Here is a 57254-nt window from a genome sequence, read left to right on the forward strand (position 1 = left end):
GGGGGGGGGGGGGGGGCGGCGTGAGGCGCTGGGACCGGGGTGGGCCCTCCCCCCCGCGCGCCCCCCGCGGCCTCGCCCGGGGGGGGGGGGGGGGGGCCGCGCGGGGGGGGGGGGGGCGGCGCCCCCCCCCGGGGGGGGGGGGCCCGGCCCCCCCCCCCCCCCCCCCGATGTGACGCGTCAGCTCTCGGTCGCCGGCTTCAGGCAGAGGAACGGGTTCGACGAGACGCCCCGGAGCTCCACCAGCGGCATCGCCGGGTCGGGGCAGCTATCCCGGGTCTCGACCTTGGACACCACGGTGAAGGCGTCGGTCTCGTCACAGTTGGCGGACACCGCGCTGTTGCCGGACCGCTTGACGCAGGACCCGACCGCTGGGTCGAAGGTGCCTGCCTCGTTCGATCCGCCGATCTTGCCGAGAAGCAGCAGCAGGCCGAGCGGGATGGCCAGGATGAGCACTGCGGCGACCAACACTGCGGCGAGGACCCGACCGTTGCGGACCTTCGGCGCCGGGGCCTCCGGAGCCGGTTCGGCGACCGGCTTGAAGGAGTCGAAGCGACCCTGTTCCGGGTCGGACGGCCCAGAACCGACGCCCGCGTTCGCGCCCCACGGCGGCGGCGACTGCCCCGGCGGCGGGAACGCGGCGGTGTGGTCGGCGCCCGGCTCGGGACGCTTGGCACCGTAGGTGCCGCCCGGACGTTCGGACGGACCACCGAACGGCTCACCACCCGCAGCGCCGAAGCGGTCGCCGCCGGACGAACCACCGAACGGCTCACCGCCCGGAGCCCCGAAGCGGTCGCCGCCGGGCGGCCCGCCGAAGGGGTCGTTGCCCGCACCGCCGAAGCGGTCACCGGGTGCGCCGCCGAAGGACGGGGCGGTGCCCGGAGCGCCGAACGGGTCGCCGCCGGGCGGACCGCCGAATCGGTCGCCGCCGGGCTGGCCGCCGAACGGGTCGGCGGGGCGCTCCGGCTCCGGGTGCGGCTTGGTGCCGTTGACCGGGCGGTTGGTCGGCGGCGAGTCGGCGAAGGAGGGCATCCCGGCCGGGAAGGCCGGAGCCGCCACCGGGGAGCCGGGAGCCGCCGACCCGGAGTAGGTGCCCGGCCCACCGTGCGGCGGCTCGCGGTCGGTGAAGTGCGGTTCCGGGCTCTGGTCGAATCGGGGTACCGGCGGCTCGTCCCGCTCCGGGCCGGATTCTCCGGACTCCGAGCGGGTGGGGCGACCGTACACCCGCGACTGCGCGGCGGGCGGCCCGGCGGGGTGTGCCGGGTGGTCGGCGGGCGGCGTCACCCGGCTGGCCAGTGGCACCGACGCGCTCGCGGAGACCCCACCGGCGGCGGCCGTCGGCGGGACGGCCCGACCGGCCTCGGGGCTGGTGCGTGGCGCGGGGATGACCGGGGCCGACGCCTGCGGGTCGTCGTGCCGTTGCTCGGGCTGGCCCCAGGCGACGCCGCCGCCCGGCTGGTCGCCGGGCCCGGCCTGGTCGGAGCCGTACGCCGCCGGCTGGCCGTAGTCGGCAGGCGGTGCGGAGGCCAGGCTGGCCCCGGGTACCCGCTGCTCCTGTGGCGGCAACGGCACCTTGTTGCTCGGCAGGATGCCGGGGGCGGGCGCGGGCTGGTAGATCGGGGCGTCTCCGGCCCGACCCGCCGAGGGGTCGACGTCGGCCTGGCCGGAGCCGGTCTCCGCCGCGCCGCTGTTGCCCCACGCCTCGCCGGGCGCCCACGGCTCCACGTTGGTCAGTCCGGGCCGGTCGGCGGCGGTACGCGAGGGCAGCGGCTCTCCGCCGGGTGCCCAGGTCGGGGGCGGAGCGGCGTCGGTGGGCCGGGCCGCCCCGGTGGCGGGCTCGGACGGGGCCCACGCCGGGGCGGACTGATCCTGGGGCGGCGTCGCCCACTGCGGCCGCTCCTCGGCTGCCGCACGGGCGTTCGCCCAGTCGGCCGGCGGGTCCGGCTGCGGGGTGGCCCAGTCGGGCTGCGGCGGGCGGTCACCGCTCTGCTGCCAGCTCTCGGGCTGCTGGTCGCCGGGCCAGCCGGGGGTGGGCTCGCGCTGCTGGCCGGTGGCCCAGGCGGGCTGCTCCTGCTGCTCGGGCTGCCATGCGCCGGGTCGGCCCGGCTCGTCGGTGCCGGGCTGGTGCGGTGCCGGGTTGGGCGGCGGCACCTGCGCGGTGGCCCGTGCCGGCGACTCGGTCGGGGCCCACTCGGGCTGGGCCGGCTCGGGCGGGGACGCCGTGGCGGCCCAACCGGGGGTGTGATCGTCGCCTCGCGGCGCGGTGGCCCACTCCGGCTGCTGGCCGGCACCCCAACCGTTGGCCGGGCCGGAGGTCGGCTGGCCGGAGGTCGGTTGCGCGGTGGCCCAGTCGGGCTGGCCGGACGTGGGCTGGTGCGGCGTCCACTCCGGCTGCTGCGGGGCGTCCGATGTGGGGGCACCCCACGCCGGGTTCTGCTGGCCGCCGGTGGCCCAGGCGGGCTGCTCCGGAGTGGACTGCGCCGGTGGCGTCGCCCAGGCCGGTGGGGCCTGGTCGGCCTGGCCCGGCCACTGCTGCTGAGCCTGGTCCCAGTTGCCGGGGGGCGGGGCGTCCGCCTGTCGCGTCGCCTGCGCGCTGCCCCACTGGGCACCCTGCTGGTTCGCCCAGGAGGGTGCGGGTGCGTCGGGTCGCGCGGGCGGCGGGGGAGCCCAGCCGAGGTCGGGGGCGCTTGCGCCGTACCCGCCGTCCGGCTGAGCCGATCGGTCGCCGTATGGCACCGGTCCGCCGCCCGGCGGCACCTCGTCCGGCTCCTGGCCGGGGCGGTGCGGGCCCTCGGACGTCATGTGTGCGCCTCCTCCATCACATGTCGGCCGCCGTCGCCGATGGTCTCGGCAGGGCAGCCGGCGGTGCCGGCGTACCGGCCGTGCCGGCTCCCCGCACCGTATCCCGGTGGCCGCCGATGGGCTCGCGGGGAGCGTTCGTCGTCACCGTCCGTCGTCGATCGGTGTCGAGGTGCTTCTATCGCCTCGACCTCTCTCGGCCGTGGACGACGACCGTGCCCCACCGTACCGGGCGGTGCGGCGGGGCGGTATCCCGGTGTCAATGGCCGGTCGAACGCCGACGACCCGCCCGGGGCACCCGGGCGGGTCGTCGATCTGGAGGAGGTGATTAACGTCGTGTTGCGTCAGTGCATGTGACGCTGGGCGATGACGAGGATCTCGTCACGGACCGCCGGCGAGTTCGCGGAGCGCAGGGCCCGTTCGATGGCGCGGGCGCGGCGGCTGGCGTCGCGGCGGCTGCGGATTCGCTCGATCATGCTCATGGGGGTTCTCCTCCTGCTATTCGGTTGTCGGCCCCTCGATGTCTCTATTGAACCGCAAGCAGGGCGGAACATCCAGCGATTATTAGGTGAGCTGAGCCACCAGCCTACGAATCTTAGGTCTACTGCCATCGGTGAAGAAGGTTTCGTCATCCAACGGCAACGGCCGGTGTGTCGGGCGTCCACCCGTGCACACCGACCGTCGTGGGACCGTCAGGTCCAGGCGAGCAGCGCCGCCTCCGGATCGGCGAGGAAGTCGCCGATGTCGCGCAGGAACTTCGAGCCCAGCTCACCGTCGATGATGCGGTGATCGAAGGAGAGGCCGAGCGTGGTGACCATGCGCGGCTTCACCTTGCCCTTGTGCACCCAGGGCATCTGCCGGACCGCGCCGAAGGCCAGGATCGCCGACTCGCCCGGCGGCAGGATCGGCGTACCGGTGTCCACCCCGAACACTCCGACGTTGGTGATGGTCAGGGTGCCACCGGACATGTCGGCCGGCGAGGTCTTCCCGGCCTTGGCGGTCTGCACCAGGTCGGTCAACGCGTCGGCCAACTCGCGCAGCGTGAGTCGACCGGCGTCCTTGACGTTCGGCACGATCAGGCCCCGCTCGGTGGCCGCCGCGATACCGAGGTTGACGTACTCCTTGACGACGATCTCGTCACCGGCCCACGTCGAGTTGACCATCGGGTGACGCTGGACCGCCAGCAGCACCGCCTTGGCGACCAGCAGCAACGGCGAGACGCGTACGTCCCGCCACTCCCGCCGTCCGCGCAGCCGGTCCAGCGCCTTCATCGTCCGGGTCACGTCCACGGTCAGGAACTCCGTGACGTGCGGGGCGGTGAAGGCGGAGCGGGACATGTTCTCGGCGGTGAGCTTGCGTACCCCCTTGACCGGGATGCGCTGCTCGCGGTCGGCGCCGAAGCTGGCTGCCGCCGTCTGCGAGGCGGTGACCGTGAGCGGCTCGGCGGCGGCCGGTGCGGCGGCCCGCTGCACGTCCTCCCGGGTGATCGAGCCCGACGGCCCGGACCCGGTCAGCGTGCCCAGGTCGACACCGAGGTCCTTGGCGAGCTTGCGCACCGGCGGCTTGGCCAACACCGCGCCCGCCAGCGCCCGACCGTTGCCGTTCACCGCAGGCGCGACCGGAGCCGCCACGGGCGTCACCGACGCAGGCGCAGGTGTGACCGGTGCGGCGGTGGCCTGCGCCGGGACGCCGCCCTTGCGGGGACGGCGCTTGGCCGTGGTGGTCCGTGGGCCGTATCCGACCAGGACGGCGGTGCGGCCACCCGGTGCCGGGCCGCCGATCAGACCCGGCTCCACCGCGCCCTCGGCCGGTGCCACCTCGACGGCGGCCAGCGAGGCCGCCGAGGGGGTGGGCAGGTCACCGGCGGGCGCACCGGTCGTCGAGGACTCGACCGGTCCGGCGCCCGGGTCGGTGTCGATCGCGATGATCGGCGTACCGACCTCGACCGTGGTGCCCTCCGGGTGGAAGATCGCGTGTACCTGACCGGCCCACTTCGCCGGGATCTCCACCGCCGCCTTGGCGGTCTCCACCTCGACGATCGGCTGGTTCAGCTCGATGGTGTCGCCCACCTTGACCAGCCAGCCGAGGATCTCGCCCTCGGTCAGGCCCTCGCCCAGGTCGGGCAGGTTGAACTCCTTGATCCGGGACATGCCGCTCACCAGCCGAAGGAGCGGTCGACGGCGTCGAGCACCCGGTCGAGGTCGGGCAGGTACTCCTCCTCCACCCGGGCTGCCGGGTAGGGGGTGTCGAAGCCGGTCACCCGCAGCACCGGGGACTCCAGTGAGTAGAAGCACTCCTCGGTGATCCGGGCCGCGATCTCCGCGCCGAGGCCCACGTTGGACGGTGCCTCGTGCACCACCACCGCGCGACCGGTGCGCCGCACCGACTCGTAGACCACGCCGAGGTCCAGCGGGGAGAGTGTGCGCAGGTCGATGACCTCCAGCTCGCGGCCGTCCTCGGCGGCGGCGGTCGCCGCGTCCAGGCAGGTCCGCACCATCGGGCCGTACGCGAGCAGGGTGACGTCGCTGCCGCCCCGCACCACCCGAGCCGAGTGCAGCGGGTACGCCTCGGAGAGCGGGGCGTCCAGGTCGACCTGGCCCTTCTCCCAGTAGCGCCGCTTCGGCTCCAGGAACACGATCGGATCGTCCGAGGCGATCGCCTGCTGGATCATCACGTACGCGTCCTGCGGGCTGGCGCAGGAGACGACCTTGAGCCCGGCGGTGTGCGCGAAGTACGCCTCGGGGGACTCCGAGTGGTGCTCCACCGCGCCGATGCCGCCGCCGAACGGGATCCGGATCACCATCGGGATGTTCAGCTTGCCGCGCGAGCGGTAGTGCATCTTCGCCACCTGCGACACGATCTGGTCGTACGCCGGGTAGACGAAGCCGTCGAACTGGATCTCGCAGACCGGGCGGTAGCCGCGGATGGCCAGCCCGACGGCGGTGCCGATGATGCCCGACTCGGCGAGCGGGGTGTCGATGACCCGCTGGTCACCGAAGTCCTTCTGCAACCCGTCGGTGATCCGGAAGACACCGCCGAGCTTGCCGACGTCCTCGCCCATGATGACGACCTTCGGATCGTTCTCCAGGGCGCGGCGCAGACCGGTGTTGAGAGCCTTGCCGAGGGTGAGCGTCTCCGTGGCCATCAGTGCGCGCTCCCCTCGAACGACTCCAGGTACCGGCTGAACTCCGTACGCTGCGCGTCCAGCAGCGGCGACCCGTTGGGGTAGACGTGGTCGAAGAGCGTGGTGGGCTCCGGGTCCGGCATGGCCAGCACCCGCTCCCGCAGGTCCACGGCCTCGCGCCGGGCCTGCTCGTCGACCTCGGTGAAGAAGCCGTCGTCGGCGATCTTCTCGCGCTCCAGGAACGCCTTCACCCGGGCGATCGGGTCCTTGGCCTGCCAGGCCTCGACCTCGCTGGCGATCCGGTAGCGGGTCGGGTCGTCGGAGGTGGTGTGCGCCCCCATCCGGTACGTGTACGCCTCGATCAGGCTCGGGCCCTGCCCGTGCCGGGCGTTGTCCAGCGCGTGCCGGGTCACCGCGTAGGTGGCCAGCACGTCGTTGCCGTCGACCCGGATGCCGGGGAAGCCGAAACCGGCGGCGCGTCGGTACAGGGGGATGCGGGTCTGCCGCTCCAGCGGCTCGGAGATGGCGTACTGGTTGTTCTGGCAGAAGAACACCAGCGGGGCGTTGAACACGCCGGCCCAGACGAACGACTCGTTGACGTCGCCCTGGCTGGTGGCACCGTCACCGAAGTACGCGATGACGGCCTCGCCGTCGTCGGTGCCGGTCTTGCCGTCCATCGCGACGCCCATGGCGTACCCGGTCGCGTGCAGGGTCTGTGCCCCGATGACGATCGTGTACATGTTGAACTTGAACTCGTTCGGATCCCAACCGCCCTGGTCGACCCCGCGGAACAGGCTCAGCGGCATGATCGGGTCGATGCCCCGGCAGTAGAGCACGCCGTGTTCGCGGTAGGTGGGGAACGCCATGTCCTGGGTCCGCAGTGCCCGGCCGGAACCGACCTGGGCAGCCTCCTGGCCGAGCAGGCTCGCCCAGATGCCCAGCTCGCCCTGCCGTTGCAGGGCCGTCGCCTCGGCGTCCAGCTTCCGCACCAGCACGAGGTCGCGATAGAGGCCGCGGTACTCCTCGTCGGTGAAGTCGACGCGGTACTCGACGCCGTCCGGGCCGGTCACGCTGTCGACGCGCGCACCCTCGGGGGTGAGCAGTTGTACGAGTTCCGGGTCGCCGGTCGCGGCTTTCCTGGATCGGGGTGCGGCTCGCCGGCCGCGGGGGCCGGCCCCGGGGTCGCCCTTTGCCATCCGTCTCTCCCTGTCGTGTCTGCGTCGGCACCGGGGGGTCACCCGGCCGCGCGACTCGTGCGCCCGCCCCGGCTGGTGCCGGGATCGGTTCCTGGCGGCCACGCATAGCCCCGGTGGGGGTTGCCGCGTGGCCAGAGCCGGATTCTTGGCTGAACCCGGTTCGGGAGCGCCGGTGCCCAGTCGCGCCTGCCGCGTGGGTGCGCGGAGGTCGCGGCTGCGCTGCCGTCGTGGCTCCATATTCGCATCAGAGGTGAGCCGTCCCACACTCCACCTGCCCCGCGTCCCAGGACGGGCCCACTTCGTTACCTGAAATACCGGAGTGCCGGGTCGAACGACGCGCGACCGATCCGGTGATGGTTTGCCACCATTCGGCCAGATAAGCGTGTCGACACGCGGTGTGGGGTTGGCCGACGCAGAGTCACTGAACCACGCTGATCGCGCGGGCCCCGAACCAGCTCAGGCGGTCCCGTCGGGACCGCGTCGGCGGCTCCGGTCAGGGTCGACGACGAGGAGTGTGTGGTGTCCGAACCAGGTGAGGGTCCCGGGGGGCCGATCCTCGGCCGGCACCGGGTGCCCGGCGGCTACCGCCGGGTGGTGGGGGCCCACCGTGCCGCACGCACCACCGCGCCCTCCCGGGGCTATCTGCTGACCGTGGCGCTGCTCGCCGGTACGGCCTCGATGCCGGTGCTGGCCGCGATCAGCACCGGGTCGGCGACGGTCGGCAGCAGCGCCCTCCCGGGCAGCAGCACGCCGCCGTTCATCCCGACGCCCTCGGTCGGCCCGGTGGTGATCCCGCCACCGCCGCCCGGCGGTACCCCGGCCACCGTGGCACCCGCCCTGCCGTCGGTCGGTCCGGCCACCCCGCCCACCGATCCCGGGTCGGAGCGGCGTCCGATGCCGGCCGCGTGGCCGTTCGCGCCGTCACCGGACCACCGCCCGGAACCACCGGCCCCGCTTCCGGCGCCCCGACCGCCCGCAACCACGCCGGCCCCCATTCCGGCACCGAGCCGTACGCCGAGGCCCACCCCTTCGCCGAGCCCGCCGCCGCCCACCGCTTCGCCCTCGCCGTCACCGACCGACCCGCCCGCCTCCCCGACCACGTCGGTCGACCCGAGCATCTCCACCGACCCGGGCGCCACGCTGGACCCGTCGGAGTCCACCGGCCCGACCGCCTCGACCGATCCGACCGTCTCGGACGGGCCGACGGGGACGGGTGACCCGCCGTCGGGCGGCCCGACCACCTCGGGTGACCCGGCCGATCCGACCGACCCGCCGTCCAGCCTCCTGCCCGGGCCGGTGCCGCCGCCGTCCGACGGCAACGGCAGCGCCCGGTCGCGCGCCCGGTTCCGGCTGCGGACGCGGGGGTGTGCGCCGGAGTCCACCGGGTCCGCGTCCGAGCGCTGAGGGCCGTCTGAGCGGCCGGCCGAGCCACGCGCGCACGAGCCGGCGGAGCGCTGCGGGTCCGGGGCTTCAGCCCTCGCTCGGGCGCGCCGGTTCGGGTCGCAGCATCGGTGGGTGCAGCAGCGCGGCCGGGCCGCGTCGGAACAGTTGTGCCGGTCGACCCCGTTCGCCCTCGGTGGCGCGGCCGACCGGGTCCAGGAAGCCCGGTGTGCCGGTCACCTTGCGATGGAAGTTGCGCGGGTCGAGGGAGGTCCCCCAGACCGTCTCGTAGACCGCCCGGAGTTGGGCCACGGTGAACTCGGGCGGGCAGAACGCGGCGGCCAGCGGGGTGTACTCCAGCTTGGCCCGGGCCCGTTCCAGGCCGTCGGCCAGGATCCGTTCGTGGTCGAAGGCGAGCTGACCGGGGGACAGTCGCGCCAGCGGGAGCCAGTCGGCCGAGGCGGCGTCCGTACCGGCCACCGGGTTGGCCTGGTCGGGCAGGAGCGCCAGCCAGGCCACGGTGACCACCCGGCCGCGCGGGTCCCGGCCGGGGCGGCCGTACGTGCCGAGTTGCTCCAGGTGTCCGGCCGGCTCGGCCAGGCCGGTCTCCTCGGCCAGTTCCCGCGTGGCGGCGGCGGCCAGGTCCTCGTCGATCCCGACGAACCCGCCGGGCAGCGCCCACCTGTCCAGGTACGGCTCGATGCCGCGCCGGACCAGCAGGACGCAGAGCTGCTCCGCGCGCACGGTCAGCACGACCAGATCGACGGTCACCGCGAAGGGCGGGTACTCGGCCATCTCTTTATCACCACCTTGACGACAAAGTAGCAGACCCTTTATCGTCGTGTAGACGACAAAGGGAGGCGAGAGTCATGGCCGACGTGACGAGGCGACTGTTCCTGCGCCACCTGCGCGGCACCCCGACCAGTTGGGTGCGCCTGCACGTGGGCGGGCGGATCCGGCGCGAGGGAGTGGGCCAGCCGTTCTGGTACCGCCCACTGGGCGCAGTGCTCAGCGAGGTGCCGGTGGACGACCGCGAGCTGCCGCTGCTCTTCCACGCCCGCACCGGCGACTTCGCCGACATCACCGTGCAGGCCACCGTCACCTACCGCGTCGCCGACCCGGCGCTGGCCGCCGGTCGGCTCGACTTCTCGGTCGACCCGCGCACCGGCAGGGCGCGGGCCCGCCCGCTGGACCAGGTGGCCACCCTGCTCGCCGAGCTGGCCCAGCAACCCGCCCTCGACCTGCTCGCCCGGGTGCCGCTGGCCGAGGCGCTGACCACCGTCGCACCGGTCCGCGAGGCGGTCTCCGACGCGCTGGCCACCGAAGCACGGCTGGCCGACATCGGGGTGGCCGTGGTCAGCGCCCGGGTGGTGGCGATCCGGCCCGAGCCGGAGCTGGAACGCGCCCTGCAGACCCCCACCCGGGAGGCGGTGCAGGTCCAGGCCGACCGGGCCACCTACGCCCGCCGGGCGCAGGCCGTCGAGCAGGAACGCGCGATCGCCGAGAACGAACTCCAGAACAAGATCGAACTGGCCCGGCGCGAGCAACAGCTCGTCGAGCAGCACGGCGCGAACACCCACCGCCGGGCCGAGCTGGAGGCCGCCGCCGAGCTGGCCGCCGCGCAGGGACGGGCCGACCGGGACAAGGTGGCCGACGCCGCTGCCGCCGACCGGGCCCGGGTGCTCGCCGCCGCCGAGGCCGAGAAGGATCGGATGCTGGCCGCCGCCAAGGCCGAGGGCGTGCGCGCCGTCGGGCACGCCGAGGCAGAGGCGGAGGCGGCCCGACTGGCCGCGTACGCGGAGCTGCCGCCGGACGTGCTGCGGGCCCTGACCGTCCGGGAACTCGCCGGTCAGTTGCCGCAGATCGGCCAGCTCACCGTCACTCCGGACATGCTGACCGACCTGCTCGGTCGGCTGGCCCCGGGCCGATGAGCCGCCCCGACGGGTGGGCCGGACCGGGCCTGGCGCCCCGGGTGGTGGTGGTCAGCCGGCGCAGCGAGCTGGACGAACTGCTGGCCCGGCACGGCACCCGGGCCGCCGCCGAGTGGTATCTGGCCGCCCGGGAACGGTCGCTGACCGAGGTGATCCACCGGCACGAGGCGTTGGCGGCGGCGCTGACCACCGTCGGCGCCGCCGTGCCGGCGGACTGGCGACGCGGTGCGGTGGACCGCGACGACCTGCCGCGCTTCCTGTTCGCGCCGGAGGACGTCGTGGTCGCCGTCGGGCCGGACGGCCTGGTCGCGAACGTGGCGAAGTACCTGACCGGGCAGCCGGTGATCGGCGTCGACCCGGAACCGGGCCGCAACGCCGGGGTGCTGGTCCGGCACCGGGCCGACGGACTGGCCGCGCTGCTACCGGCGGTGGCGGCACAGCGCGCGACGACCCGCTCCCGGGCGATGGTCCGCGCCGCCCTCGACGACGGGCAGGAACTTCTCGGCCTCAACGAGGTGTACGTCGGCCACGCCTCCCACCAGTCCGCCCGTTACCTGCTCTCGGTGCCGGTGGACGGCCGGGAGCGCCGGGAACGGCACTCATCCTCCGGCGTGGTGGTGGGCAGCGGTACGGGCGCGACCGGCTGGTGTGCGTCCATCGCGCGGGACCGTCCGGGGGCGCCACGCCCGCCCGCCCCGGAGGAGGCGGCCCTGTGCTGGTTCGTCCGGGAGGCGTGGCCGTCCCCGGTGACCGGGGTGAGCCTCACCGCCGGCCGCCTCGACGACGGCGAGCGGCTGGAGTTGACCGCCGAGTCCGACGGCCTGGTGGTCTTCGCCGACGGGCTGGAGGCCGACCGGCTCACGCTCGACTGGGGGCAGCGCCTCACCGTCGACGTCGCACCCCGCCGACTCACCCTGGTCGAGCCGTGACGCGGTCAGCCGTCGTCGGCGAGGCGGTGCCGGTTGGCCTCGATCCAGGCGTCCAGGGCGGCCGGGTCGTCCGGGTCGACGCCGTCGGCCATCAACTGGGCGACGGCGGCGGTCGCCGGGCTGCGCCGCTCACCGGTGGCGTAGAGCCGGACGAACTCCGGCACCATCTCCTCGATCGCGTCGTCCGTCGCGGTCACCGCCGACGCCGGGAGCCCCCGCTTGCGGGCCGCGTACGCGGTGAAGGCACGCAACACCCGCGGCAGCATCGCCGCGTCGTCCATGTCGAGTACGGCCCGCCGGTGCACCCAGTCGAGCAGGAACAGCCCGGCCACGGTGGGGCTCCAGCGCAGCGGGTCGGTGTCCGGGAAGGTGGCCGCGTGGTCCAGCAGCAGGCCCAGGCAGAAGTGCAGGGAGGCGAGATCCCCGCCGTCGATGGCGTCCAGCCCGGCCCGTGCCGCCTCCGGCGAGGCCAGGAAACGCCGGATCAGGTCCGACCGCTCGGTCTCCGTGAGCGGTTTGTCGTCCGCCCGATCCGATGCCGACGGTGTGGCCGGTAGCACCGCCAGCCTGGCCCCGACCAGGGCCCGGTCGGTGGCCAGCGAGCCCGCGCCCGGCAACTGCCCCAGGCGGTCGGTCACCGCCAGGTGCCGGCCCACCTCGTCGCGCATCCGGGTCGGGTCCTCCTCCCGGAACCAGGTCAGCTCGTCGTCGGCGCAGAGCTGCCGGACCTGGTCGAGGATCCGTGCCGCGGGCCCGCCGACGAAGACGTCCTTGGTGATGCCGATGTTGTGGTCGACCAGGGCCACCAGTGCGTGCTCCGGACCGCCGGTGGCGTCGTCGTAGGCGAAGGTGGCCAGATAGGAGGTCTGGTCGCCGTACACGTCGCCGTACGCCCACGCGCCGGTGAGGTGCACCTTGCCGAGCTGCCCGGACCAGGTCGGTGCGGTGGCACCGGGGCGTACCCGGTCGGCGCCGGTGGCGTCCGGGACCAGGGCGGCGAAGACCGCGCGGACGGTGGTCGCCGCGGCGGTCCGCCGTCGCGAGGTGGCGGCGAGGAACCCGCCCACGAACTCGCGGATCGCCGTCTCCCGGTCGGTCTCCGCCACCTCGTAGACACTGCCCAGCAGTGCCGCGCCGAGCATCTCCGCGTCCAGCGCGGTATCGAGCTTGGTCACGTCGCGCGCGGCGTGCAGCACCGCGTCGTAAGGAGTCTGTGGCGTGGCCATGACCCGACACTACGCGCCTGCCGCGCAGTCATGTGCCGAGCGAACCGACGGGCGTGGCCCCGACCGGGGCTCACCGGTGCCGGGCGACCTCCAGCACGGTCCGCGCGTCGGCGTGCGCGGCGATCACGGCCCGCACCGGTGACAGCACGTACTCCTCGCCGACCTGGCCCATCGCCCTGGTCAGCCGGGTCTCGGCCCGACGGCGTGCCCGACCGGCCGCCCACCGGCTGATCGGCCGGGTCAGGGCGGCCAGCAGCAGTCCGGCCAGCAACCCGCCGAGCAGCAGCAGCGTCGGCGTCGGCACCTCGCCGACCATCGGATGCTCCAACTCGGGCAGCCCCAGGATCCGCAGCGCGTAGCCGAGGAACAACCAGGCCAACCCGGCCACCGCCGCGACGGTCACCACCCACTGCAACCCGCCGACCAGACGCCACCAGGTGCGGGGGCGGCTCAGGCCCAGGTCGGTGCCGGCGAGTGCGCGGTCCAGCGCGTCCGGCAGGTCGGCGAGGCGCGAGCGGGCCGCCGCGCTCACCGCCGCCGGCCAGGCGCTCGGCAAACCCTCACCGGCCCGCTCGGCCACCGTACGCAGGGCAAGCGCCAACGCCGACTTGTCGGCGGCGCCAGGCTCGGGCACGGAGGTCGCGGCGGCCAGAGCCTGCTCCGGGTCGTCCCCGGCGGGCTGCGCACCGGCCAGGTGCAGTCGGCGCAGCGGATCGGGTCGCAGCCGCCGCCAGAACCGCACCAGCGGCCAGCCGGTGCTCGACGCGGCCCGGTGCCGGTACGCCTGCTCGACCGCGTCGAGCACGGTCGGCACCCCGGCCACCGCGCTCAACGCCCGGTCCAGCTTGGCCACCGCCGGGTCGTCGGCGGCGAGGGCCGACCGGGGTGCCCCGACCATGTCGTCCAACGTGTCCACGACCGCGTCCAGGTCGCCGGTGAGGCGGCGCAGTGCCGCCTGCCGCTCGGCGACCGTGCGTTCCAGTTCCGTCCGCAGCACCTCGTGGCCGCTCGGGTCGACGATCGTGGTGGCCAACAGCGGCACGCCGTCCAGCCCGTCTGTATCGAGCAGTCGGCGCAGGTCGGCCAGCACCCGGGGCACCTCGGCCGGGGGCAACCGGTCGGCCTGGTTGAGCACGACCAGGGTCACGTCCCGGTGCCGCTGGAACTCCCGCAGGTAGGCGGCGTGCACCACCCGGTCGGCGTACTTCTCCGGGTCGACCACCCAGATCACCAGGTCGACCAGGCCGAGCAGCCGGTCCACCTCCAGGCGGTGCGTGTGCTGCACCGAGTCGAAGTCCGGCAGGTCGAGCAGGATCAGCCCGTGCAGGGCGGACTCGTCGTCGCCGTCGAGCAGGCTCTCCCGGACGAACCGGTGCTTGGGCAGTACGCCGAGCCAGTCGAGCAACCGGGTACCGCCGTCGAGCGGACCCCACACGCAGGCGTGGGTCACGCCGGTGGTGGGGCGGCGGACGCCGACCGGCGACAGGTTCCTGCCGGCCATCGCGTTGAACAGGCTCGACTTGCCGCTGCCGGTGGCACCGGCCAGCGCGACGACGGTGTGGTCACGGGAGAGCGACAACCGGGTGCCGGCGCGTTCCACCAGGGTGCGCGCCGGGCTCAGCGGGGTGTCCGGCAGGTATCCGTCGACGAGCCCGAGGAAGCGGTGCACCGCCTCCAACCGGGCGGCCAACTGGTCCGCGTCCACCCGTCCGTCGCTGATCCGCAACGCCTCGCGGAGACGTCCCCCCATGCCCATCACGCTGCCGCCCCACTGCGATCGTCCGTGGCGAAGCCGCTGCGCGACCGGGCCGCCTCCACCTGGGCGGTCGCCTCACGCAGCGCCGCCGCGTGCCGGGCCGACGGGCGGGCCTGATCGGTCCGGTCCAGATACCGGGCGGCCTCCTCGTCGAGCAGCGCGCGTACCCGGTCCAGCAGATCCTCCCGGGACTTCGCGGCCAGCGTCCGGACGGCCTGGTCACCGAAGATCGCCTGGAGTACGGCCTGACCGGCGACGGTGGTGCCGGCTCCGGTGGCGACCTCCAGGCCGGTCGGGATGAACGCCGTCGAGGCGAACACCGCGATCATGACGGCCAATCCGGTGGCGTTGACCGCGTACGCCGCCGTACGGGCCACGAAGCGCCGGTCACCGCCCTCGGCCCGGACCAGCTCCAACACCCCGCGTTGCCAGTCCCGGACCAGCCGCTCGGCCCGCTCGGGCAGATCGGCCGAATGGTGCGCCAGATCCGGGGTGAGCAGTGCGGCACCCGCCGGATGCGCCTTCCACCCGGTGTACGCGTGCTCGGCCGCCTCGGCGGCCACGCCCCGCAGCAGCGTCGTCAACTGGGACTCGATGGCGTCGCGCAGCTCCACGGCGGGGGCCGGGCGTCGACTGAACGCCGCCGTCAGGCGGTCGCGCAGCCGCCCGATCCGCGCCTCCAGGCTGCGGAAGAGGTCGCTGGTGCCGATGAACTCCTGCCACCGGGCCAGCACCTCGCCCCGGAGCAGCCGACCGTCGCGCAGGCCCTGCTCGACCATCCGGTTCGCGGCCCGATAGGCGGCCAGTACCCGTTCGTCCAGGGCGTCGGCGGCGGTCACCTGCTCGTCGGCGGCGACGGCCAGACTCTCGACCGACGGCGCCAGCGCGGCCAGTGCGCCACCGAGGGTCTGCCGGACCACCGCCGCGCGGGCGTCGGCGTCGGCGGCCAGCCGGGCGAACCAGTCCGCCAGTGGCGCGGTGACCCGGTCCGGCAGCAGCCCCTGGCCGTCGACCCAGGTCTCCGGCAGGACGAACAGCGGCGCCGCGCCGAGATCCTGCTCGGCCAGCATCTCGGCGAGGTGTGCGGCGACCTCGTCGGTGGCCTCGGCGGGCACCCGGTCGAGCACCAGCGCGATGACCGCGCCGCGGGCCCGGGCGCCGTGCAGCAGTTCCCAGGGCACCGCGTCGGCGTACCGGGCGGCGGTGGTGACGAAGAGCCAGAGGTCGGCGGCGGCGAGCAGTTGGTTGGCCAGCGCGCGGTTGGCGTCGACCACCGAGTCGATGTCGGGGGCGTCCAGGAACGCGAGCCCGGGGGCCAGGGCCGGCGCGGTGACCAGGTGCAGCGAGCGCGGGTCGTCGCTGGGCTGGTTGGTGCGGGTCAGCCCGGGCAGCAGTTCCCCACGACGAAACCAGGGCGAGTCGGCCGGATTACAGACCAGGACCGGGGAGCGGGTGGTCGGGCGCAGCACCCCGGCGGCGCTGACCCGCGCCTGGACCAGGCTGTTCACCAGGGTCGACTTGCCGGCACCGGTGGACCCGCCGACCACCACGAGCAGCGGCGCGTCGAGGCGGGAGAGCCGGGGCAGCAGGTAGTCGTCGAGTTGGTCGGCGAGAGCGGTGGCGGTCCGGCCGGCGGGCTCCGCCGAGGGCAGGACCAGCGGGAAACGCGCCGCTCCGATCGCGGCCCGCAGGCTGGTCAGCGCGGCGGGCAGGGCGTCGTCCCCGAATGCCGCGGGCCGGTCCTCCCCGCCGGTGGAGCCGGTGCGGGCTGCGACGGCGGGCGTGCCGAAAGGTGAGGCGGGATCGCCGTTCGTCGTCACCGCTAAAGCGTGCCCGACCGACACAAGGTAAGACAACCAGTCGGTATCGAACGGTGACTTGCGCCAACCCGACTCAACCCTGACTTGACGATTCCGGGGAGCGTGGCACTATTGAGTCAAGTTCACTCAACTTGAGGTGGGGTCGCTGTGGGCGACACCGCCGGTCAGGGCGACGGGGGGACCGTCACCTGCTCAACGTTACGAAGCGAGGAAGCGAAGATGGCACGTGCGGTCGGTATCGACCTCGGCACGACGAACTCCTGCGTCAGCGTCCTGGAGGGCGGTGAGCCCACCGTCATCGCCAATGCCGAGGGCTCGCGGACGACCCCGTCGATCGTCGCGTTCGCCCGCAACGGCGAGGTGCTCGTCGGCGAGGTGGCCAAGCGCCAGGCGGTGACGAACCCGGACCGGACGATCCGCTCGGTCAAGCGGGAGATCGGCACCAACTGGTCCGTCGACATCGACGGCAAGAAGTACACCCCGCAGGAGATCTCGGCCCGGACGCTGATGAAGCTCAAGCGGGACGCCGAGGCGTACCTGGGCGAGCAGATCACCGACGCGGTGATCACCGTCCCGGCGTACTTCAACGACGGCCAGCGTCAGGCCACCAAGGAGGCCGGTGAGATCGCCGGCTTCAACGTGCTGCGGATCGTGAACGAGCCGACCGCGGCCGCCCTGGCGTACGGCCTGGACAAGGGCTCCAAGGAGCAGACCGTCCTGGTCTTCGACCTCGGTGGCGGCACCTTCGACGTGTCGCTGCTGGAACTGGCCGAGGGCGTCATCGAGGTCAAGTCGACCAGCGGTGACAACCTGCTCGGCGGTGACGACTGGGACCAGCGCATCATCGACCACCTGGTGAAGACCTTCCGGGGCGAGCACGGCATCGACCTGTCGCAGGACAAGATGGCGATGCAGCGGCTCAAGGAGGCCGCGGAGAAGGCCAAGATCGAGCTGTCCGCCGCCACCACCAGCAACATCAACCTGCCGTACATCACCGCCGGTTCCGCCGGCCCGCTGCACCTGGACGTGACGCTCAGCCGCGCCGAGTTCCAGCGGATGACGCAGGACCTGCTGGACCGCTGCAAGGGCCCGTTCGAGCAGGCCGTCAAGGACGCCGGGATCAAGGTCTCGGACGTCGAGCACGTGATCCTGGTCGGTGGCTCGACCCGGATGCCGGCCGTGACCGAGCTGGTCAAGCAGCTCACCGGCCGCGACCCCAACAAGGGCGTCAACCCGGACGAGGTCGTCGCCGTCGGCGCCGCTCTCCAGGCCGGTGTGCTCAAGGGCGAGGTCAAGGACGTCCTGCTGCTCGACGTGACCCCGCTGAGCCTGGGCATCGAGACCAAGGGCGGCATCTTCACCAAGCTGATCGAGCGCAACACCACCATCCCGACCAAGCGGTCCGAGGTGTTCACCACCGCCGACGACAACCAGCCGTCGGTGCTCATCCAGGTCTTCCAGGGTGAGCGCGAGATCGCCGCGTACAACAAGAAGCTCGGCACCTTCGAGCTGACCGGTCTCCCGCCGGCCCCGCGTGGCGTGCCGCAGATCGAGGTCACCTTCGACATCGACGCCAACGGCATCGTCAACGTGCACGCCAAGGACCTGGGCACCGGCAAGGAGCAGAAGATGACCATCACCGGCGGCTCCTCGCTGCCGAAGGATGACATCGAGCGGATGCGCCGGGACGCCGAGGAGCACGCCGAGGAGGACAAGCGTCGGCGCGACGAGGCCGAGAGCCGCAACGTCGCCGAGGCCCTCCAGTGGCAGACCGAGAAGTTCCTCGCCGAGAACGGCGACAAGCTGCCCGCCGAGAACCGCGACAAGCTGAACGAGGCCCTCGGTGAGCTGCGCGGCGCGCTCGGCGGCAGCGACATCGATAAGATCAAGTCGGCGCACGAGCGGCTGGCGCAGGTCTCGCAGGAGGCGGGCTCGCTGCTCTACGCGCAGCAGGCCGAGCAGGCCCCGGGTGGCGAGCCGGGCGGCGCGGCCGGTGCTGCCGGTGCCGGTGCGGCCGGTGCCACCGGCGGTCCGGCCGGCGGTGCGCGGCCCGGCCAGGACGATGTGGTCGACGCGGAGATCGTGGACGAGGACAAGAAGTGACGGTCCTGGTCGAGGCGATCTGCACGGGCAGAGGGATGAGGTAGTCGTATGACGGAGAAGCCACGAGCCGCTGACCCGGGCGACACCGGGTCGGCGCCGGGTGGCTCGGCGTCCGAGCCGACCGCCGGCGAGACGCCGCGCGTCGTCATCCGCAACAACCGCAAGATCAACCAGACCCGCGAGCCGGAGGGGGCGGCGGCTGACGCCGGCTCCGACGTGTCGGCCGAGGGGCTGGTCGAGGACGCCGAGGTCGTGGTCGACGCGATCGAGGTCGAGGCCGAGGCGCTGAGCGAACCGACCACCGAGGGCCCGCCCGTGGTGGACTCCCCGGCCAAGCCGGTCGGGGAGCCGTCCGAGACGGCCGGTCGCGGGCTCGGTGCGGAGGTGGAGGCGCTCCGCGCCGACCTGGAGGAGCGCACTCGGGACCTGCAACGGGTCACCGCCGAGTACGCCAACTACCGCAAGCGGGTCGAGCGGGACCGCGGTCTGGTCACCGAGCAGGCGACCGGCTCGGTGCTGGCCGCGCTGCTGCCGATCCTGGACGACCTGGACCGGGCCCGGGAACACGGTGACCTGGTCGGTCCGTTCGGTTCGGTGGCCGAGCAACTCACCACCGCGCTGGGCAAGTTCGGGCTGACCCCGTTCGGCGAGCAGGGCGACCCGTTCGACCCGACGCTGCACGAGGCCGTGGCGCACCAGACCTCGGCCGACGTCACCGAGCCCACCTGCGTGCAGGTGATGCGTCGGGGCTACCAGATCGGTGAGCGGCTGTTGCGGCCCGCGATGGTCGCGGTCGCCGACCCGGAATAGTGCACGACGGTGACCGGGCCGTTCCACCCGCCGAACTCCGGCGGGCGGGACGGCCCGGAGCCGGAGGTGGGGAGGAGGTGGACGGTTGAGTTCCAAGGACTGGATCGAGAAGGACTACTACGCGGTCCTGGGCGTGGCGAAGACCGCCTCCGCTGACGAGATCAAGAAGGTGTACCGGAAACTCGCCCGGGAGTCGCACCCGGACCACAACCCGGGCGACCCCAAGGCCGAGGAGCGCTTCAAGTCGGTCTCCGAGGCGTACGCGGTGCTCGGTGACGACGCCAAGCGCCGCGAGTACGACGAGATGCGCTCGCTGTTCGGCTCGGGCGCGTTCCGGCGCGGCGCCCGCCCGGGTGGCCAACCCGGTGGCATGCCGTTCGACGTCTCCGACCTGTTCGGCAGCGCGCAGTCGGCCGGTGGTGGCCGGTTCGCCGGGGGCGGCATCTCGGACCTGTTCAGCTCGATCTTTTCGGGCGGCGCGGGTGGTGGAGGTGCCACCGGTCCGGCCCGGGGTCGCGACATCGAGACCGAGGTGGCGCTCGACTTCGACGACGCCGTACGCGGGGTGACCCTGCCGCTGACGCTGCGGGCACCCGGGGTTTGCGACACCTGCCACGGCAACGGTGCGAAGCCGGGCACGGTGCCGAGGACCTGCCCGGTCTGCCACGGTGCCGGGGTGACCCACCGGAACCAGGGTTCGTTCAGCCTCGCCGAGCCCTGCCGCAACTGCCAGAGCGCCGGGACCGTGGTCGACGAGAAGTGCCCCGAGTGCCAGGGCACGGGCGGGGTGACCAAGGCCCGTACGCTCAACGTCCGTTTCCCGGCCGGGGTGGCCGACGGGCAGCGGATCCGACTGGCGGGCCGGGGCGAGCCGGGCGAGCGTGGCGGCCCGGCGGGTGACCTGTTCGTGCACGTCAAGGTGCGGCCGGACGACCTGTTCGGGCGCTCCGGCGACGACCTCACGCTGACCGTGCCGATCACCTTCGCCGAGGCGGTGCTCGGCACCGATCTGCGGGTGCCGACGCTCGACGGCGCGGTGACCCTGCGGGTGCCGGCGGGTACGCCGAGCGGGCGGATCCTGCGGGCCCGGGGCAAGGGTGTGAGCCGTCGGGACGGCCAGACCGGGGACCTGCTCGTCACGCTCGACGTGGTGGTGCCGGCCCGGGTCTCCGACGAGGCACGCGCGGCCCTGGAGACGTTCGCCGCGCAGACCTCGCCGGCGGCGCGGGAACATCTCGACGCGCGGGTGCGTCGGAGCGGATGATCGGTGAACCGGTGCGGAGGTGAACGGGATGGACGGATTCGTCGGTTCGGATGACCCCACCTACGAGGCCAAGGTGCTGATGATCTCGGTCGCGGCGCGGATGGCGGGGATGCACCCGCAGACGTTGCGGCAGTACGACCGGCTGGGCCTGGTGCAGGCCGGCCGGGCGGCCGGGGGCGGTCGCCGCTACAGCGTGCGGGACGTGGTCCTGCTGCGCGAGGTGCAGCGGCTCAGCCAGGACGACGGCGTGAACCTGGCCGGGATCAAGCGGATCATCGGCTTGGAGCGGCTGTTCGAGCAGGCACAGCAGCGGGTCGCCCAGTTGGAGGCCGAGCTGGAGGCCGCGTACCGCCGGATCGCCGAGCTGGAGTCGCTGGCCCGCTTCCCCGGGCGTGACCTGGTGCCGACCAACCAGACCTCGACGGCGCTGGTGGTCTGGCGTCCCCGACGCAGCCCCGGCCGCTGACGATCGATCCGGCCCCGGTGCGGTGAAGACCGCGCCGGGGCCGTCTCGTGTCCGCAGGCCGGACCTGCCGAATCCACCCCGTCCCGCGCCCGTCTCCGCTACCCTGAAAATCAGGTTCAAACAACTCAATTCGGACTTCTACGCTGGCGGGGGGAGCCATGACGGACGCGGCGAAGAAGGTGGCCGAACAGGCGGAACGTCGGCTCGACCGGTTGTCCGAGAACGTCCAACGGAGGTTCGACCGGATCACCAAGGGGCGCTTCGCCGACCAGATCCGCAGCGGCCGGTTCAGTGGCCAGGGGGCCCGATCCTCCGGCCCGGCCCCGTCGGACGGCCGGTCCGCCGGCCCGGGTCAGGGTCGAGCCGGTCACGGCGCCGGCCGGGTACGGACCGACCAGCACCGCCGGGAACACGGCGGCCAACCCCGCTGAGGATCAACAAGACGTACGGGCCGGGAGCCACGGGGGTTCCCGGCCCGTCCCCGTCCCACCGCACGTAACGGCACTTCGCCTACCGCAAGCGGCACCCCCGCCCGGCCCCCCGACAGACGTCAACCCTCCCGAGGCCGGCAGGCGACGACACGTCCGCCAGTCAGGTGTGGCCCTACCGTGCCCGGCGCAGGGATCAAGCCTGACCGCCCGGAGCCGGGCACGGTAGGGCCACACCCCCACAGCAACGGTAGGGCCACACCCCCCACAGCAAGCGCTAAAGCCGCCGCCCCTCGCGCACCAACCCACCCTCGCACCACTCGCGATACACGAACAGCTCCGGCCGGGACAGCAGCACCCGGCTGTTGTGCGCCCAGGTGCGCATCATCTCGTCGCCGTTGCGCTCGGCCTGGTCGACCAGTTTGCGGAAGCGTCGCTTCGGGTGGGCCCGGAAGTTCGTCCGGATCCCGTCGGCGGCGTAGATGTAGAGGCAGTGCAGCGCGAACCTGCGGGCCGGGCAGTGCGCGTCCATCGCCAGGTCGAACAACGTCATGATCAGGCGGTCGCCGGAGACGAGCAGGTCCCAGTCGGGTGGCATGGACGTCAACGGCACCGAGTCGGGCTGGTACGCCCACGATCGCAACTCCGCCGGACTCGGGTCGACGGGGTTGGCGAAGCCGTGGAACGTTGATTCCTGCACGCTCACCGGCCAACCTTCTACTCGCGTCGGCGCCGAGGCGTCCGCCCCCCGCGAACCCCGGCTGCTGGGGCGAAACGGTAACGCGGTACCCGTGAGTACGGGTAGCCCCTACGGAAAGCAATTCGGCATCGGTTGCCTGGCCGGGGTGGCCCGGACGGCCGACGATCACTTTCAGTCAGGTCATGGTCACCGCTCATGGTCTATCCGGGGTTGCCGCCCCGGCTGCCTGCGCTGCCGCCCGTCGCCGCGACCAGCGCTTGAACCAGACGGCATCGGGCAGTCGGGCCAGCATGGGCCCGGTCACCACCGTGATCAATACGTACGTGGCGGCCAAAGCGGCCAGTTTCGGCGAAACGCTGCCGGCGCTCACCGCGAGGCCGGCGATGACGATGGAGAACTCCCCTCGCGGCACCAGGGTCAACCCGGCCCGCCACCGTCCCGGTTCGGTGATGCCGACCCGCCTCGCGGCCAGGTAGCCGGTCGACGTCTTGGTGGCGATGGTGACCAGCGCGAGCAGTACCGCGGGCAGCAGCACCGGTGGGATGTGCCGAGGGTCGGTGGCGAGCCCGAAGAAGACGAAGAAGACGGCGGCGAAGAGGTCCCGCAGGGGCGTCAGCAGTTCGGTGGCGTGGTGGGCCACCGGCCCGGAGAGCGCGATGCCGACCAGGAAGGCACCGACCGCCGCCGACACCTGGAGTTTCGCGGCGACCCCGGCGACCAGCAGGGTCAGGCCGAGCACGCCCAGCAGCAGCGACTCGGGGTGGTCGACGGACATGGCCCGGGAGACGAGATCCCCGTATCGGAGCGCCACCACCAGCACGACGACCACCGTCAGGACGGCGACGCCGAGCGCGACCCCACCCTTGACCAGCCCGACCCCGGCCAGCAACGCGGTCACCAGTGGCAGATAGAACGCCATCGCGAGATCCTCGACCACCAGCACCGACAGGACCACCGGCGTCTCCCGGTTGCCGAGGCGGCCCAGGTCGGACAGGATCTTGGCGATCACGCCGGAGGACGAGATCCAGGTGATCCCGCCGAGCACCACCGCCGCCACCCAGCCCCAGCCGAGCAGCAGCGCGAACGCCGCACCCGGCAGCGCGTTGAGCACCGCGTCGAGCGCCCCGGCCGGTGCGGCCGACCGCAGGTTGCCGACCAGCTCGTCGGCCGAGTACTCCAGGCCGAGCATCAGCAGTAGCAGGATCACGCCGATCTCCGCGCCGATCGCGAAGAACTCCTCGCTGGCGTGCAACTCCAGCACGCCGCCGTGGCCGAGGACCAGACCGGCCAGCAGGTAGAGCGGAATCGGCGACAGCCCGATCCGCCGGCCGAGCCGACCGAGCAGCCCGAGCAGGAACAGCAGCGCGCCGACCTGGATCAGCAGGTTGGTGAAGTCGTGCATCCGAGGCTCAGGCGGCCGGTGCGCGTACGGCGGGCGACCGGGACGCGCCGAGGACGTCCCTGCGGCGGGAGGGTGCCCCCAACGGGCGGCCGAATTCCGTCATCATGTCGTGGCGTACGCCGGTGCTCGGTTGAGCGGTCTGTTCGACGCGTGCTCGCACGGGCTCAGGCTACTCTCGCGACGGAGGCCGCATGACCGCCCGACGAACTCGTTGCCTGGCCGTTCTCCCGGTGTTCACGCTGCTGGCGGGATGCTCGATCGGGGACATCCGGCGCAGCGCCCCAGCCCCCGAACCCTCGCAGGTCACCCCCGCTCCGGCGCGGGTCGCGGAGACTCGCACCACCCGTCTGGCCGTCCCGCAGCGGTACGCCCAGCCGGTCATCGAGTTCGTCGACGCCGAGAACGGATACGCCCTCTTCGCCTCCTGCGACGACCAGACGCCCGGTCGGGACTGCCCGGCCCTGCTCTGGTCGACCCGCGACGGCGGCCGGTCCTGGCAGCAACTGCGCCACCCGCAGCCGGACACCACCCAGCAGCGGGACGGCGACGTCCGGCAGCTCTACACCGCCGAAGGCATCCTGGCCCTGTACGCCCCGAAGGTCGGGTGGTGGACGTCCACCGATCGCGGAGACACCTTCCGGCACACCCCCGGTGAGGCCCCGCCCCGGGAGTGGCAGGCGGCCCAGGGTCGCTTCCAGCTCATCGAGAGCTCGGGAAAGGTCGGCCGCTGGACGGGACGCACACTCCGCCCGCTGCCTGTCCAGCCGAAGCTGCCGGTGGTGCAATCGGTGGTGGAGACTGACTGGCAGTTCAACAGGAAGGAAAACTCAGGGCCGTTGGTGGCCGCCGGAGCCGACGATGACGGCCGGCCGTACGCGGCGATCTCCATCGACGAGGGACGGAGTTGGCGGCCGACCTCGGTGGAGTTCGACGGTGCAGTGGGTGTGCTCCGGGTGGTGCGCGTACAGAGTGCTCTGTGGCTGGTCGGCGAGCGGCCCGATCGCATCGGGTTTCCGGCATTGTGGCGGCATGGTCCCGCCTGGGAGAAGGTGTCTGCCGAGGGGTGCCCGGAGACGGGACAGGCCGTCCCGCTGAGTGACGGAGTGGTGGCGGTGCTCAGCCCGCGAGGTGCGGGCGCGCTGGTCGGCGGCCAGTACGTCGATCTGCCCTGGCCGCTGACCGACGAACATCACCTGCGGATGCTGCCCGACGGCACGGCCTTCGCCACAGGGCCGGAGGGCGTCCTGCTCGGCACGGGCTTCATCGGCGACCACGTCTGGACTGCGGTGACCATCGAGACGGAGTGACCGGCGTCAGGAAACGCTCGGGTCCTGCTCGGATGGCTTGCGGACGTACGTGCCCTTGCCCTGGTGGCCTTCGATCAGGCCCTCGGCCTGCAGAATCAGGAGGGCGGACCGCACTGGTTCTGCCGAGACGCCGTAGTGCGCGGTCATCTCACGCAGGGACGGCAACTTGGCTCCGGGCGAGTAGTCCCCAGAGCGGATCTTGTCTCGGATGTCCTGTGCGATGCGCTGGCGGTCGGAAACTCGGGGCATGGCAGCAACTCCTGGTAGGCGCCGATCCCTCCAAGGGCATCCCGTCCCAGGACCTACTGTTTGTCGGTCACGAAGACGCCGCGTTGACGGCACAGACGGTTCAGCTCGACAGTGCTCCCGGAACACGTTGCCCAGCGGCGGCGGTTCAGGACGTGAGCAGCGCCCGGCGCCCACCGGGCTGAGGAGTGGCGTATGTCACACCCCTAGGGTTGAGCGGAATAGGCTCAACTCTGGTTCTGTCGGTACCAGTGGACACACCGATCCAGGGGAGCCCATGAACACCGAACGCCTCACCACCAAGAGCCGCGAGACCATCACCGGTGCCGTCGCCCTGGCCAACCAGCGCGGGCACGCCACCGTGGAGCCGTGGCACCTGCTGCTGTCGCTGCTGGACACCGAGGGTTCGACCGCTGCGGGCCTGCTGCGCGCCGTCGGGGCCGACCCCGCCGAGCTGCGCCGGGCCGCACAGCGGGCCCTCGACGCGCTGCCCGCCGCGCGCGGCTCCAGCATCGCGGAGCCCACCCTGGCCCGCGAGTTCGTCAACGCCATCGGGGCCGCCGAGCAGATCGCCCGGCCGCTCGGCGACGAGTACACCTCCACCGAACACCTGCTGGCCGGGCTGGCCCGGGTCGGCGGTGCCGTCTCCGGTGCGCTCAAGTCCGCCGGTGCCACCGAGGAGACCCTGGTCGCCGCATTCCCCACGGTGCGTGGCGGGGACCGCCGGGTGACCACCGCCGACCCGGAGCAGACCTACCAGGCGCTGGCCAAGTACGGCGTCGACCTGACCGCCAGCGCGCGGGACGGCAAGATCGACCCGGTGATCGGGCGGGACTCCGAGATCCGCCGGGTGATCCAGGTGCTGTCCCGGCGTACCAAGAACAACCCGGTGCTGATCGGCGAGCCCGGTGTCGGCAAGACCGCGATCGTCGAGGGCCTGGCCCAGCGGATCGTCGCCGGTGACGTACCCGAGTCGCTGCGGGACAAGAAGCTCGTCTCGCTCGACCTCGGCGCGATGGTCGCCGGTGCGCAGTACCGGGGTCAGTTCGAGGAGCGGCTCAAGTCCGTCCTGGAGGAGATCAAGAACTCCGACGGGCAGGTCATCACGTTCCTCGACGAGCTGCACACGGTGGTCGGCGCGGGCAAGGGCGAGGGCTCGATGGACGCCGGCAACATGCTCAAGCCGATGCTGGCCCGGGGCGAGCTGCGGATGGTCGGCGCGACCACGCTGGACGAGTACCGCGAGCACATCGAGAAGGACCCGGCCCTGGAACGGCGCTTCCAGCCGGTGCTGGTCGGCGAGCCCACCGTCGAGGACACCATCGGCATCCTGCGCGGGCTGAAGGAACGCTACGAGGTCCACCACGGCGTACGCATCACCGACGCCGCCCTGGTCGCCGCCGCCGCGCTCTCCGACCGCTACATCACCGACCGGTTCCTGCCGGACAAGGCGATCGACCTGGTCGACGAGTCCGCGTCCCGGCTCCGGATGGAAATCGACTCCCGGCCGGTCGAGGTGGACGAGATCGAGCGGGCGGTACGCCGACTGGAGATCGAGGAGATGGCGCTGGCCAAGGAGCCGGACGCCGCCTCCGCCGAACGCCTGGAGCGGTTGCGCAAGGAGCTGGCCGACAAGCGGGAGCAGCTCACCGCGCTCTCCGAGCGCTGGCACCTGGAGAAGAGTCACATCACCAAGCTCTCCACCGCCAAGGAGGAGTTGGAGCGGCTGGGTGGCGAGGCCGAGCGGGCCGAGCGCGACGGCGAGCTGGAACGCGCCGCCGAGCTGCGTTACGGGCGCATCCCTGCACTCCAGGCCGAGCTGACCAAGGCCGAGGAGGAACTGGCCCGGTTGCAGTCCGCGGGCGCGATGCTCAAGGAGGAGGTGAGCGCGGACGACATCGCCGCGGTCGTCGCCTCCTGGACCGGCATCCCCGCCGGTCGGCTGCTGGAAGGCGAGACCGCCAAGCTGCTCCGGATGGAGGAGTCGCTGCGCGAGCGCGTCGTCGGCCAGGCCGAGGCGGTCGGCGCGGTCTCCGACGCGGTACGCCGGGCCCGCGCCGGTGTCGCCGACCCGGACCGCCCGACCGGCAGCTTCCTCTTCCTCGGCCCCACAGGTGTGGGCAAGACCGAGCTGGCCAAGGCGCTCGCCGAGTTCCTCTTCGACGACGAGCGGGCGATGGTCCGCATTGACATGAGCGAGTACGGCGAGAAGCACTCGGTGGCCCGTCTGGTCGGCGCTCCGCCCGGCTACGTCGGCTACGAGGAGGGCGGCCAGCTCACCGAGGCGGTGCGTCGTCGGCCGTACTCGGTGATCCTGCTCGACGAGGTGGAGAAGGCCCACCCGGACGTCTTCGACATCCTGCTCCAGGTGCTCGACGACGGTCGGCTCACCGACGGTCAGGGTCGTACCGTCGACTTCCGCAACGCGATCCTGATCCTCACCTCGAACCTCGGGTCGGCGGTGATCAGCGACCTGACGCTCGCCGAGGAGCAGCGCCGGGAGGGCGTCCTCGCGGTGGTCCGATCGCACTTCAAGCCGGAGTTCCTCAACCGGCTCGACGACATCGTGGTCTTCGCCGCACTCCAGGGCGACGACCTGCGCTCCATCGTGGACATCCAGTTGGCCCGGCTGCGCAAGCGGCTGGCCGACCGCCGACTGTCGCTGGACGTCACCGACGCCGCGCGGGGCTGGCTCGCCGAGCACGGGTACGACCCGATCTACGGCGCCCGGCCGCTGCGTCGACTGGTCCAGTCGGCGATCGGCGACCAACTCGCGAAGGCGCTGCTCGCCGGCCAGATCCGGGACGGCGACACGGTGCGGGTGGAACTCGCCGACACCAAGGACGGCCTGTCGGTGAGCGCCGCCTGACCGTACCCACGACGTCGGACCTCCGCCGCCGCCCCGCCTCGGCGGGCGGCGGCGGGCCGGTCGGGTGAGGATGGAGACATGTTCGGGATCGGGCGTAAGAAGGACCCGGAGCTGACTGCTGCCGTCACGGCACTCGCCGACGCCGGCCGCGTCGCGTTCGGCGGGGTCGGGATCGCAGGCGCGACGCTGCCGGAGACCGAGGCATACCAGCGCGTCGCAGCAGTCGCGGCTGAGCACCCCGACGAAGTACGCGAGCAGCTCGACCGCCTGCTCACCACCGGCTCCCCGGCGGCCCGGGTGTACGCCGCCACGCTGCTCGAACAGCTCGACCCGGTGGCCGGACGGGCGGCCTGGACCGGGCTGCGCTCCGATCCGGCGGAGGTGGACACCGCCGTCGGTTGCGTGCTGGACCGCACCACGGTGGCCGAGTACGCCGCCCGACGACTCGACGATCACTGATCCGACGGCCGGTCGGGTCCGTCCGATCGGTGCTGCCGGACCTTGTCCGGTCCTCCTACGCTCCGTGCCATGACCGCGACCGCCGAGGATTCGGCCGCCGTACCTCCGCCTCGCCCACCCCGCCCCGGCACCGTCACCGCCGCATTCTGGTTGCAGCTCACCATCGCGCTGATCCTGTTCGGACTCGTGGCGCTGGTGGTCGTCGAGGCGTTCCAGTGGGATGCCGCGATCGACCGGGCGGCACGTCAGGTGCCCGATGCCGACCCCGTCGAGGTACGCGCCGAGCGGATCAGCAACGTCAGCATGTCGCTGGTCCTCGGCCTCCCCGCGCTGGCCGTGGGGCTCTGGATGGCGCTGACCGCCGTCGGCGTACGCCGGGGCAGCAACGTCGCCCGGGTGATGGTCTTCGCGGCTGGCGGTGCCGAGTTGCTGCTCTGCTTCTTCCAGGCGTGCGCCGGCGTCTTCTTCGTCCCGTTCATCGCGTTCGCGGCCATCGACGAGCCCTACGTCGGGGACACCCCGCCGCCGGACGACCAGTTCTGGCAGGAGTCGGAGTTCTTCGAGGTGCTGTACGGCGAGCCGCGCACCTTCGAGATGGTGTTCTTCCCGCTGGCCGGTCTCGGTGTGCTGACGGTGCTGGCCCTCACCGTGGTGGTCGTGCTGCTGTTGGCGATTCCGCCGGCCAACCGCTGGTTCGTGCCGAAGGCCGAGCCGGCCGTGCCACTGACCGGCGGAGGCGACATCCCGAACGCCTACCTCGCCGGCTACCCCCTCCCGACGTCGCCCTACTACCCCGTCCCCGGTTATCCGGTTCCGCCGGGCTACCCCGTCCCGCCCGGCTACCCGCTGCCTACCGGCTATCCCGTACCCACCGGTTACCCCGTTCCGCCCGGCTACCCGATGCCACCCGGTGCCTTCGTGCCGCCGGGTCACCCGCCGCCGTTCGGTCACCCCGTTCAGCCGGTACCCGGCCAGCCCGCCGCACCGCAGGCCGAGCAGTCCGGGCCGCAGGCTGAGCAGTCCGGGCCGCAGGCTGAGCAGTCCGCACCCACCGGGGAGCTGTCCGCGCTGTCGGACGAATCGCCTGCCTCGTCGGCCGCTGACCCGGATGACGCCGACCGGGACGGTCGATCGGCTCCGGATCCGGGCGGGAACGGGCGATAAGCGACCGCCCGTGACTCCGACCGGCCCGGTCACGGTTACCGTCTTCACGACGTACCTGGGGAGGTGACGGGTGGATGACGTGTCGGCGTACCTGGTGATCGCGCTCGGGTGCCTGCTGGTGGCGGTGGCCGTCGTCGTGGTCGTGGCGGGGCGACGGTCCCGGCGTCGGCCGTCGGCCGCGCCCCGCGCCGCCGACCGGCCGCCGACCGACCCGCGTCGCATCCAGGTCGGCGACATCGTCGAGGTCGGTGACCTGTCCTACCGGGTACGCGGGTCGATCCGGCTGGTCGAAGGGGACTGGCGCTGGGCCGAGCACCTGTTCGACGACGACAGCGGGCGGTACCGGCTGTCGGTGGCCGAGAACCCGGAGTTCGAGATGGTGCTCTGGGAGCCCCAGCCGGGGCGGGTGCGGACCGTCGGTGCCCCGGCCGTCGACGCCGCCGGACGACGGTACGACTGGCACGAGTCCGGCCAGGCCCGCTACACCGCGACCGGGCTGACCGGGCTCGACCCGAGCGGGACGATGCGCTACCACGACTACCGGGCGGCGGGCGGCGCGCGGCTCACCTTCGAGGCGTACGGCGAGGCGGGCTGGGAGATCGCTCTCGGCCGCCGACTGGATCCGGGCGACGTCACGGTGTACCCGCAGGGGCGCGGATCGTGAGAGCACATCCGGTTCAGCTCGACAGTGGCGCGGGACGACATCACCGAGAGCGGATCTGGGTACACCGCTTCCGAGCCGGTCGGGTGGTGCGCTCGATCACCTGCTCAGCGCCGATCCGGCGCTGAGGAGGGGGACGCGCCGTCCAGACGGCGTCGTGTCGTGCCGGGTTGGCCTGTTGCCGATACGGTGAGTCGCGTTCCACGGAGGGAGAAAGATGGTCGACCCGCAGAACACCCCGGTCCGGCAGCGGCCGGGTGTGGTGACGATATCCACCTACTTGCTGTTGCTCTTCGCGATCTGCCAACTGATCAGCGTGATCGTCACGGTGGCCACGATCGGCACGGTCCGCGACGTGATGGACGAGGCATACCGCGGCACGAGCGTCGAAGGAGCGGAGAACCTCGCCGACGTCGCCGTCGTCTTCGGCGTCGCCACCGCCATCTTCCTGCTCGTCGTGGCGCTTGCGCTGGTCGGCCTGGGCCTGCTGAACCTGCGCGGAAAGAACGGTGCCCGGATCGCCACCTGGGTCGTCGGCGGCATCATGTTCTGCTGCACCGGGTTCAGCCTGCTCAGCGGGCTGGCCGGCGGCATGAGCATGCCCGGCGGCGAGACCAGCGGCGACATGCCGAGCGCCGACGAGGTGCAGCGCCGGCTGGAGGAGGCACTGCCCGGCTGGGTCACCCCGATCAGCCTCCTGCTCGGTGTGATCAGCCTGCTCGCGCTACTGGCCGCGCTGATCCTGCTGGCGCTGCCGAAGGCGAACGAGTTCTTCCGCAAGCCGACCCAGCAGTGGGAGCCGCCGATGCCCGGCGGGAACTACCCGAGCCAGCCCGGCTACCCGCAGGCACCGGGCTACCCGGGCACCCCGCCGCAGTCGGCCGAGCCGGGTTACCCGCCCGCTCCCGGTCAGCCGCCCGCCGGTGGGTCGGGTGACAACCCTGGTACCCAGCCTCCCACCGACCGGCCGAACTGACCGCTGGTGAGTTAGGCGCGACTGCGACAGTCCCTCCGAGTAGGTTGCAACCCGAACACCTACCGGAGGGACTCGTCGTGTCGTACCCCGAACAGGCGCCGCCGCGCCGGCCGGCCGTGGTCGTGACGGCCGTGGTGGTGCTGGCGGTGATGGCGGTGGGTGCGTTCGGGTACGCGGTGGCCGGCCTGAGCATCGTCGGCGGCACGGTGTCCCGGTTCCGCGCGGCGGCCGTGGGTACGTCGGCCGACGCCACCCAGGTCGACGCGATGGTGACCCTGCTGCGGAGCGCGGTGGTGGCAGCGGCCGTGCTGAGCGTGTTCGCGGCCCTGTTCCTCGCCGGTCTCGCGCTGGCCCTGGCTGGCGGGCGGCCCGCCGCCCGGGTGACGACCTGGGTGGTCGCCGGGCTCGGAATACTCCTCGGTTGCTGCGGTCTCGGCACCCTCCTGGTCCAACGCGCGACACCCCTGGACTTCGGCGACGACCAGGCCGCCGCCGAACTCGTCGCCCTGGTGGCGGACGCCTACCCGTCGTGGTGGATTCCGATCACCACGACCCTTTCGGTCGCGCAGGTGCTCGGTTACCTTGTGGTAGCCGTACTGCTGGCGATGCCGTCCGCCACCGCCTGGTTCCGTCGCCGCCCGGTGCCCCCGCACCACCCCCAGCCGCCGTACCACCCGCCCGTGCACCACCAGCCGTCCGCGTACCCGCCGCTGGTCGCGCCGCACCAGACCTATCCGCCGCCCGGGGCGCCGCCGTCGCCCCCGTACCCGCCGAGGTGAGCAGACCAGTGACGCCCGACCAGTCGAGCAGTGCGCGATGGGCGTTGATCACCGGGGCGACCGCGGGGATCGGAGCGGCCTTCGCCGACCGGCTCGCCTCCGACGGATGGCACCTGGTGCTGGTCGCCCGGGACGGTGACCGACTCGCCGCGCAGGCCGCCGAGTTGACCGGCCGGTACGGCGTCGAGACCGAGACCCTGCCGGCCGACCTGTCCACCGACGACGGCTGTGCCGAGGTGGAGCGACGGCTCGCCGCCGACCCGCCGATCGGGCTCCTGGTCAACAACGCCGGGATCAGTCTGAACAAGCCGTTTCTCCGGTCGAGCCTGGAGGACGAGAGTCGACTGCTCCGGCTCAACGTGCACGCGGTGATGCGGTTGACACTCGCTGCGCTGCGTACGATGACCGAACGGCGGGATGGGGCAGTGATTAATGTCTCTTCCGTCGCTGGTTTCGGCGCGATCATGCCGGGATCGACGTACTCCGCCAGCAAGGCGTGGGTGACGAACTTCAGCGAGTCCGTCGGCCAGTCCGCCCGCCCCTTCGGCGTACGCGTGATGGCGCTCTGTCCCGGCTACACCCGGACCGAATTCCACCAGCGAGCCGGCATCGACATGTCGAAAACTCCCGAGTGGTTGTGGCTCGCCGCGCCCGACGTGGTCGCGGAAGCCTTACGTGACCTGCGAAAAGGCAAGTTGGTCAGCGTTCCATCGTGGAAATACAAACTGGCCGTCGCCGGTCTGCGGCACGCACCACGCGGATTGCTGGACCGGGTGGCACGGGACACCCGTGGGCGCATCGGTCGCGATCGCGGTTGACCGCCACGCGTCGCCGACCGGTTCGGCGGCGGCGAGCGCGACATCACTCGATCCGAACCGCTGATCGACGTAGCGTAGTCGGACATCGCCACTCATCTGTCCCCCGGAAGGGTTGCCCGGGGTGGCCCGTCCACCCGGCACACAGACTTGCGCAGTACCCTCTATCGCCATGGGGGACCACGACGACCTGCGTAAATTCATCTCCGACCTGGCTGTGGTACACGGCCGGGTAGTGCTCTCCTCCGGGCAGGAGGCCGACTGGTACGTCGATCTGCGTCGCATCACGCTCCATAACCGGGCGGCCCCCTTGGTCGGTCGGGTGATGCGGGAGCTGACCGCCGACTGGTCGTACGAAGCGGTCGGTGGCCTGACATTGGGCGCCGACCCGATCGCCATGTCCATGCTGCACGCGACCGGCCGTCCGTTGGACGCGTTCGTGGTGCGGAAAGCCGGCAAGGCGCACGGGTTGCAACGCCGGATCGAAGGTCCCGACGTGACCGGACGTCGGGTGCTGGCGGTGGAGGACACCTCTACCACCGGCGGAAGTGTGATGACCGCCGTCGAGGCCCTTCGCGAGGCCGGGGCCGACGTGGTGGGGGTGGCGGTTATCGTTGATCGTGGTGCCGGCGACGCGGTGCGAGCCGCCGGATTGCCCTATCGGGCGGCCTATACGTTGGCTGACCTCGGCCTTGTGGCGTAAAAGTCTGCCGATTCGGATCTGCGGATATGCAGCCGGATCGATGCTGCTGGTGGAAGGATGGAATACGTGGGAACTGCGTTGGCCGAAATGACTATGCCTCAGATCTCGCCGCTTGCCGGCGAGCCGATCGAACGCGCCGACGCCGAGCGGCTGGCAGGGGTTCTCAAGGCCCTTGCCGACCCCGCCCGGCTGCGGCTGCTCAGCCTGATCCAGTCGGCGCCCGAGGGTGAGGCGTGCGTGTGCGACCTGACCGCACCGCTCGGTCTCTCCCAGCCGACCGTCAGCCACCACCTGCGTATCCTCACCGAGGCCGGCTTGCTGGAGCGGGAGAAGCGCGGTGTGTGGGCCTACTACCGGCTGGTCCCGAGCGCGATCGCGACGATCGCCGACCTGCTGACTCCGCCGCGGAAGCGGGCCACCAAGAAGGCTCGCTGAACCGAAACCGCTTGGTGGCCGCCCAGCCGGGCAGCCACCAAGCGGTGGACGTCAGCGCACCTGCGTCGGCTCGTACGCCTCGGTGAGCGCGCGGGCGGCGCGGTTCACCCGACGCCGCTCGGCGATCACCATGGCCAGGACCACGGCGAAGCCCAGCAGGAACAGTGCGGTGATGGGCAGGATGCCGTCACCGGGCGCCTGCAGGGTCCGGTCCTCGGACTGCCATGGCCACAGCGAGCGCAGGCTGCCGATCAGCGCGCCGGACATCACCGCCAGAGTCATCCGGCGATGCTTGTCCAGCAGCCACTGGAGCAGCTTGACGAAGAGTGACAGGCCGATGACCATGCCCGAGGCGAAGATCGCCAGGTAGCCCCAGTCCCGGTCGTTGAGGGCGGCGATGGTCGGTTCGTACAGACCGACGGTCAGCAGCAGGAACGATCCGGAGACGCCGGGCATCACCAGCGCGCAGACCGCCACCGCCGCCGCGACCAGCAGGATCATCGGACGCGGTTCGAGGGTGGCCTGCGGCAGGCCGGTGAGCGCGAACGCGGCCGCCGCGGCGATCACCAGGCCGACCACCTCGCGCCGCCGCCACGGCTTGCCGACCATCGAGACCGGCACCATCACCGAGGCGAGCACCAGACCGAGGAAGAGACCCCGGGTGTGTTCGGGGTAGCCGGTCAGTAACGGCTCCAGCAGCTTCGCGGCGAGCAGCAGGCCGGGCACCATCCCGATCATCAGCGGGATCACCACGTCCCAGTGGGCCTGCCGCAGTTGGTGCCCCGTCCGCGTCCAGCCACGTCCACGCGGTACGTCCGACGCCGCGTACCGGACCGCGTTCACCACGTGGCCGGCCGAGACGATCAGCCGTTCGTACACCCCGGTGACCAGCGCGATGGTGCCACCACTGACCCCCGGCACGGCCTCCGCCACGCCGATGGCCCCACCGCGCAGGACATGGCCTACCCGTTCGCCCAATGCCATTAAGAATCCGTCTCCCGCCTCGCTCGCCCGGGTCGCCCGAGTGGCGCCCGCCACGGCCGACCAGGCTACCGGGGCGCGACGGAGACCCTCGCGGCGTCAGAGGCGGGGGTCCACCGGCTCGGATTCACACGCCAGGATCGCGAAGACCAACTCGTGCCGACGCCCCAGCGGAGCACCGTCGACCAACGCGGGCCGAGCAGCCGACCACCGGCGGCGACGGGCGGGGTCAGCGGTAGTCGTCTTCGTCGGGGGCTACTACCCGGGCCTGCTCCATGGCGTCCCAGTCGTCGACCTCCAGGCCCCGGTGCGGTTCGTCCTCCACCTCCGCGGGGTCGACCACCGTGGCCTGCTCGACCGCGTCGGCCGGCTCGGCCTCCAGGTCGCGTTCGTCAGCGCTGAGGTGGTCGCCGGGGGCGAAGTCCTCGCCGGGCTGGCCCATTCGGTGCCTCCGGGATGTCGGTGGACGGTACCCGCTCCACGGTACGGGCTGGGCCGGTGTCGCGCTGGGAACCCGCGCGCCGTCCGGCGGGGCGAAGGGTACGTCGGGAGGTACCGCCCAGTCGGGCGAATCGCCCCACCGGCGGGTCGCCCCGATGCCAGGATGGTCCCGTGGGCTTCCTCATCCGGCTGGTGACGACCGCCGTCGCACTGTGGATCACCACGTTGATCGTGCCCGGGGTCGAGGTGACCGGGCGGACCGGCTACGACACCGTGTTCACCCTGCTGATCGTGGCGTTGATCTTCGGCGTGGTCAACGCGGTGCTCAAGCCGTTGATCAAGGTGGTGGGCTGCGTCTTCTACCTGTTGACCCTGGGCCTGTTCGCGTTGGTGGTCAACGCGCTGTTGTTCCTGCTGACCGACTGGATCGCCGGCAGCCTCCGCCTCCCGTTCCACGTGGACGGCTTCTGGCCCGCCTTCTGGGGAGCCATCGTGATGGCGGTGGTCACCTGGCTGATCAGTGTCGTGGTGCCGGACCGCGCGGACCGGCGGTGAGCCGCCCGGCGCCGGGCCGGTTGTGCCGGGCCGGTCCAGCTACGGGATACTTCCCGCGTAGGACAGCGCGGTCCGGCGCACCAATGGAGATCAGGCGGCCATCCGGCCGACCGCCAACGGAGTTTCGCGCGGCTGCCCGGCCGACCGTCGACAGGCGGCCGATCGGCCGGCGCAAGAAGAGCGGCGGCCGCACGGCCGTCAGCGGCAAGTAAGGAGCGTTCGACATGCCCATCGCTTCCCCCGAGGCTTACGCCGAGATGCTGGACCGCGCCAAGGCCGGCCGGTACGCGTACCCGGCGATCAACGTGACGTCGTCGCAGACGCTCAACGCGGCGCTCAAGGGCTTCGCCGACGCGGAGAGCGACGGCATCATCCAGGTCTCCACCGGTGGCGCCGAGTACCTCTCCGGCCCGTCCGTGAAGGACATGGTCACCGGCGCGGTGGCGTTCGCCGCGTACGCGCACGAGGTGGCCAAGAAGTACCCGGTCAACATCGCGCTGCACACCGACCACTGCCCGAAGGACAAACTGGACAAGTTCGTCCGGCCGCTCATGGCCATCTCGCAGGAGCGGGTCAAGAACGGCCAGGAGCCGCTGTTCCAGTCGCACATGTGGGACGGCTCGGCCGTGCCGGTCGCGGAGAACCTGGAGATCGCCGAGCAGCTTCTCGCCGAGGCCGCCAAGGGCAAGATCGTCCTGGAGATCGAGGTCGGCGTCGTCGGCGGTGAAGAGGACGGCGTCGAGAACGCCATCAACGACAAGCTCTACACCACCGTCGAGGACGGTCTCGCCATGGTCGAGGCGCTCGGCCTGGGGGAGAAAGGCCGCTACATGGCCGCCCTGACCTTCGGCAACGTGCACGGCGTCTACAAGCCGGGCAACGTCAAGCTGCGGCCCGAGGTGCTCAAGCAGATCCAGGACGCAGTCGGCGCCAAGTACGGCAAGGACAAGCCGCTCAGCCTGGTCTTCCACGGCGGTTCCGGCTCGCTGCTGTCCGAGATCCGCGAGGCGCTGGACTACGGCGTGGTGAAGATGAACATCGACACCGACACCCAGTACACCTTCTCCCGTCCGGTGGCGGACCACATGTTCCGCAACTACGACGGCGTGCTCAAGGTCGACGGTGAGGTCGGCAACAAGAAGCTGTACGACCCCCGGGTGTGGGGCAAGGCCGCCGAGGCCGGCATGGCCGCCCGGGTCGCGGAGGCCTGCGAGCACCTGCGCTCGACCGGCACCACGATGACCAAGTGACGTCCTGACGTCGCCGCCGACGGCGGCCGGTTCCTCCCCGGAGCCGGCCGCCGTCGCTGTTGTAAGGAAGGGCACCTTACTAACGCCTCGTGCATAGTAGGGGTCCCCTCCTTCAAAAAACCCCTACGACGACGACCGCAGGAGCAGACGTACCGCCTCGTGCACGTCGTCGGTGAGGTGCACGGTGCCGGACAGGTCACCGAAGGGCGAGGTCGCCAGCAACGGCTTGAGCAGCGACTCCACCGGCAGTTCCGTGGTCCAGTAGGCGCGGTCCAGGAACACGTACGCCCCGCTGGCCCCGTCCGTGCCGTAGTAGGTCTTCGTGGCCGCCTGGAACACCTCCTGCACGGTGCCCGCACGGCCGGGCGCGAAGACGATCCCGCCCCGGGCCAGCCGCAGGATGGTGTCCTCCCGGATGGCGTTGGAGAAGTACTTGGCGATCCGGCCGGCGAACAGGTTCGCCGGTTCGTGACCGTAGAGCCAGGTCGGCACGGCGAGCCCGCCGCAGTTGGCCCAGTCCAGGTCGCCGGTGGTCAGCGCGGCCGAGTCGGCCCGGTACGCGACGGCCGGCTCGGCGTCGTCCTCCGGTGGCGTGACCGAGCGGCCGTACAGTTCCCGGACCCGCAGCGCCGCCGCCGTGTAACGGTCGTGGTCGGTGAAGTCGGGTGCGGTGGCGAGCAGGTCGATGGCGGCGGTCAGGTCCTCGGCCGGTCGGGTCGACAGGTACGCGCCCAGGTTGGCGGCCTCCATCACACCCGGGCCGCCACCGGTCACCACCAGGCGGTGCGCCCGCGCCAACTCCCAGCCCAGCACCGCGGCCGTCCGGTACGGCGCGCTGCCCCGGCGTACCGCGTGCCCGCCCATCACGCCGACGACCGACTGCGGTCCGTGCGTGGTCAACCAGGCCCGGGTGGCGTCGGCCAGCGCGTTGTCCACACCGTGGTCGTGCAGTCGCTGACCGAGCGCCTCGCGTACGTCGGGCTGTGCCCCGCCGTGGTCGCGGAAGTGCGCGTACACGCGGCTGTCGTACATCGCCTCGAAGCCGCCCTCGGCGAAGCCGGCGGCCAGTTCCTCGGGGGTGTAGAGGTGCGGTGGCTGGGTCGGGTAGGGCAGGCCGGAGAAGGGCGGCACCACGTTCGCGCCCCGCCGGACCAGGTCGGCGCCGACCTGCCGGGAGGCGAAGCGGCAGCCGACGAAGAGGGTTCCGGCGACCTCGGTGCCGCTGAGGTCGGGTATCGGTTCCAGGTCCAGCCGGAGCCCCTGGACCGTCAGCCCGACCAGCGTCCCGTCGGCGAGCCGCCGGTCGAGTTCGGCCCGGGTCTGGATCTCGTTCAACCAGGTGTGCGGCTCGATGACGTCCGCAGGGGGTGGGGTCGGCACCCGGCCATCCTGCCCGGTTGCCGCAACCGTGCCCGAGCTGCCCCCGGCCCGGGGGAGTGGGGGGCGGGAGCCCGGCGGCCTGGCCGAGCTCCCGCAACTCCGGTTCCTGGGGAGGCTCCGGTCTTTTAGTTGTAGTGGAAGGGACCGGTCGGCGGCATGGGCCGCAGGCGTGACGGACCTCTCGGCCGTTCAGTCAGCCGGCTCGCCGGACCCCCTCGCGGGCACTGGCCGGAAGCGGGTTGAATGGGACGATGCAGAACCTCTTGCCGGAGCCCCCGGCCACGCTCCTGCCCGCACACGACGAGGCCGACGCCACGCTGGCCACGGCCGCGCAGGACGGCGGCGACGAGGCGTTGGCCACGGTGGCCGCCCGGTTCCCGACGCACAGCGCCGCCTGGGCCGCGTTGGCCGCCCGGGCCTTCGCCGAGGGTCAGGTCGTCGCCGCGTACGCCTACGCCCGCACCGGCTACCACCGGGGGCTGGACCAGTTGCGCCGCAGCGGCTGGAAGGGGCACGGGCCGGTGCCGTGGTCGCACGAGCCGAACCGGGGCTTCCTGCGCTGCCTCTACGTGCTCTCCCGCGCCGCCGACGCGATCGGTGAGGCGGACGAGGCCGCCCGCTGTGCCCAGTTCCTCCGCGACTGCGACCCGGCCGCCGCCGACGCGCTGGCCAGCAACTGACCGTCCGCCGACGCGCCGGTCAGCAACCGACCGTCCGCCGAGCCGCCGGCTCGGAGCAGGTGCTCCGGAGGCCGGCGGTTCGACGTGGCGCGCACTGCCGAGACCGCGCGGTCGGGGCCTAGAGTCCCTCGGCGACCGAGGCGGCGATCTTGAGCCAGGCGTCCCGGGTCGCCGACGAGAGCTGGGCGTACCGGATCGGCTCGCCGGTGTCGATGAGCCGCTCGTACGGCGCCAGCAGCACCCCCCGGGTACGCGCGGCGAAGTGCTCCTGGATCGCGGGCAGGTCGATCTCCTTGCGGGACGGCGGCATGGAGACCACCGTGACCGCCTGCCGGACCAGCCGTTGCCGGCCGCTCTGCTCCAGGTGGTCGAGCATCCGGGCGGCGGTCTCGGCCGAGTCGTTACGGGCCGACATGGTGACCACCAGTTGATCGGTCGCGTCCATCGCGGCCTGCCAGTTCTGCGCCCGCACGTTGTTGCCGGTGTCCACGAAGATCAGCTTGTAGAATCGGCTGACCACCTCACGGATCTCGCCGAAGGCCGAGGCGGTGAGCATCTCGCCGCCGGTGGCCGACTCGTCGGAGGCGAGGACGTCGAACATCCCCTCACCCTGTGAGCGGACGTACTGCGACAGGTCACCGACCCGACCGTGGGCACCGTGGAACTGCCCCAGGTCCCGCAGCAGATCCCGCACCGTACGCGAGTGGAAGTCCTGCTGGGCGCGCATGCCGAGGGTGCCCTGGGTCTCGTTGTTGTCCCAGGCCAGCACGTACCCGCCGCGCTTCTGACCGAACGTCATGGCGAGCAGCAGGATGGCGACGGTCTTGCCCGCGCCGCCCTTCGGGTTGACCACGGTCACCTGCCGGAGCCCGCCGAAGTTGCGGCGGACCGTCTCGATGTCCCGCTTGAGTTCCAGTTCCTGCCGGCCCGGCGGCAGCTTCACCAGACCGGTCCGGTTGACCACCGCCCGTACGCCCATGGTGGCGACCGGATCGGCCGGGCGGACGTGCCGCCGCCGGGCGAAGTCCTCGGCGGTGGGCGGGACGCCCGGCTCGGCCGGGTTCCAGGCCGGTTCGGGGTAGCCGGCGGGCGTCGGGTTCGCGGCCGGGTAGGGCAGTTGCGGTGCCGGGGGTGCCACCGGCGGTGGTGCACTCTGCGGCCAGGATGCCGGGTTCCAGGCCGGCTGCGGCGGGAACGGCCCGGGCGGCGAGTCCGCCTGGTGCGCAGGCGGGTACGCCGAGCCCTCCGGCGGCACCGCTCCCGGCTGCGGCGGCACCGCTCCTGGTTGCGGCGGGAACGGGCCGGGCTGGGGTGGCACCGCGCCGGGCTGGGGTGGGAACGGGCTGGGCTGGGGCGGCGGCATCGGCACGCCGTGCTGTGGCACGACCGTGCCCTGGTGCTCGGGAAGCGGACCCACGTGCGGCGGCGGGAACGCGTCGCGATGCGGCGGCGGCACCGGGGTGCCGTGCTGCGGTGCGGGTACGGGATACGTCCCGGCCTGCGGCGGCATCGGCCGACCGGTTCCGGCTGCCGACGCCACCGGTGGGAAAGGCTGCGCGCCGGTGGCCCAACCGGGACGGGTTGCGCGGTCGGTCCCGGACGGGTCGCTGCTCTCCGACGCTGCGGCGGTCGGACGCTGCGGCGGTTGCGCCCAGGGCGACTCCGTCGGCGGCCGGACCATCGTCGGGCCGTCGCCGTCGGGGTGGTCGCCACCGCCGGCGGAGGTCTCCGCCGGTGCCGTCTCGGGCTCGCCGTCCAGGTCCGGCCGACCCGCGTCGGCGGCCGGGTCGGAGCCGACGGTCGGGTCGGAGGCGGTGGCGGGACGCGGGCCGGGGACGGCCGTCGCACCGGTGTTGCCGGGCCGGTCGTCGTGCGGAGGCGCGATCGCGGTCGGCCGGTCGAGAGTGAACGGTAGATCCAGGTCGACCCGGCCGTGTTCGGGCGGCGTCGGCGCGGGTGCCCAGCCGGTGGGCGGCGACACACTCGCCCGTCCGCCGACCACCGGTGGTGGCACACTCGCCTGCCCGCTGGCCACGGGCGGCGGCGCACTCGGCTGTCCGCCGACGGGCGGCGACGTGGGCGCCCATCCGGGACCCGGCGTCGTCCCCACCTCGCCGCCGACACCGGCGGTCAGCGACGGGTAGTCGGCGGGCGAGGGCGGCCCGGCCGGTTGGCCGGTGGGCGGTAGGTGAGCCGGCTGACCGGCGGTCGGCGGCACCGGGTAGCCCGGCCTGTCCGGGGGCGACGCGGGTGGCGCGGCGGGCGGCGTCGGCGGGGTCGCCCATGCGGGCGTGCCGAAGCCCTCGACCTGGTCCGGCGGCCAGAGTGGTTCGATGTCCCGTTCCGGCGCCCCTTGCTGGCCGGGCACGTGCGCCCGGTCGGCGTTCTCGTCCACCACGGTTCCTCCCCCATTCCCTCTGCCGAGGATAGGCCCACCGGCCGAACCCGGCCGTTCACGCGGGGCGGGGTCAGGCCGTCCAGACCGCCCAGGCGCCCGACTCGGTCCACCAGGACCGCTTACGGGTCAACTGCCCCTCCACGCCGTCGTCCAGATACGGCAGCGCGCCCTCGTCCCGGGGCAGCACGGAGACCGCCCGGCCGCGGGCCCGGCGCACCTCCAGGCGTACCCGTCGGCGGCCCAGCCGCGACCGGGTCACCACCGGGACCGCCACCGCCACCTCGATCAGCCCGTCCGTCGGGTCGGGAGCGGCGAGCAGGTCGACGTCGTCGAGCCGGGCGTACCCGGCGGCGTTGCCGATCGCGCAGGCCAGCAGCGGGTCGTCGCCGTGCGAGAGCACCGCGTCGTCCACCTCCACCCGACCACGCCAGTGCAACGGGCGTCCGTCCTCGGCGGCGGCACCGAGCAGCGCGCCGTCCAGGGTGACCGAACCGCCGTCGTTGCGCAGCAGATCCAGTCGGCGAGGCGTGCCGTCGAGCACCGCAGCGGCCACCGCCGCCGGATCACGCGGCAGCCCGAGCTGCGCGGCGAGGTCCCGGTGCGTCGTGCTGCGGGCCGGGTCCAGCGGGAGTACGCCGACCGGCGGCAGGTCCGGCACGGTCCGGCCGTCGGCCAGGTCGGCCGGACGGCGACTCGGCGGTGGGGCGTACCGCCGGACCAACCGGCGGATCACGGCCCGCAACTGTGCGTCACCGGCGACTGCCACCACGAGACGCACCTTGGAGTCCGGGTCGGGCCAGGTGAGCCCGTCCGGACGAGGCGGCGCGTCCAGTCGGGCCAGCACCTCGTCGATCTCCGCGTCCGACCGGGCGGTCACCGTCTCGACCCGCGCGCCTCGGGCGGTCAGCGCGTCCGCGCAGGCCAGCACCGGTACGCGCGGAGTCTCGCAGCGTTCCGGGAGGTCCGGGGCTGCCTCGGACGCTCCGCCGCAACAGGCTCCGCCACTGCCGCACCCGGCTCCGGGAGCGTCCCGCTCCGAGCCGAGGGTGAGCAGCACCACGTCGTACACGGGTAGGCCCCTCCTGCCTCTCGGCGCGACCCCTGCCGGTCGTGCCGTCACTACTTGTTAACCTGACACCCCGGGCTCGCTGACCGGTCGCCATCTGGCACCCGAGCCTTCTGGAGGCGAAGAGATGCCAGCGATCGTGCTCATCGGCGCTCAGTGGGGTGACGAGGGCAAGGGCAAGGTTACCGACCAACTGGGTGAGCGGGTCGACTACGTCGTGCGCTACTCCGGCGGCAACAACGCCGGGCACACCGTGATCACCCCTGACGGCCAGAAGTACGCGCTGCACCTCATGCCCTCGGGCGCACTCTCCCCGAACGCCGTGATCGTCATCGGCAACGGCGTGGTGGTCGACCCGAAGGTGCTGCTGACCGAGATCGACGGACTCGCCGAGCGCGGCGTGGACGTCTCCCGGCTGCGCATCTCCGGCGACGCGCACCTGATCATGCCGCACCACCGGGCGCTGGACCGGGTGGTCGAGCGCTACCTGGGCAGTTCCCGTATCGGCACCACCGGCCGGGGCATCGGCCCCGCGTACGGCGACAAGGTCGCCCGGATGGGCATCCGGGTGCAGGACCTGCTCGACCCGGGCATCTTCCGCAAGAAGCTGGAACTCGCGCTGCGCGAGAAGAACCAGGTGCTGTTCAAGGTCTACAACCGCAAGGCGATGGACGTCGACGCCACCATCGAGGAGTACCTGGAGTACGCGGAGCGGCTGCGCCCGTACATCGCGGAGACCCGCGCGATGCTCTGGGACGCGCTGGACCGGGGCGACACCGTACTCCTCGAAGGCGCCCAGGCCACCATGCTCGACATGGACCACGGCACCTACCCCTTCGTCACCTCGTCGAACCCGACGGCCGGCGGCGCGTGCGTGGGGGCGGGCATCCCGCCGACCGCGATCACGAAGGTGATCGCGGTGAGCAAGGCGTACACCACCCGGGTCGGTTCGGGTCCGTTCCCGACCGAGCTGTTCGACGAGAACGGCGCGCACCTGCGCAAGGTCGGCCACGAGTACGGCACCACCACCGGCCGGGAGCGTCGTTGCGGCTGGTTCGACGCGGTGGTGGCCCGGTACGCCTGCCGCCTCAACGGCGTCACCGACCTGGTCGTCACGAAGCTCGACGTGCTCACCGGCCTGGCCACCGTGCCGATCTGCGTCGGCTACGAGATCAACGGCAAGCGCGTCGACGACATGCCGATGACCCAGACCGACTTCCACCACGCCACGCCGATCTACGAAGAGCACGACGGCTGGTGGGAGGACATCACCAAGGCACGGACCGAGGACGACCTCCCCGAGAACGCCCGGCGTTACATCGCCCGCATCGAGCAGCTCTGCAACACCCGCGTCAGCGTCGTAGGCGTAGGCCCCGGCCGCGAGGAAAACGTAACCCGCCACCCCCTCCTCCCCTAACCCCCCCACCCCCCACCCCCCACCCCCCCACCCCCTCCGCGTTGATCAAGAAGTTTTGGTCGCGGAAAGGGGCCCGGATGGCCCAAATCCCTTGATCAACCCCGCTGGCGGCGGAGGTTGTCCACAGGGGGCGGCGGGTTATCCACAGGGGTGGAGGAGTGGGGGGTGGGAGCGGTGGGGTGGAGGGATGGGGGAGACGGGATTCGGGGCGCGCAGCGGTGTGGTGACGGTGGATCAGGCGCTGTCGGCGGGGTTCACTCGGGGGCGGATCCGCCATCTGGTCCGGTCGGGGCGTTGGGTCAGGCTGGCCCGAGGGCGCTTCGCGCCGTCCCCCGAATCCGACCCGCTGGCGTTACGACGGGCCCGGATCCGGGCGGCGGTCGACAGTCTGGGCCCGGGGGCGGTGGCCGTACTGGGGACCGCCGCCGAAGTGCACGGGATCGCCGGGTTGCGTGCCACGTCCGAGATCCACGTCTCGGTGCCGGTGCAGTGCCCGCGCCCGCAGCGGCGTACCGATCCGGAACTCGTCGTACACCAGTTGACCCTGGGTTCGAAGGATGTCGAGGTGCTGGCCGGCGTCCGGGTCACCACTGCGGTGCGTACGGTCGCCGACGTCATCCTGCGCGCGGACCGGTACCCCGCCGTCTGCGTCCTGGACTCGGCGCTCAACCGGCGGCTGCTCACCGAGGCGGACCTGGCGTCGATCCCGGCTCTGATCGCCGGACGGCGTGGTGCGGTCGCCGCCCGGCGTCGGCTCGCCGAGGCTGATGGTCGGGCCCAGTCGCCGCTGGAGACACGTTCCCGGCTGCGGTGCGTCGACGGAGGTGTCCCGCCGGACGTGCTCCAGATCGAGGTTCGCGACGAGGGCGGCTGGCTGCTGGGGGTCGGTGACCTGGGCTGGCGTCGGGCCCGCCTGATCGCCGAGGCGGACGGCCGGGGCCCACACGACGGACCGCAGGCGATCTATGCGGACCGGATGCGACAGAACCGCCTCGTCAACGCCGGCTGGCGCATCCTCCGCTTCACCTGGTCCGACACCCTCCACCCCGACTACATCCCGCAAACCGTCAAACAAGCCCTCCGCACCCCCTGATTCCCACCCCACCCCCGCCCTGTTGATCAAGAAGTTTGATCGTCGACACGCCGAAATTGAGACGCAAACTTCTTGATCAACTGGGGCGGCGGGGGTGGTGGGTAGGATGCCGGGCGTGCGTGTTCTGTTGCTGGGTAGTGGTGGACGGGAGCACGCGCTTGCGCTGCGGCTCGCCGAGGATCCGACCGTCGAGCAGGTGATCGCGGCACCCGGGAATCCCGGGATCGCCGACGTGGCCGAGCTGCGGGAGGTCGTGGCGACGGATCCCGAATCCGTGGCGGGGCTGGCGGTCGAGGTGGCCGCCGACCTGGTCGTGATCGGGCCGGAGGCGCCGCTGGTCGCCGGAGTCGCCGACGCGCTGCGGGCCAAGGGCATCGCGGTTTTCGGCCCGTCGGCCGAGGCAGCGCAGCTCGAAGGCTCCAAGACGTTCGCCAAGGACGTGATGACGGCCGCCGGGGTGCCCACCGCCCGCGCCCACACCTGCACCGACGAGGCGGGTACGGCCGCCGCGCTGGACGAGTTCGGGCCGCCGTACGTGGTGAAGAACGACGGGCTCGCCGCCGGCAAGGGCGTGGTGGTGACCGAGGACCGCGACGCCGCGCTGCGGCATGCCGCCGAGTGCGGTCGGGTGGTCGTCGAGGAGTACCTGGCCGGGCCGGAGGTCTCGCTGTTCGTGGTGACCGACGGCGAGGCCGCCGTACCGCTGCTGCCGGCGCAGGACTTCAAGCGGGTCGGTGACGGCGACACCGGCCCGAACACCGGCGGCATGGGTGCGTACGCGCCGCTGCCCTGGGCGCCGTCCGACCTGGTCGACGACGTGATGCGGGATGTCGTCCACCCCACGCTGGCCGAGATGCGGCGTCGGGGCAAGCCGTTCGGCGGCCTGCTCTACGTCGGGCTGGCGATCACCGCCGACGGACCCCGGGTGATCGAGTTCAACGCCCGCTTCGGTGACCCGGAGACCCAGGTGGTGCTCGCCCTGCTGGAGACGCCACTGGCCGGTCTGCTGCACGCCGCCGCCACCGGCACGCTGGCCGAGCACCCGCCGCTGCGCTGGCACGACGGCGCGGCGGTCACCGTGGTGGTGGCCGCCGAGGGCTACCCGGCCCCGCCGCGTACCGGTGACGTGATCACCGGCGCGGACCGTCCGGGCGTCATCCACGCCGGCACCACCCGCCGGGCCGCCGACGGTGCCCTGCTCTCTGCGGGCGGCCGGGTCCTCTGCGGTACGGCCACCGGCCCCGACCTGGCCGCCGCGCGCGAGGCCGCCTACGAACTGGTACGCGGCATCACGTTGGCTGGGTCGCACCACCGTGGTGACATCGCGTCGTCCGCGATCGACGGCCGGATCACGCTCCCCGCCTGAGCCCACCGAACCACCGTCGGCCGACCTGGCGGTGTCGACCGGTCCCGTCGCAGTGTCGACCGGCCCCGGCGGCTTCGCCCATCCGGCGGCTTCGCCCGATTCGGCGGCGTCGACTGGCCCGGCGGGGTGTCGACCGGGCTCGGCGGCCCGCCCGGTCCGGCGGCGTCGGACTGGGCTCGGCGGCTTCCACCGGACCGGCGGCTCGACCGGTCGGTCGGCTGTCCGGCCGTGTGATGGTGCTGATCCGGTTCGTCGGGTGAGCCGCCGCGTCGGACCTCGGTGACCGAACGGTCTGCGGTTGTGGTCGACGGGCCGCAACGTAACGACCTCCCCGCAGCGTATTTAGTGGCGAGGGAGGTGGGATGGAAGCCGCCGAGTTCGAGACGTTCGTTCGCCGGTCCGCTCCGGCGCTGCGCCGGTACGCCCGTGCCGTTGCCGCCGACCCGGACCAGGCGGAGGATCTTCTCCAGGAGACCTACGTCCGGGTGGCCGGGGTGTGGCACCGCGTGCTCGCCGACGGCGACCCGTTCGCGTACGCCAAGACCGCGATGATCCGCTTGCACACCGGCCGGCTCCGGACGCTGGTCCGCCGGTTCCGGCGCACGTCGGCGGCGTCACCGCTGGTCACCGACGGTGGGTCCGGCAGCAGCACCGAGGGCGGTCTCGGCCGCGTCATCGGGCGTGCGTCCGATCGTGTCGAGGACGGCTGGTCCGGCGACGGCGTCGAGGACGGTGACCTGCTGCGTCGACTGCTGGCCGGGCTGCCGCCCGTGCACCGGGCGGTCCTCGTGCTGTCGTACCTCGATGATCTCGATGACGCGGCGATCGCCGAGGCGGTCGGGCGACGCCCGGCGACCGTCCGGTCGTTGCGTCGGTACGCGCTCGACGCGATCGGTCCGGCACTGTCGGCGGTCCGCGCGCGAGCCGACCGGAAGGTGGCGGGATGACCGCCGTCCGGGAGGCGCTGCGCGAATTCTGGGACGACGAGGGTTATCCCTCCGGCCCGGATCCGCTGCCGGTGGTGCGGGACCGCCTGCGGCGTCGTCGACGCGTCCAGGCCGTCGCCGTGGCACTGGGGTTGTGCACGGTGGTCGGCCTGGGCGTCTTCACCGTGGTGACGGCGGGTCGACCGGCAACCACGACACAGGTCGCGGCACCCGCCGGGCCCACCGTGCCCGCGTTGCGCGGCGTGCCGGCCTACCTGCGACCGGCCGACCCGGCCGAGGCGGTGCTGCGGATGGCCCGCCCACAGGCGGTGCCGCCCGGCGTCCGGGTCGCGTACGAGGGGGCCGGGCCGGTGATCCGGGTGGTCGCGGTCTTCGACGTCGAGGCGGTACTGGGACTGCCCGGGGTACCCCACGAGGTGACCGTGGCGACTGCGGCGCAGGTGTTGGCCACGGACGACATGGCGACCTCGACGGCCTACCTGTCCGCGTGGCTGCCCGACGGGCGTACCCTGTTCGTCTCCGTGACCGGGGACACGCCGCAGGTCCGTGCGGCGACGCTGGACGCGCTCGTCGAGGCGAACCTGGACTGATCTTGGCCGGTCAGACCGGGGGGACCGGCCGATCGGCCCTGACCGTGCGGTTGACACCCCGTGTCACGATCATCGTGCCGGTGGCCTGGTCGGGCCGTCGGGTGCGGGGAGGAGGACAAGGTGACCGGCTTTCTGGCCACGGCACTCAGTTTCCCCACCGTGCTGTTCAGCTTCCTGCTCGTGGTCGTCGTCGGCTACTGGCTGCTGGTGCTGACCGGGGTGCTGGATCTGGGCGACGACCTGGACGTCGACGGCGGAGCCGGTACGTTCCTCGCCGGTCTCGGGCTCGGCGGCGTACCCAGTGCGATCATCTTCTCCCTGCTCGTCGCGGTGGCCTGGTTCGTCAGCCTGGCCGGTACCGTGCTGCTCGACGGCATCGGGCTCGGCGCCGGCACCCGGATCGCGGTCTCGGTCGGCGTGCTGCTGGCCGCCACGCTCTGCGCGTACGCGGTGACCCGGCTGATCGCGGTGCCGTTGGGACGTCTCTTCCCGACCGATTCGGACGCCAGCCGCAACACCTTCGTCGGCCGTCTCTGCGTGGTGCGGACCGGCACGGTCACCGCCGACTTCGGTCAGGCCGAGGTGACGGCGGCGGACGGCTCGTCGGCGGTGGTGCAGGTCCGGCAGCCGGGCGACGAGAAGTTGACGGCCGGCACCTCCGCGTTGATCTACGACTACGACACCGAGGGTGAGTTCTTCTGGGTGATGCCCGCCGGGCCCGCCTTCGACCCTCTCAGACATGCCCCCGAGTAATCGCCCCTGGTGAGTTCGCCTCCGCGCGGATCACCCCGACCTCATCCGAGGCGGCCGGTGCGAACCCCCTTCGTCCGGTCCGCCCCCTCGCCGCCCCTGACACCCCTCGAAAGGAGGATGCGCGGCGTCCCGCCCCGGCTCCGCCGCCGGCTGCCGCCGTCCGCGCGCCCAACCATGGATGTGATCACCACCGGAATCGGTGTACTCCTCGCCGTCGTCCTGCTCGTCGCGCTCGGCGTGGTGTTCATGGTCAGTCGGCTGTTCCGCAAGGTCGAGCAGGGCAAGGCGCTGATCATCTCCAAGATCCGGCGGGTCGACGTGACCTTCACCGGCGCGGTGGTGATGCCCGTCCTGCACAAGGCCGAGATCATGGACATCTCGGTCAAGACGATCGACATCGAACGGACCGGCAACGAGGGTCTGATCTGCCGCGACAACATCCGGGCCGACATCCGGATCACCTTCTTCGTCCGGGTGAACAAGACGAACGAGGACGTCATCAAGGTGGCGCAGGCGATCGGCACCGCGCGGGCCAGTGACCGGGAGACCCTCCAGGAGCTGTTCAACGCGAAGTTCTCCGAGGCGCTGAAGACGGTCGGCAAGCAGCTCGACTTCGTCGACCTCTACACGAAGCGTGACGAGTTCCGCGACCAGATCATCCGGGTCATCGGCACCGACCTCAACGGCTACAGCCTTGAGGACGCGGCGATCGACTTCCTTGAGCAGACGCCGATGTCGCAGCTCGACCCGAAGAACATCCTCGACGCCCAGGGCATCCGGAAGATCACCGAGCTGACCACGCAGGAGCACGTCCGGACCAACGAGTTCCGGCGCAGCGAGGAGAAGGAGATCACCCGCCAGAACGTGGACGCCAAGGAGGCGATCCTCGAACTGGAGCGGCGGCAGGCCGACGCCGAGGCCAAGCAGCAGCGCGAGATCGAGACCGTGCGGGCCCGCGAGCAGGCCGAGATCACCCGGGTACGCGCCGAGGAGCGGCTGCGGGCCGAGACGGCGAACATCCGCACCGACGAGCAGTTGGGCATCCAGCACGAGAACCGGGCTCGGGAGATCGCGGTCGCGGAGAAGAACCGCGAGCGGGTCATCGCCATCGAGACCGAGCGGATCGAGAAGGACCGCATGCTGGAGGTCATCGGCCGGGACCGGGAGACCGAGCTGAGCACCATCGCCAAGGACAAGGAGGTGGAGGCCGAGAAGCGGGCCATCGCCGAGGTCGTCCGGGAGCGGATCGCGGTGGAGAAGACCGTGGCCGAGCAGGAAGAGAACATCAAGCGGCTGCGCGTGGTCGAGGAGGCCGAGCGGACCCGTCAGGCGCTGGTCATCCAGGCCGAGGCCGAGGCGCAGGAGAGCCTGGTCAAGGACATCAAGGCGGCGGAGGCCGCCGAGGCGGCGGCGAAGCACAAGGCCCGCGAGGAACTGGTGCTGGCCGAGGCCCGGCAGCAGGCCGCCGAGCTGGACACCCGCGCGAAGATCCGACTGGCCGAGGGCATCCAGGCCGAGTCGGCAGCCGCCGGCCTGGCCGAGGTGCAGGTGCAGGAGCGCAGTGCCGAGGCGATCGAGAAGGTCGGTCGGGCCGAGGCCGCGGTCGAGCGCGAGAAGGCGGTGGCCGCCGCCGAGGCGGTGCGCGAGAAGCTGAAGGGCGAGGCCGAGGGTCTCACCGAGAAGGCCGCCGCGATGGCCGCGCTGGACGACGCGACCCGCGAGCACGAGGAGTACCGGCTGCGTCTGGAGCTGGAGAAGGAGGTCCGGCTGGCCGGGCTGGACACCCAGCGTCAGGTCGCCGAGGCGCAGGCCGCGCTGGTCGCCACCGGCCTGGAGAAGGCGAACATCGACATCGTCGGTGGCGACAGCGTCTTCTTCGACCGGCTGCTCAGCTCGATCTCGTTCGGCAAGAGCGTGGACAGCTTCGTGGCCCACTCGGACGTGGCGAAGAACCTCACCCAGCCGTGGCTGGACGGCAGTGCCAGCTTCACCGACGACCTGACCCGGATGATCGGCTCGCTGAACACCGCCGACGTGCAGAACCTCACGCTCTCGGCGTTCCTGGCGCAGCAGATGCGCTCCGGCGGCGCCGACAAGGGCAAGCTCCAGGAGCTGCTGAAGGCCGCGCAGCGCCTGGGTGTGGCGGACACCCCGGTCGCCGCCCTCACCGGTTCGCGGCAGTCCGCCGGTGAGTGAGCCGACCGCCGGTCCGGCGACCACCGGGCGTACGCCCGGTGCCGCCGGACCGGCCGCGGTGGGCCGGGCCGATGGCGGCCCCGACCCGGCCGAGGTCGATCCGGACGGCGGTACCCGGCCGGGGCTGGACGACGGCAGCTACGAGGTGCTGCGCAAGCGGCTCGCCGGACAGGCCGCCGAGCTGGCCCGGCGGGCCGAGTCGCTCAACGCCCGTCGGCTGGAGGTGTTCGGCAGCACCGAGCTGCGGCTGCTGAGCACCGAACGGATCCGTACCGAGCACAACTGCGTGCCCCGGGACATCGTCCCGGTCGGCGGGCTGATGCTGTTCGGCTACAACGTCTTCATCGGCCTCAAGCCGGAGACGACCGTCGACGACGTCTTCTCGCTGCACCGCTTCACCCGCGAACAGCGCGAGGGTGGATCGGAGGAGGTCGCCTTCCGGTTCGACGAGGCGGGGCAGGACGAGCTGCCCGGCCTGTTGCGGCACCCGCAGTTCGTCCGGGACTTCAGCGAGCTGTACCGCTACTACCGGCAGGCCCGCCTGCTGCAACTGCGCCGGGTCGACGCCCGGCTGCTGGCGGTGTTCCAGACCGGGCCGCGTACCGAGGACATCCGGGTGCTGCGCTGGCAGGTCGGCGTGGACGGCATCCCGGAGTACCTGGACAGCCGGGGGGAGCGGGACCACGTCTTCCCGCCGAGCCACGACTTCGAGTGGATCGAGACGACCCGGCAGGACCACGTGCTCGGCCGGCACCCGCACATCGACATCGACGGCGAGGTCTTCGTCGAGACGGTGGGCGGCACGCTGACCGTCAAGGTGGAGAACAACACCGAGGTCGGCGAGGGCATCTACAGCGAGCCGGTGGACGAGCCGTTGCAGAGCCTGGCCGACGCCGACGTGCAGTGGGCCCGGGTGGGGCCGCTGATCCTGCTGCGGATCCTGCCGTACAAGGAGACGCAGTGGCGGCACCTGGTCTTCAACACGCTCAGCCGGGAGGTGGTCCGCCTCGACGGCATCGGGGTGGCCTGCCAGCGGCTGCCCGAGGACCACGGCATCATCTTCCCCGGCGGCTACCACCTGGCCACCGGCGTCACCCGCACCTTCGACACCGAGGTCGCCGACCTGGAGTTCGAGCGGGTGGTGCGGTCACCGAACGGTGAGGACGTGCTCTACGTCTTCCACGCCCGAGCCGAGGGGCGCTCGCTGCTGCTGCCGTACAACGCGATCCGCAAGGAGGTGGCCGCGCCGATCCCGTGCCACGGCTTCTCCCTCTTCGACGACGGCACGCTGGTGGTGTTCCGGGCCGTCTCCGAGGAGCCGACCCGGGTCCACCCGATGCAGATCTGGCAGACGCCGTACGTCTCCGACGCGTACGCGGCGGCGCAGCCGGCCGGCACCGGCCCGCTGGAGCGGGTCGGCAACGCCGACCTGGTACGCGGCATCTCGGACTGTCTCTCGGCGGCGCGGATGGTGCAGGGCAGCGCCACCGCCGGGGTGTACGAGGCGCTGATCGCGGCGTGTGCCCGGATCACCGACCACTACCACTGGCTCGGCGAGGACGAGCTGGGTGACCTGGCCACCCCGTTGAGTGGACTGCGGCGTACCGCCAGCTCCGTGCTGGAGGAGCACGAGAAGGTCCGTACGCTCACCGAGCAGGCCCGCGCGGAGCTGGACGAGAGCGCCGAGCAGATCGCCTCGCTGGCCCGCCGGGCCCGGGGCGAGGCACCGCTGACCGCCGACGACTGGGTCACCCAGCTCGGTGGGCTGCGTCGGGCGCGCGGACACCTGGAGTCGTTGCGCGAACTGCGGTACGTCGACCACGACCGGATCGACGAGCTGGCCGCCCGGCTGGACGAGGAACTGTCGGTGGCCGGTCGACGCGCGGTGGAGTTCCTCCGCCGCGACGAGGCGTTCACCGGCTACCAACAGGAGGTGGAGCGACTCGCCGCGCGGGCCGCCGAGATCGGTACGGTGGCCGAGGCCGGCACCGTCCGCGACGAGCTGGCCGCCCGTACCGACGGTCTCCAGACCATCACCGACGTGGTGGGTGGGCTGGACATCGCCGACGCGACCGTCCGGACCAACATCCTGGGTCGGGTCGGCGAGGTGCTGGGCGCGGTCAACCGGGCTCGGGCCGTGCTCGACAAGCGGCGCCAGGAGCTGGCCGCAGTGGAGGGCCGGGCCGGTTTCGCCGCCGAGTTCGCCCTGCTCGGGCAGGCGGTCACCGGGGCGCTGGCGGCGGCGGACACCGCCGAACGCTGCGACGAGCAACTCGGCCGCCTGCTGCTGCGGGTGGAGGAACTGGAGTCCCGGTTCGGGGAGTTCGACGACTTCCTCACCGAGTTGGCCACCCGGCGTACCGACATCTACGAGGCGTTCTCGGCACGCAAGCAGGCCCTGCTGGACGAACGTTCCCGGCGGGCCGACCGGCTGGTCGCCTCGGCCGAGCGGATCCTGGTCAGCGTGCAGCGGCGAGCCGGCACGCTCGGCTCGCTCGACGAGATCAACACCTACTTCGCGGCCGACCCGATGGTGGGCAAGCTCCGCTCGGTGGTGGAGGAGCTGCGTACCCTCGGCGACGCGGTGCGGGCCGAGGAGCTGGACGGCCGGGTCCGGGCCGCGCGCCAGGAGGCCGGGCGCGGTCTGCGCGACCGCCTCGACCTGTACGCCGACGGTGGCGAGACGATCCGGCTGGGCCGGCACCGCTTCGCGGTGAACACCCAACCGATCGACGTGGCGGTGGTGCCGGCCGAGGGCCGGATGGTGGTGGCGGTGACCGGCACCGACTACCGCGCACCGGTGCGCGACGAGGAGTTCCAGCAGACCCGGCGGTTCTGGGACCAACTGCTGGTCTCCGAGTCGGCGCAGGTGTACCGGGCCGAGTACCTGGCCACTGCGATCCTCGCCGCCGCCGAGGCGGGCCGCGACGGGCTCACCCTGGACGCGCTGCACACCGCGGCGGTGGACACCGACGGGCTGCGGGAACTGGTCCGGCGGATCGCCGAGACCCGCTACGACGAGGGGTACGAGCGCGGCGTGCACGACCACGACGCCGCCGAGATCCTGCGGGTGCTGCTGCGCCTGCACGCCGGTGCCGGACTGCTGCGCTACCCACCCGCCGACCGGGCCGCCGCGCAGTTGTTCTGGCGGTTCGGCACCGACGAGCCGACCCGGTCTGTCTGGACCGCCCGGGCCGCCTCGCTGGCCCGCGCCCGGCAGCGGTTCGGCCGCCCCGAGGGCGAGGACGCCGCCGACCGGCTCGGCGCGCAGCTCGCCGAGGCGGCCGACGCATTCCTGCGCGGCGTCGGACTGCCGGTGCCGCCCGGTGGGACGGCGCTCGCCGGCGAGTACCTCTTCGAGGAGTTGTCCTCGCCGCCGGTGCGGTTCGTCACCGGTGGCGGGGCGCGCGCCCTGCTCGACCGGTTCCGGCGGGCGCTCGGCGGCCCGCAGTCGCGTTCGTCCCGCGAGTTCGACGACGACCTGCGGGCCCTCGGCGACGACCTTGCCGGTCGTCACCAACTGGTGGAGGCGTGGCTGACCGCGTTCCTGGCCACCGACGACGGCAACCTGTCCGGGTACGACCTGCCGGAGGCGGTCGCCGTCGAGCTGTGCGGTGCGGAGCCGGCCCGGCAGGACAGCACCGCGACGATGACCGAGGCAGTCGGCGGGCTGCTCGGCGCGCACCCGCGCATCGAGGGCTCCACGCTCGACGTACGGCTGGACGAGATGCTGGCCCGGACCCGGGCGTTCCGCACCGAGCTGGTCCCCGCCTACCGGGACTACCAGCGGCGACGCAACGCGCTGGTGGACGCCGAGCGGGACCGCCTGCGGCTGGAGGAGTACCGGCCGAAGGTGATGAACGCCTTCGTCCGCAACCGGCTTCTCGACGAGGTGTACCTGCCGCTGATCGGCGACAACCTCGCCCGGCAGCTCGGTGCCACCGGCGACGGCAAGCGGGTCGACCAGTCCGGCCTGCTGCTGCTGATCTCCCCGCCCGGGTACGGCAAGACGACCCTGATGGAGTACGTGGCCAGCCGACTCGGACTGGTCTTCGTCAAGGTCAACGGACCGGCTCTGGGCACCAAGGTCACCTCACTGGACCCGGCCGAGGCGCCCGATGCCACGGCCCGGCAGGAGGTCGAGAAGATCTCCTTCGCCCTGGAACTGGGCAACAACGTGCTGCTCTACCTGGACGACATCCAGCACACCAACCCGGAGCTGTTGCAGAAGTTCATCTCGCTCTGTGACGGGCAGCGCCGGATGGAGGGCGTCTGGGAGGGCCGCACCCGCACGTACGACCTGCGGGGCAAGCGGTTCGCGGTGTGCATGGCCGGTAACCCGTACACCGAGTCGGGGAAGCGGTTCCGGATCCCGGACATGCTCGCCAACCGGGCCGACGTGTGGAACCTCGGTGACGTGCTCTCCGGTCGGGAGGAGGCGTTCGCGCTCAGCTACATCGAGAACGCGCTCACCGCCAACGCGGTGCTGGCACCGCTCTCCGGACGGGACCGGGGCGACCTGGAACTGCTGGTCCGGATGGCGCGCGGGGACGACTCGGTCCGCGCCGACCAGCTCTCCCACCCGTACCAGCCGGTGGAGTTGGAGCAGATGGTGTCGGTGCTGCGCAAGCTGCTGCGGGTGCAGCAGGTGGTGCTGGCCAACAACCAGGCGTACATCGCCTCGGCGGCCCAGTCCGACGACGCCCGCACCGAGCCGCAGTTCCAGCTCCAGGGTTCGTACCGGAACATGAACAAGCTCGCCGAGCGGGTCGTGCCGGTACTCACCGACGAGGAGTTGGAGGCGGTGATCGACGACCACTACCTGGGCGAGGCGCAGACGCTCGCGGCGGGCGCGGAGGCGAACCTGCTCAAGCTCGCCGAGCTGCGTGGTCGGCTCACCCCGGAACAGGCCGCCCGGTGGGCCGAGGTGAAGGACGCCTTCCAGCGGTCGAAGGCACTGGGCGGGGGAGGCGACGACCCGGTCGACCGCGCGGTGGGCGCACTCGGCCTGCTCGCCGACCGGGTCAGTGGAGTCGCCGCCGCGATAGGTCGTGCCAGCGAGCGCTGAGCTGTCGTGTAAGGAGGGGTCCCCTGCTAACGCCTGGTGCATAGCAGGGGACCCCTCCTTACATCCAGCACGGACGCACGTGTCCTGCCATCCGTCCAGACGGGGTGCCGCCGGTCATCGCCTTCACGTGTCGTCATGACGGCGGCTGGAGCGGGGGCCGGACGGTCGGCGGGCGTACACGGCGGCCACGCCGAACGCGGCCGTCATGATCGTTCCTACCGCCGCGATCCCGGCGATGGCCGTACCGTCGGTCTTGCTGCAACCGCCGAGAACCGCCAACAGCAGCACGGTCAGGAGCGCCATCGCGGTGGTGAGATAGGTGGCGTGCACAGGATGCAGGTGTTCCCGTGCCCTCTCGCCCTGGTCGGCCTCCTCGTCACGGCTCGTGGATGCCATTCGTCGTTCCTTCCCCGTGGTCACTGTGGACGGACTCATCGCTGTCGCCAATTAGACAGAGGGCGATGGGATGTGGTCAACGGGATGAGGCGAATGAGAATCCCATGAACATTTAGACCTATCGAGCTTAAGGGGCTAAAGTTGCTCGATGTCGACCGGGTGGCCAGCTGACGCTGCGTGGAGTTGGACGGCCACCCGGTTCGGCCGACCCGGGGTGAGCAGGCCCCGCCGGGTCAGCGTGGCGACGACGGACGGCAGTTCCATGCCCGGAGGTTTCCTTCCGCAGCCCGATGCCCACCCTTCCGGCCTTGCCTGGTGGTGGCGTGGTTCGCCCACGTCGGGCCGGTCGGTGCTCACGCGCGGAGCACCGACCGGGTGCCGTCCGTGTCGGACGGGCGGAGGTCAGCGGATCTGCATGCCGGAGATCGCCCGGGAGATGACCAGGCGCTGGATCTCGGAGGTGCCCTCGAAGATGGTGTAGATCTTGGCGTCCCGATACCACCGCTCGACCGGGTGGTCGCGGAGGAAGCCGGCGCCGCCGAGCAACTGGACCGCCTTCTCGGTGACCGACACGGCCACCTCACCGGCCTTGAGCTTGGACATCGACCCCTCGCCGGCACTGAACGGCCGGTTGTTGCGGCCCATCCAGGAGGCCCGCCAGACCAGTAGCCGGGCGGCGTCGATCTCCGTCCGCATGTCGGCGAGCGCGAAGGCGACCGCCTGGTTGGTGATGATCGGACGGCCGAACTGGACCCGCTCCCGGGCGTAGTCCAGGGCGTACTCGTAGGCGGCCCGCGCCACGCCGAGCGCCTGGGCGCCGACGGTTGGTCGGGACAGCTCGAACGTGCGCATCGCGGCCTGGCCGGAGGCGCGCTGTCCGGACCGGGCCCGGGCCAACCGCTCCTCCAGCGCCTCCCGGCCGCCGAGCAGGC

Annotated in this window: 50 protein-coding genes (1 of these 50 only partly in view); 28 read left to right on the forward strand and 22 right to left on the reverse strand. The window is 72.3% G+C overall.

The window, feature by feature from the left end:
• Positions 1-177: 177 nt before the first annotated feature.
• From ACIBMZ_RS21850 to ACIBMZ_RS21880, 7 genes are all read right to left on the reverse strand, one after another.
• Complete coding sequence (locus tag ACIBMZ_RS21850; protein WP_396696533.1) at positions 178-2799, reverse strand: hypothetical protein; 2622 nt, start codon at positions 2797-2799, stop codon at positions 178-180.
• Between the two features lie 341 nt (positions 2800-3140).
• Positions 3141-3278, reverse strand: coding sequence for a hypothetical protein (locus tag ACIBMZ_RS21855; RefSeq protein WP_162854370.1), 138 nt, complete (start codon positions 3276-3278; stop codon positions 3141-3143).
• Between the two features lie 210 nt (positions 3279-3488).
• On the reverse strand, positions 3489-4946 hold the full coding sequence (locus ACIBMZ_RS21860; protein ID WP_396696654.1) for a dihydrolipoamide acetyltransferase family protein: 1458 nt from the start codon (positions 4944-4946) through the stop codon (positions 3489-3491).
• 5 nt (positions 4947-4951) lie between these two features.
• The gene (locus tag ACIBMZ_RS21865) at positions 4952-5941 is read right to left on the reverse strand and encodes an alpha-ketoacid dehydrogenase subunit beta (RefSeq protein WP_396696535.1); all 990 of its coding nucleotides are present in this window, start codon (positions 5939-5941) and stop codon (positions 4952-4954) included.
• Positions 5941-7116, reverse strand: coding sequence for a pyruvate dehydrogenase (acetyl-transferring) E1 component subunit alpha (gene pdhA, locus ACIBMZ_RS21870; protein WP_396696537.1), 1176 nt, complete (start codon positions 7114-7116; stop codon positions 5941-5943). The genes ACIBMZ_RS21865 and pdhA overlap by 1 nt, the downstream gene beginning before the upstream one ends.
• A 638-nt stretch (positions 7117-7754) precedes the next feature.
• Positions 7755-8498 carry a hypothetical protein gene (locus ACIBMZ_RS21875; RefSeq protein ID WP_396696539.1) on the reverse strand — a complete coding sequence of 248 codons (744 nt, stop codon included), beginning with the start codon at positions 8496-8498 and terminating at the stop codon, positions 7755-7757.
• Positions 8499-8586: 88 nt separating this feature from the next.
• The gene (locus ACIBMZ_RS21880; RefSeq protein ID WP_396696541.1) at positions 8587-9291 is read right to left on the reverse strand and encodes an NUDIX domain-containing protein; all 705 of its coding nucleotides are present in this window, start codon (positions 9289-9291) and stop codon (positions 8587-8589) included.
• A gap of 74 nt (positions 9292-9365) precedes the next feature.
• On the opposite strand from ACIBMZ_RS21880, the gene ACIBMZ_RS21885 reads away from it, so the two are divergent.
• Together ACIBMZ_RS21885 and ACIBMZ_RS21890 are read left to right on the forward strand one after the other, a co-directional pair.
• Positions 9366-10427: an SPFH domain-containing protein gene (locus ACIBMZ_RS21885; RefSeq protein WP_396696543.1), complete on the forward strand. Its 1062-nt coding sequence runs from the start codon at positions 9366-9368 to the stop codon at positions 10425-10427.
• Positions 10424-11356, forward strand: a complete 933-nt coding sequence (locus tag ACIBMZ_RS21890; RefSeq protein WP_396696545.1) for a hypothetical protein — start codon at positions 10424-10426, stop codon at positions 11354-11356. Before ACIBMZ_RS21885 ends, ACIBMZ_RS21890 begins: the two co-directional genes overlap by 4 nt.
• A 5-nt stretch (positions 11357-11361) precedes the next feature.
• Here the strand turns inward: ACIBMZ_RS21890 and ACIBMZ_RS21895 are convergent, their stop codons facing one another.
• From ACIBMZ_RS21895 to ACIBMZ_RS21905, 3 genes are all read right to left on the reverse strand, one after another.
• Positions 11362-12582 (reverse strand): hypothetical protein, encoded by a 1221-nt coding sequence (locus ACIBMZ_RS21895; RefSeq protein ID WP_396696547.1) that lies wholly within the window; start codon positions 12580-12582, stop codon positions 11362-11364.
• A 70-nt stretch (positions 12583-12652) separates the two neighbouring features.
• The gene (locus tag ACIBMZ_RS21900; RefSeq protein WP_396696549.1) at positions 12653-14332 is read right to left on the reverse strand and encodes a GTPase family protein; all 1680 of its coding nucleotides are present in this window, start codon (positions 14330-14332) and stop codon (positions 12653-12655) included.
• A gap of 5 nt (positions 14333-14337) precedes the next feature.
• The gene (locus ACIBMZ_RS21905) at positions 14338-16158 is read right to left on the reverse strand and encodes an ABC transporter (protein WP_396696551.1); all 1821 of its coding nucleotides are present in this window, start codon (positions 16156-16158) and stop codon (positions 14338-14340) included.
• Positions 16159-16377: 219 nt separating this feature from the next.
• Between ACIBMZ_RS21905 and dnaK the strand changes: the two genes are divergently transcribed.
• From dnaK to ACIBMZ_RS21930, 5 genes are all read left to right on the forward strand, one after another.
• Entirely contained in the window at positions 16378-18261 is a 1884-nt protein-coding gene (gene dnaK, locus ACIBMZ_RS21910; RefSeq protein ID WP_396696553.1) for a molecular chaperone DnaK, read from the forward strand.
• Positions 18262-18309: 48 nt separating this feature from the next.
• Positions 18310-19071 carry a nucleotide exchange factor GrpE gene (grpE, locus tag ACIBMZ_RS21915; RefSeq protein WP_396696555.1) on the forward strand — a complete coding sequence of 254 codons (762 nt, stop codon included), beginning with the start codon at positions 18310-18312 and terminating at the stop codon, positions 19069-19071.
• 85 nt (positions 19072-19156) lie between these two features.
• Positions 19157-20335 carry a molecular chaperone DnaJ gene (gene dnaJ, locus ACIBMZ_RS21920; protein ID WP_396696557.1) on the forward strand — a complete coding sequence of 393 codons (1179 nt, stop codon included), beginning with the start codon at positions 19157-19159 and terminating at the stop codon, positions 20333-20335.
• A gap of 28 nt (positions 20336-20363) precedes the next feature.
• Positions 20364-20801 (forward strand): heat shock protein transcriptional repressor HspR, encoded by a 438-nt coding sequence (locus ACIBMZ_RS21925; protein WP_117228004.1) that lies wholly within the window; start codon positions 20364-20366, stop codon positions 20799-20801.
• Between the two features lie 158 nt (positions 20802-20959).
• Positions 20960-21232, forward strand: a complete 273-nt coding sequence (locus ACIBMZ_RS21930) for a hypothetical protein (protein WP_396696560.1) — start codon at positions 20960-20962, stop codon at positions 21230-21232.
• A gap of 274 nt (positions 21233-21506) precedes the next feature.
• Here ACIBMZ_RS21930 and ACIBMZ_RS21935 read toward each other — a convergent pair whose 3' ends face one another.
• The 3 genes from ACIBMZ_RS21935 to ACIBMZ_RS21945 all read right to left on the reverse strand — a co-directional run bounded on the left by ACIBMZ_RS21935 (position 21507) and on the right by ACIBMZ_RS21945 (position 23491).
• Entirely contained in the window at positions 21507-21935 is a 429-nt protein-coding gene (locus ACIBMZ_RS21935) for a hypothetical protein (RefSeq protein WP_396696562.1), read from the reverse strand.
• Between the two features lie 187 nt (positions 21936-22122).
• Complete coding sequence (locus ACIBMZ_RS21940; RefSeq protein ID WP_396696564.1) at positions 22123-23331, reverse strand: cation:proton antiporter; 1209 nt, start codon at positions 23329-23331, stop codon at positions 22123-22125.
• A gap of 7 nt (positions 23332-23338) precedes the next feature.
• A complete protein-coding gene (locus tag ACIBMZ_RS21945; RefSeq protein WP_396696566.1) occupies positions 23339-23491 on the reverse strand; it encodes a hypothetical protein in 153 nt (50 codons plus the stop codon).
• A gap of 31 nt (positions 23492-23522) precedes the next feature.
• On the opposite strand from ACIBMZ_RS21945, the gene ACIBMZ_RS21950 reads away from it, so the two are divergent.
• A complete protein-coding gene (locus ACIBMZ_RS21950) occupies positions 23523-24638 on the forward strand; it encodes a hypothetical protein (RefSeq protein WP_396696568.1) in 1116 nt (371 codons plus the stop codon).
• A 6-nt stretch (positions 24639-24644) separates the two neighbouring features.
• Here the strand turns inward: ACIBMZ_RS21950 and ACIBMZ_RS21955 are convergent, their stop codons facing one another.
• Positions 24645-24887, reverse strand: coding sequence for a winged helix-turn-helix domain-containing protein (locus ACIBMZ_RS21955; protein WP_396696570.1), 243 nt, complete (start codon positions 24885-24887; stop codon positions 24645-24647).
• Positions 24888-25161: 274 nt separating this feature from the next.
• Here ACIBMZ_RS21955 and clpB point away from each other — a divergent pair, with 274 nt between their 5' ends.
• The 9 genes from clpB to ACIBMZ_RS22000 all read left to right on the forward strand — a co-directional run bounded on the left by clpB (position 25162) and on the right by ACIBMZ_RS22000 (position 33745).
• On the forward strand, positions 25162-27753 hold the full coding sequence (gene clpB / locus ACIBMZ_RS21960; protein ID WP_396696572.1) for an ATP-dependent chaperone ClpB: 2592 nt from the start codon (positions 25162-25164) through the stop codon (positions 27751-27753).
• Positions 27754-27831: 78 nt separating this feature from the next.
• Positions 27832-28212 (forward strand): hypothetical protein, encoded by a 381-nt coding sequence (locus ACIBMZ_RS21965; RefSeq protein WP_396696574.1) that lies wholly within the window; start codon positions 27832-27834, stop codon positions 28210-28212.
• 69 nt (positions 28213-28281) lie between these two features.
• The gene (locus tag ACIBMZ_RS21970) at positions 28282-29376 is read left to right on the forward strand and encodes a hypothetical protein (RefSeq protein WP_396696576.1); all 1095 of its coding nucleotides are present in this window, start codon (positions 28282-28284) and stop codon (positions 29374-29376) included.
• Between the two features lie 70 nt (positions 29377-29446).
• The gene (locus ACIBMZ_RS21975) at positions 29447-30040 is read left to right on the forward strand and encodes a DUF4178 domain-containing protein (RefSeq protein WP_396696578.1); all 594 of its coding nucleotides are present in this window, start codon (positions 29447-29449) and stop codon (positions 30038-30040) included.
• Between the two features lie 214 nt (positions 30041-30254).
• Complete coding sequence (locus ACIBMZ_RS21980; protein ID WP_396696580.1) at positions 30255-31013, forward strand: hypothetical protein; 759 nt, start codon at positions 30255-30257, stop codon at positions 31011-31013.
• Between the two features lie 77 nt (positions 31014-31090).
• Positions 31091-31792, forward strand: a complete 702-nt coding sequence (locus ACIBMZ_RS21985) for a hypothetical protein (protein WP_396696582.1) — start codon at positions 31091-31093, stop codon at positions 31790-31792.
• A gap of 8 nt (positions 31793-31800) precedes the next feature.
• Positions 31801-32610, forward strand: coding sequence for an SDR family NAD(P)-dependent oxidoreductase (locus ACIBMZ_RS21990; RefSeq protein WP_396696656.1), 810 nt, complete (start codon positions 31801-31803; stop codon positions 32608-32610).
• A 169-nt stretch (positions 32611-32779) separates the two neighbouring features.
• Positions 32780-33310 (forward strand): orotate phosphoribosyltransferase, encoded by a 531-nt coding sequence (locus ACIBMZ_RS21995; protein ID WP_396696584.1) that lies wholly within the window; start codon positions 32780-32782, stop codon positions 33308-33310.
• Positions 33311-33367: 57 nt separating this feature from the next.
• Positions 33368-33745, forward strand: coding sequence for a helix-turn-helix transcriptional regulator (locus ACIBMZ_RS22000; protein ID WP_007454255.1), 378 nt, complete (start codon positions 33368-33370; stop codon positions 33743-33745).
• Between the two features lie 51 nt (positions 33746-33796).
• On the opposite strand, the gene ACIBMZ_RS22005 is transcribed toward ACIBMZ_RS22000, so the two are convergent.
• Both ACIBMZ_RS22005 and ACIBMZ_RS22010 read right to left on the reverse strand, forming a co-directional pair.
• Positions 33797-34729: a DUF368 domain-containing protein gene (locus tag ACIBMZ_RS22005; RefSeq protein ID WP_396696586.1), complete on the reverse strand. Its 933-nt coding sequence runs from the start codon at positions 34727-34729 to the stop codon at positions 33797-33799.
• A gap of 226 nt (positions 34730-34955) precedes the next feature.
• On the reverse strand, positions 34956-35168 hold the full coding sequence (locus tag ACIBMZ_RS22010; protein ID WP_396696588.1) for a hypothetical protein: 213 nt from the start codon (positions 35166-35168) through the stop codon (positions 34956-34958).
• Between the two features lie 170 nt (positions 35169-35338).
• Between ACIBMZ_RS22010 and ACIBMZ_RS22015 the strand changes: the two genes are divergently transcribed.
• Together ACIBMZ_RS22015 and fbaA are read left to right on the forward strand one after the other, a co-directional pair.
• Positions 35339-35722 carry a phage holin family protein gene (locus tag ACIBMZ_RS22015; protein ID WP_396696590.1) on the forward strand — a complete coding sequence of 128 codons (384 nt, stop codon included), beginning with the start codon at positions 35339-35341 and terminating at the stop codon, positions 35720-35722.
• A 224-nt stretch (positions 35723-35946) separates the two neighbouring features.
• Positions 35947-36972: a class II fructose-bisphosphate aldolase gene (gene fbaA, locus ACIBMZ_RS22020; protein WP_396696592.1), complete on the forward strand. Its 1026-nt coding sequence runs from the start codon at positions 35947-35949 to the stop codon at positions 36970-36972.
• 123 nt (positions 36973-37095) lie between these two features.
• Here the strand turns inward: fbaA and ACIBMZ_RS22025 are convergent, their stop codons facing one another.
• Positions 37096-38352: an LOG family protein gene (locus tag ACIBMZ_RS22025; RefSeq protein WP_396696594.1), complete on the reverse strand. Its 1257-nt coding sequence runs from the start codon at positions 38350-38352 to the stop codon at positions 37096-37098.
• A 251-nt stretch (positions 38353-38603) separates the two neighbouring features.
• Between ACIBMZ_RS22025 and ACIBMZ_RS22030 the strand changes: the two genes are divergently transcribed.
• Positions 38604-39032 carry a DUF3151 domain-containing protein gene (locus ACIBMZ_RS22030; RefSeq protein WP_396696596.1) on the forward strand — a complete coding sequence of 143 codons (429 nt, stop codon included), beginning with the start codon at positions 38604-38606 and terminating at the stop codon, positions 39030-39032.
• A 118-nt stretch (positions 39033-39150) separates the two neighbouring features.
• Here ACIBMZ_RS22030 and ACIBMZ_RS22035 read toward each other — a convergent pair whose 3' ends face one another.
• Positions 39151-41430 carry a chromosome partitioning protein gene (locus ACIBMZ_RS22035; RefSeq protein WP_396696598.1) on the reverse strand — a complete coding sequence of 760 codons (2280 nt, stop codon included), beginning with the start codon at positions 41428-41430 and terminating at the stop codon, positions 39151-39153.
• A gap of 70 nt (positions 41431-41500) precedes the next feature.
• A complete protein-coding gene (locus tag ACIBMZ_RS22040) occupies positions 41501-42499 on the reverse strand; it encodes a hypothetical protein (protein ID WP_396696600.1) in 999 nt (332 codons plus the stop codon).
• A 124-nt stretch (positions 42500-42623) separates the two neighbouring features.
• Here ACIBMZ_RS22040 and ACIBMZ_RS22045 point away from each other — a divergent pair, with 124 nt between their 5' ends.
• From ACIBMZ_RS22045 to ACIBMZ_RS22080, 8 genes are all read left to right on the forward strand, one after another.
• On the forward strand, positions 42624-43913 hold the full coding sequence (locus ACIBMZ_RS22045; protein ID WP_396696602.1) for an adenylosuccinate synthase: 1290 nt from the start codon (positions 42624-42626) through the stop codon (positions 43911-43913).
• A gap of 187 nt (positions 43914-44100) precedes the next feature.
• Positions 44101-45006, forward strand: a complete 906-nt coding sequence (locus tag ACIBMZ_RS22050) for a type IV toxin-antitoxin system AbiEi family antitoxin domain-containing protein (protein WP_396696604.1) — start codon at positions 44101-44103, stop codon at positions 45004-45006.
• Between the two features lie 115 nt (positions 45007-45121).
• Positions 45122-46372 carry a phosphoribosylamine--glycine ligase gene (gene purD, locus ACIBMZ_RS22055; protein ID WP_396696606.1) on the forward strand — a complete coding sequence of 417 codons (1251 nt, stop codon included), beginning with the start codon at positions 45122-45124 and terminating at the stop codon, positions 46370-46372.
• Between the two features lie 362 nt (positions 46373-46734).
• Positions 46735-47319, forward strand: a complete 585-nt coding sequence (locus tag ACIBMZ_RS22060) for an RNA polymerase sigma factor (protein WP_396696608.1) — start codon at positions 46735-46737, stop codon at positions 47317-47319.
• The gene (locus ACIBMZ_RS22065) at positions 47316-47909 is read left to right on the forward strand and encodes a hypothetical protein (RefSeq protein ID WP_396696610.1); all 594 of its coding nucleotides are present in this window, start codon (positions 47316-47318) and stop codon (positions 47907-47909) included. Before ACIBMZ_RS22060 ends, ACIBMZ_RS22065 begins: the two co-directional genes overlap by 4 nt.
• A gap of 120 nt (positions 47910-48029) precedes the next feature.
• Positions 48030-48662 (forward strand): hypothetical protein, encoded by a 633-nt coding sequence (locus ACIBMZ_RS22070; RefSeq protein ID WP_396696612.1) that lies wholly within the window; start codon positions 48030-48032, stop codon positions 48660-48662.
• Positions 48663-48836: 174 nt separating this feature from the next.
• Complete coding sequence (locus ACIBMZ_RS22075) at positions 48837-50858, forward strand: flotillin family protein (protein ID WP_396696614.1); 2022 nt, start codon at positions 48837-48839, stop codon at positions 50856-50858.
• Positions 50851-55926: a DNA repair ATPase gene (locus ACIBMZ_RS22080; protein WP_396696616.1), complete on the forward strand. Its 5076-nt coding sequence runs from the start codon at positions 50851-50853 to the stop codon at positions 55924-55926. Before ACIBMZ_RS22075 ends, ACIBMZ_RS22080 begins: the two co-directional genes overlap by 8 nt.
• A 123-nt stretch (positions 55927-56049) precedes the next feature.
• Here the strand turns inward: ACIBMZ_RS22080 and ACIBMZ_RS22085 are convergent, their stop codons facing one another.
• The 3 genes from ACIBMZ_RS22085 to ACIBMZ_RS22095 form a co-directional block, all read right to left on the reverse strand.
• Complete coding sequence (locus tag ACIBMZ_RS22085; protein WP_396696618.1) at positions 56050-56322, reverse strand: hypothetical protein; 273 nt, start codon at positions 56320-56322, stop codon at positions 56050-56052.
• 135 nt (positions 56323-56457) lie between these two features.
• A complete protein-coding gene (locus ACIBMZ_RS22090; RefSeq protein ID WP_396696620.1) occupies positions 56458-56586 on the reverse strand; it encodes a hypothetical protein in 129 nt (42 codons plus the stop codon).
• A 138-nt stretch (positions 56587-56724) separates the two neighbouring features.
• A protein-coding gene (locus tag ACIBMZ_RS22095) for an acyl-CoA dehydrogenase family protein (RefSeq protein ID WP_396696622.1) crosses the window boundary here: on the reverse strand, positions 56725-57254 show its 3' portion. The gene runs 685 nt beyond the window's last position; 530 of the gene's 1215 nt are visible here — the last part of the coding sequence; its start codon lies beyond the right edge, outside the window; it ends in the stop codon at positions 56725-56727.

It is taken from the genome of Micromonospora sp. NPDC049900 (genome assembly GCF_044461025.1).
Classification (GTDB): domain Bacteria; phylum Actinomycetota; class Actinomycetes; order Mycobacteriales; family Micromonosporaceae; genus Micromonospora.

Excerpts from the sequence above, each read along its gene's own strand:
- ACIBMZ_RS21850 (WP_396696533.1), bottom strand. The coding sequence starts at position 2,799 with ATGACGTCCGAGGGCCCGCACCGCCCCGGCCAGGAGCCGGACGAGGTG.
- ACIBMZ_RS21855 (WP_162854370.1), bottom strand. The coding sequence starts at position 3,278 with ATGAGCATGATCGAGCGAATCCGCAGCCGCCGCGACGCCAGCCGCCGC.
- ACIBMZ_RS21860 (WP_396696654.1), bottom strand. The coding sequence starts at position 4,946 with ATGTCCCGGATCAAGGAGTTCAACCTGCCCGACCTGGGCGAGGGCCTG.
- ACIBMZ_RS21865 (WP_396696535.1), bottom strand. The coding sequence starts at position 5,941 with ATGGCCACGGAGACGCTCACCCTCGGCAAGGCTCTCAACACCGGTCTG.
- pdhA (WP_396696537.1), bottom strand. The coding sequence starts at position 7,116 with ATGGCAAAGGGCGACCCCGGGGCCGGCCCCCGCGGCCGGCGAGCCGCA.
- ACIBMZ_RS21880 (WP_396696541.1), bottom strand. The coding sequence starts at position 9,291 with ATGGCCGAGTACCCGCCCTTCGCGGTGACCGTCGATCTGGTCGTGCTG.
- ACIBMZ_RS21885 (WP_396696543.1), top strand. The coding sequence starts at position 9,366 with ATGGCCGACGTGACGAGGCGACTGTTCCTGCGCCACCTGCGCGGCACC.
- ACIBMZ_RS21890 (WP_396696545.1), top strand. The coding sequence starts at position 10,424 with ATGAGCCGCCCCGACGGGTGGGCCGGACCGGGCCTGGCGCCCCGGGTG.
- ACIBMZ_RS21895 (WP_396696547.1), bottom strand. The coding sequence starts at position 12,582 with ATGGCCACGCCACAGACTCCTTACGACGCGGTGCTGCACGCCGCGCGC.
- ACIBMZ_RS21900 (WP_396696549.1), bottom strand. The coding sequence starts at position 14,332 with ATGGGGGGACGTCTCCGCGAGGCGTTGCGGATCAGCGACGGACGGGTG.
- dnaK (WP_396696553.1), top strand. The coding sequence starts at position 16,378 with ATGGCACGTGCGGTCGGTATCGACCTCGGCACGACGAACTCCTGCGTC.
- grpE (WP_396696555.1), top strand. The coding sequence starts at position 18,310 with ATGACGGAGAAGCCACGAGCCGCTGACCCGGGCGACACCGGGTCGGCG.
- ACIBMZ_RS21925 (WP_117228004.1), top strand. The coding sequence starts at position 20,364 with ATGGACGGATTCGTCGGTTCGGATGACCCCACCTACGAGGCCAAGGTG.
- ACIBMZ_RS21930 (WP_396696560.1), top strand. The coding sequence starts at position 20,960 with ATGACGGACGCGGCGAAGAAGGTGGCCGAACAGGCGGAACGTCGGCTC.
- ACIBMZ_RS21940 (WP_396696564.1), bottom strand. The coding sequence starts at position 23,331 with ATGCACGACTTCACCAACCTGCTGATCCAGGTCGGCGCGCTGCTGTTC.
- ACIBMZ_RS21950 (WP_396696568.1), top strand. The coding sequence starts at position 23,523 with ATGACCGCCCGACGAACTCGTTGCCTGGCCGTTCTCCCGGTGTTCACG.
- ACIBMZ_RS21955 (WP_396696570.1), bottom strand. The coding sequence starts at position 24,887 with ATGCCCCGAGTTTCCGACCGCCAGCGCATCGCACAGGACATCCGAGAC.
- clpB (WP_396696572.1), top strand. The coding sequence starts at position 25,162 with ATGAACACCGAACGCCTCACCACCAAGAGCCGCGAGACCATCACCGGT.
- ACIBMZ_RS21965 (WP_396696574.1), top strand. The coding sequence starts at position 27,832 with ATGTTCGGGATCGGGCGTAAGAAGGACCCGGAGCTGACTGCTGCCGTC.
- ACIBMZ_RS21970 (WP_396696576.1), top strand. The coding sequence starts at position 28,282 with ATGACCGCGACCGCCGAGGATTCGGCCGCCGTACCTCCGCCTCGCCCA.
- ACIBMZ_RS21980 (WP_396696580.1), top strand. The coding sequence starts at position 30,255 with ATGGTCGACCCGCAGAACACCCCGGTCCGGCAGCGGCCGGGTGTGGTG.
- ACIBMZ_RS21995 (WP_396696584.1), top strand. The coding sequence starts at position 32,780 with ATGGGGGACCACGACGACCTGCGTAAATTCATCTCCGACCTGGCTGTG.
- ACIBMZ_RS22000 (WP_007454255.1), top strand. The coding sequence starts at position 33,368 with ATGGAATACGTGGGAACTGCGTTGGCCGAAATGACTATGCCTCAGATC.
- ACIBMZ_RS22005 (WP_396696586.1), bottom strand. The coding sequence starts at position 34,729 with ATGGCATTGGGCGAACGGGTAGGCCATGTCCTGCGCGGTGGGGCCATC.
- ACIBMZ_RS22010 (WP_396696588.1), bottom strand. The coding sequence starts at position 35,168 with ATGGGCCAGCCCGGCGAGGACTTCGCCCCCGGCGACCACCTCAGCGCT.
- fbaA (WP_396696592.1), top strand. The coding sequence starts at position 35,947 with ATGCCCATCGCTTCCCCCGAGGCTTACGCCGAGATGCTGGACCGCGCC.
- ACIBMZ_RS22030 (WP_396696596.1), top strand. The coding sequence starts at position 38,604 with ATGCAGAACCTCTTGCCGGAGCCCCCGGCCACGCTCCTGCCCGCACAC.
- ACIBMZ_RS22045 (WP_396696602.1), top strand. The coding sequence starts at position 42,624 with ATGCCAGCGATCGTGCTCATCGGCGCTCAGTGGGGTGACGAGGGCAAG.
- ACIBMZ_RS22050 (WP_396696604.1), top strand. The coding sequence starts at position 44,101 with ATGGGGGAGACGGGATTCGGGGCGCGCAGCGGTGTGGTGACGGTGGAT.
- ACIBMZ_RS22060 (WP_396696608.1), top strand. The coding sequence starts at position 46,735 with ATGGAAGCCGCCGAGTTCGAGACGTTCGTTCGCCGGTCCGCTCCGGCG.
- ACIBMZ_RS22065 (WP_396696610.1), top strand. The coding sequence starts at position 47,316 with ATGACCGCCGTCCGGGAGGCGCTGCGCGAATTCTGGGACGACGAGGGT.
- ACIBMZ_RS22075 (WP_396696614.1), top strand. The coding sequence starts at position 48,837 with ATGGATGTGATCACCACCGGAATCGGTGTACTCCTCGCCGTCGTCCTG.
- ACIBMZ_RS22085 (WP_396696618.1), bottom strand. The coding sequence starts at position 56,322 with ATGGCATCCACGAGCCGTGACGAGGAGGCCGACCAGGGCGAGAGGGCA.
- ACIBMZ_RS22090 (WP_396696620.1), bottom strand. The coding sequence starts at position 56,586 with ATGGAACTGCCGTCCGTCGTCGCCACGCTGACCCGGCGGGGCCTGCTC.